General features: G+C 69.0%; 52 protein-coding genes, 1 tRNA gene and 1 pseudogene (1 of these 54 running past the window's edge). 33 read left to right on the top strand and 21 right to left on the bottom strand.

Annotation, left to right across the window (positions count from 1 at the left end):
• Both MYF83_RS21820 and MYF83_RS21810 read left to right on the top strand, forming a co-directional pair.
• Positions 1-416 (top strand): glycoside hydrolase family 18 protein (locus tag MYF83_RS21820; RefSeq protein ID WP_504974387.1); only part of this gene is annotated, 416 nt, incomplete at its 5' end.
• An 11-nt stretch (positions 417-427) separates the two neighbouring features.
• On the top strand, positions 428-2,650 hold the full coding sequence (locus MYF83_RS21810) for a pectate lyase-like domain-containing protein (protein ID WP_279339851.1): 2,223 nt from the start codon (positions 428-430) through the stop codon (positions 2,648-2,650).
• A gap of 267 nt (positions 2,651-2,917) precedes the next feature.
• On the opposite strand, the gene MYF83_RS21805 is transcribed toward MYF83_RS21810, so the two are convergent.
• The 4 genes from MYF83_RS21805 to MYF83_RS21790 all read right to left on the bottom strand — a co-directional run bounded on the left by MYF83_RS21805 (position 2,918) and on the right by MYF83_RS21790 (position 7,459).
• Positions 2,918-3,958, bottom strand: a complete 1,041-nt coding sequence (locus MYF83_RS21805; RefSeq protein WP_248962433.1) for a cobalamin B12-binding domain-containing protein — start codon at positions 3,956-3,958, stop codon at positions 2,918-2,920.
• Positions 3,955-5,844 carry a SpoIIE family protein phosphatase gene (locus MYF83_RS21800; RefSeq protein ID WP_248962432.1) on the bottom strand — a complete coding sequence of 630 codons (1,890 nt, stop codon included), beginning with the start codon at positions 5,842-5,844 and terminating at the stop codon, positions 3,955-3,957. Before MYF83_RS21800 ends, MYF83_RS21805 begins: the two co-directional genes overlap by 4 nt.
• Positions 5,845-6,058: 214 nt before the next feature.
• Complete coding sequence (locus MYF83_RS21795) at positions 6,059-6,361, bottom strand: hypothetical protein (RefSeq protein ID WP_248962431.1); 303 nt, start codon at positions 6,359-6,361, stop codon at positions 6,059-6,061.
• Positions 6,362-6,604: 243 nt separating this feature from the next.
• Complete coding sequence (locus MYF83_RS21790) at positions 6,605-7,459, bottom strand: glycosyltransferase family 2 protein (protein WP_248962430.1); 855 nt, start codon at positions 7,457-7,459, stop codon at positions 6,605-6,607.
• Between the two features lie 232 nt (positions 7,460-7,691).
• Here MYF83_RS21790 and MYF83_RS43855 point away from each other — a divergent pair, with 232 nt between their 5' ends.
• The 5 genes from MYF83_RS43855 to MYF83_RS21765 all read left to right on the top strand — a co-directional run bounded on the left by MYF83_RS43855 (position 7,692) and on the right by MYF83_RS21765 (position 11,555).
• Positions 7,692-8,054, top strand: a complete 363-nt coding sequence (locus tag MYF83_RS43855) for a helix-turn-helix domain-containing protein (protein WP_248962429.1) — start codon at positions 7,692-7,694, stop codon at positions 8,052-8,054.
• A 65-nt stretch (positions 8,055-8,119) separates the two neighbouring features.
• On the top strand, positions 8,120-8,869 hold the full coding sequence (locus tag MYF83_RS21780) for a CPBP family intramembrane glutamic endopeptidase (RefSeq protein WP_248962428.1): 750 nt from the start codon (positions 8,120-8,122) through the stop codon (positions 8,867-8,869).
• An 86-nt stretch (positions 8,870-8,955) separates the two neighbouring features.
• Complete coding sequence (locus tag MYF83_RS21775) at positions 8,956-9,756, top strand: polysaccharide deacetylase family protein (protein ID WP_248962427.1); 801 nt, start codon at positions 8,956-8,958, stop codon at positions 9,754-9,756.
• Between the two features lie 134 nt (positions 9,757-9,890).
• Positions 9,891-10,715, top strand: a complete 825-nt coding sequence (locus MYF83_RS21770) for an alpha/beta fold hydrolase (RefSeq protein ID WP_248962426.1) — start codon at positions 9,891-9,893, stop codon at positions 10,713-10,715.
• A gap of 138 nt (positions 10,716-10,853) precedes the next feature.
• The gene (locus MYF83_RS21765; RefSeq protein WP_248962425.1) at positions 10,854-11,555 is read left to right on the top strand and encodes an HNH endonuclease family protein; all 702 of its coding nucleotides are present in this window, start codon (positions 10,854-10,856) and stop codon (positions 11,553-11,555) included.
• Between the two features lie 138 nt (positions 11,556-11,693).
• Here MYF83_RS21765 and MYF83_RS21760 read toward each other — a convergent pair whose 3' ends face one another.
• Entirely contained in the window at positions 11,694-12,020 is a 327-nt protein-coding gene (locus MYF83_RS21760; protein WP_248962424.1) for a hypothetical protein, read from the bottom strand.
• Positions 12,021-12,443: 423 nt separating this feature from the next.
• Between MYF83_RS21760 and MYF83_RS21755 the strand changes: the two genes are divergently transcribed.
• Positions 12,444-14,669: a molybdopterin-dependent oxidoreductase gene (locus MYF83_RS21755; protein WP_248962423.1), complete on the top strand. Its 2,226-nt coding sequence runs from the start codon at positions 12,444-12,446 to the stop codon at positions 14,667-14,669.
• Here MYF83_RS21755 and MYF83_RS21750 read toward each other — a convergent pair.
• The gene (locus tag MYF83_RS21750) at positions 14,609-15,652 is read right to left on the bottom strand and encodes an anti-sigma factor RsbA family regulatory protein (protein WP_248962422.1); all 1,044 of its coding nucleotides are present in this window, start codon (positions 15,650-15,652) and stop codon (positions 14,609-14,611) included. The two genes, MYF83_RS21755 and MYF83_RS21750, sit on opposite strands and share 61 nt — an antisense overlap.
• Entirely contained in the window at positions 15,649-16,494 is an 846-nt protein-coding gene (locus MYF83_RS21745) for an MEDS domain-containing protein (RefSeq protein ID WP_248962421.1), read from the bottom strand. The genes MYF83_RS21750 and MYF83_RS21745 overlap by 4 nt, the downstream gene beginning before the upstream one ends.
• Before the next feature lie 601 nt (positions 16,495-17,095).
• Between MYF83_RS21745 and MYF83_RS21740 the strand changes: the two genes are divergently transcribed.
• A complete protein-coding gene (locus tag MYF83_RS21740) occupies positions 17,096-18,310 on the top strand; it encodes an FxsB family cyclophane-forming radical SAM/SPASM peptide maturase (protein ID WP_248962420.1) in 1,215 nt (404 codons plus the stop codon).
• A gap of 11 nt (positions 18,311-18,321) precedes the next feature.
• Positions 18,322-19,575 (top strand): HEXXH motif domain-containing protein, encoded by a 1,254-nt coding sequence (locus tag MYF83_RS21735; protein ID WP_248962419.1) that lies wholly within the window; start codon positions 18,322-18,324, stop codon positions 19,573-19,575.
• On the opposite strand, the gene fxsT (MYF83_RS21730) is transcribed toward MYF83_RS21735, so the two are convergent.
• Positions 19,572-21,722 (bottom strand): FxSxx-COOH system tetratricopeptide repeat protein, encoded by a 2,151-nt coding sequence (gene fxsT, locus MYF83_RS21730; protein ID WP_248962418.1) that lies wholly within the window; start codon positions 21,720-21,722, stop codon positions 19,572-19,574. The genes MYF83_RS21735 and fxsT (MYF83_RS21730) overlap by 4 nt on opposite strands.
• On the opposite strand from fxsT (MYF83_RS21730), the gene MYF83_RS21725 reads away from it, so the two are divergent.
• Positions 21,708-22,142, top strand: a complete 435-nt coding sequence (locus tag MYF83_RS21725) for an aKG-HExxH-type peptide beta-hydroxylase (RefSeq protein ID WP_248962417.1) — start codon at positions 21,708-21,710, stop codon at positions 22,140-22,142. The two genes, fxsT (MYF83_RS21730) and MYF83_RS21725, sit on opposite strands and share 15 nt — an antisense overlap.
• On the opposite strand, the gene fxsT (MYF83_RS21720) is transcribed toward MYF83_RS21725, so the two are convergent.
• The gene (gene fxsT / locus MYF83_RS21720) at positions 22,143-24,680 is read right to left on the bottom strand and encodes an FxSxx-COOH system tetratricopeptide repeat protein (protein ID WP_248962416.1); all 2,538 of its coding nucleotides are present in this window, start codon (positions 24,678-24,680) and stop codon (positions 22,143-22,145) included.
• A gap of 157 nt (positions 24,681-24,837) precedes the next feature.
• On the opposite strand from fxsT (MYF83_RS21720), the gene fxsA reads away from it, so the two are divergent.
• Entirely contained in the window at positions 24,838-25,011 is a 174-nt protein-coding gene (gene fxsA, locus MYF83_RS21715; RefSeq protein WP_248962415.1) for an FxSxx-COOH cyclophane-containing RiPP peptide, read from the top strand.
• Between the two features lie 103 nt (positions 25,012-25,114).
• Positions 25,115-27,061, top strand: a complete 1,947-nt coding sequence (locus tag MYF83_RS21710; protein ID WP_248962414.1) for a tetratricopeptide repeat protein — start codon at positions 25,115-25,117, stop codon at positions 27,059-27,061.
• Here the strand turns inward: MYF83_RS21710 and MYF83_RS21705 are convergent.
• Positions 26,973-27,803: a hypothetical protein gene (locus MYF83_RS21705; RefSeq protein ID WP_248962413.1), complete on the bottom strand. Its 831-nt coding sequence runs from the start codon at positions 27,801-27,803 to the stop codon at positions 26,973-26,975. The two genes, MYF83_RS21710 and MYF83_RS21705, sit on opposite strands and share 89 nt — an antisense overlap.
• A 244-nt stretch (positions 27,804-28,047) precedes the next feature.
• Here MYF83_RS21705 and MYF83_RS21700 point away from each other — a divergent pair.
• Together MYF83_RS21700 and MYF83_RS21695 are read left to right on the top strand one after the other, a co-directional pair.
• A pseudogene (locus tag MYF83_RS21700) lies at positions 28,048-28,170 on the top strand (PadR family transcriptional regulator); the annotation flags it as partial.
• A 67-nt stretch (positions 28,171-28,237) separates the two neighbouring features.
• Entirely contained in the window at positions 28,238-29,341 is a 1,104-nt protein-coding gene (locus MYF83_RS21695; protein ID WP_279339847.1) for an acyltransferase family protein, read from the top strand.
• Here MYF83_RS21695 and MYF83_RS21690 read toward each other — a convergent pair.
• Positions 29,320-29,991 (bottom strand): polysaccharide deacetylase family protein, encoded by a 672-nt coding sequence (locus MYF83_RS21690; protein WP_248962411.1) that lies wholly within the window; start codon positions 29,989-29,991, stop codon positions 29,320-29,322. The two genes, MYF83_RS21695 and MYF83_RS21690, sit on opposite strands and share 22 nt — an antisense overlap.
• Before the next feature lie 124 nt (positions 29,992-30,115).
• On the opposite strand from MYF83_RS21690, the gene MYF83_RS21685 reads away from it, so the two are divergent.
• Positions 30,116-30,472 carry a VOC family protein gene (locus tag MYF83_RS21685; protein WP_248962410.1) on the top strand — a complete coding sequence of 119 codons (357 nt, stop codon included), beginning with the start codon at positions 30,116-30,118 and terminating at the stop codon, positions 30,470-30,472.
• A 119-nt stretch (positions 30,473-30,591) separates the two neighbouring features.
• Here the strand turns inward: MYF83_RS21685 and MYF83_RS21680 are convergent, their stop codons facing one another.
• The gene (locus tag MYF83_RS21680; protein WP_248962409.1) at positions 30,592-31,437 is read right to left on the bottom strand and encodes a class I SAM-dependent methyltransferase; all 846 of its coding nucleotides are present in this window, start codon (positions 31,435-31,437) and stop codon (positions 30,592-30,594) included.
• Positions 31,438-31,502: 65 nt separating this feature from the next.
• Here MYF83_RS21680 and MYF83_RS21675 point away from each other — a divergent pair, with 65 nt between their 5' ends.
• The 4 genes from MYF83_RS21675 (at position 31,503) to MYF83_RS21660 (ending at position 36,565) form a co-directional block, all read left to right on the top strand.
• Complete coding sequence (locus MYF83_RS21675; protein WP_308201485.1) at positions 31,503-32,063, top strand: helix-turn-helix domain-containing protein; 561 nt, start codon at positions 31,503-31,505, stop codon at positions 32,061-32,063.
• A gap of 908 nt (positions 32,064-32,971) precedes the next feature.
• Positions 32,972-33,421 (top strand): peroxiredoxin, encoded by a 450-nt coding sequence (locus MYF83_RS21670; RefSeq protein ID WP_279339846.1) that lies wholly within the window; start codon positions 32,972-32,974, stop codon positions 33,419-33,421.
• Positions 33,422-34,012: 591 nt separating this feature from the next.
• Positions 34,013-35,803, top strand: a complete 1,791-nt coding sequence (locus tag MYF83_RS21665; protein WP_248962407.1) for a 5'-nucleotidase C-terminal domain-containing protein — start codon at positions 34,013-34,015, stop codon at positions 35,801-35,803.
• Between the two features lie 318 nt (positions 35,804-36,121).
• A complete protein-coding gene (locus MYF83_RS21660; protein ID WP_248962406.1) occupies positions 36,122-36,565 on the top strand; it encodes a type II toxin-antitoxin system PemK/MazF family toxin in 444 nt (147 codons plus the stop codon).
• Between the two features lie 348 nt (positions 36,566-36,913).
• Here the strand turns inward: MYF83_RS21660 and MYF83_RS21655 are convergent, their stop codons facing one another.
• Entirely contained in the window at positions 36,914-37,723 is an 810-nt protein-coding gene (locus MYF83_RS21655) for a dioxygenase family protein (protein ID WP_248962405.1), read from the bottom strand.
• 168 nt (positions 37,724-37,891) lie between these two features.
• Here MYF83_RS21655 and MYF83_RS44380 point away from each other — a divergent pair, with 168 nt between their 5' ends.
• A complete protein-coding gene (locus MYF83_RS44380) occupies positions 37,892-38,350 on the top strand; it encodes a hypothetical protein (protein ID WP_372500211.1) in 459 nt (152 codons plus the stop codon).
• 436 nt (positions 38,351-38,786) lie between these two features.
• Here MYF83_RS44380 and MYF83_RS21645 read toward each other — a convergent pair whose 3' ends face one another.
• Positions 38,787-39,245 (bottom strand): ABC transporter ATP-binding protein, encoded by a 459-nt coding sequence (locus MYF83_RS21645; protein ID WP_308201484.1) that lies wholly within the window; start codon positions 39,243-39,245, stop codon positions 38,787-38,789.
• 133 nt (positions 39,246-39,378) lie between these two features.
• On the opposite strand from MYF83_RS21645, the gene MYF83_RS43850 reads away from it, so the two are divergent.
• Together MYF83_RS43850 and MYF83_RS21635 are read left to right on the top strand one after the other, a co-directional pair.
• Positions 39,379-40,551 (top strand): sensor histidine kinase, encoded by a 1,173-nt coding sequence (locus MYF83_RS43850; protein WP_248962404.1) that lies wholly within the window; start codon positions 39,379-39,381, stop codon positions 40,549-40,551.
• Positions 40,548-41,210: a response regulator gene (locus MYF83_RS21635; protein ID WP_248962403.1), complete on the top strand. Its 663-nt coding sequence runs from the start codon at positions 40,548-40,550 to the stop codon at positions 41,208-41,210. Before MYF83_RS43850 ends, MYF83_RS21635 begins: the two co-directional genes overlap by 4 nt.
• A gap of 181 nt (positions 41,211-41,391) precedes the next feature.
• Here the strand turns inward: MYF83_RS21635 and MYF83_RS21630 are convergent.
• Positions 41,392-41,465 (bottom strand) — tRNA-Pro (locus MYF83_RS21630).
• Positions 41,466-41,555: 90 nt separating this feature from the next.
• Positions 41,556-42,458: a metallophosphoesterase gene (locus MYF83_RS21625; protein ID WP_248962402.1), complete on the bottom strand. Its 903-nt coding sequence runs from the start codon at positions 42,456-42,458 to the stop codon at positions 41,556-41,558.
• Between the two features lie 134 nt (positions 42,459-42,592).
• Here MYF83_RS21625 and MYF83_RS21620 point away from each other — a divergent pair, with 134 nt between their 5' ends.
• Positions 42,593-43,048: a GatB/YqeY domain-containing protein gene (locus MYF83_RS21620; protein ID WP_248962401.1), complete on the top strand. Its 456-nt coding sequence runs from the start codon at positions 42,593-42,595 to the stop codon at positions 43,046-43,048.
• Positions 43,049-43,284: 236 nt separating this feature from the next.
• Here the strand turns inward: MYF83_RS21620 and MYF83_RS21615 are convergent, their stop codons facing one another.
• Entirely contained in the window at positions 43,285-45,549 is a 2,265-nt protein-coding gene (locus MYF83_RS21615) for a transglycosylase domain-containing protein (protein WP_248962400.1), read from the bottom strand.
• A 269-nt stretch (positions 45,550-45,818) separates the two neighbouring features.
• Here MYF83_RS21615 and MYF83_RS21610 point away from each other — a divergent pair, with 269 nt between their 5' ends.
• Positions 45,819-46,115 carry a WhiB family transcriptional regulator gene (locus MYF83_RS21610; protein ID WP_114029663.1) on the top strand — a complete coding sequence of 99 codons (297 nt, stop codon included), beginning with the start codon at positions 45,819-45,821 and terminating at the stop codon, positions 46,113-46,115.
• Positions 46,116-46,216: 101 nt separating this feature from the next.
• Here the strand turns inward: MYF83_RS21610 and bagB are convergent, their stop codons facing one another.
• Both bagB and bagA read right to left on the bottom strand, forming a co-directional pair.
• Positions 46,217-47,317: an ATPase BagB gene (gene bagB / locus MYF83_RS21605; RefSeq protein ID WP_248962437.1), complete on the bottom strand. Its 1,101-nt coding sequence runs from the start codon at positions 47,315-47,317 to the stop codon at positions 46,217-46,219.
• Between the two features lie 122 nt (positions 47,318-47,439).
• A complete protein-coding gene (gene bagA, locus MYF83_RS21600; protein WP_248962399.1) occupies positions 47,440-48,444 on the bottom strand; it encodes an ATPase BagA in 1,005 nt (334 codons plus the stop codon).
• Between the two features lie 151 nt (positions 48,445-48,595).
• On the opposite strand from bagA, the gene sp36 reads away from it, so the two are divergent.
• The 5 genes from sp36 (at position 48,596) to MYF83_RS21575 (ending at position 51,255) form a co-directional block, all read left to right on the top strand.
• Complete coding sequence (gene sp36, locus MYF83_RS21595) at positions 48,596-48,751, top strand: Sp36 family protein (RefSeq protein ID WP_248962398.1); 156 nt, start codon at positions 48,596-48,598, stop codon at positions 48,749-48,751.
• Positions 48,748-49,209 carry a RidA family protein gene (locus tag MYF83_RS21590; protein WP_248962397.1) on the top strand — a complete coding sequence of 154 codons (462 nt, stop codon included), beginning with the start codon at positions 48,748-48,750 and terminating at the stop codon, positions 49,207-49,209. The genes sp36 and MYF83_RS21590 overlap by 4 nt, the downstream gene beginning before the upstream one ends.
• A gap of 168 nt (positions 49,210-49,377) precedes the next feature.
• The gene (locus tag MYF83_RS21585) at positions 49,378-50,259 is read left to right on the top strand and encodes an NUDIX hydrolase (protein WP_248962396.1); all 882 of its coding nucleotides are present in this window, start codon (positions 49,378-49,380) and stop codon (positions 50,257-50,259) included.
• The gene (locus MYF83_RS21580; protein ID WP_248962395.1) at positions 50,256-51,059 is read left to right on the top strand and encodes an MBL fold metallo-hydrolase; all 804 of its coding nucleotides are present in this window, start codon (positions 50,256-50,258) and stop codon (positions 51,057-51,059) included. Before MYF83_RS21585 ends, MYF83_RS21580 begins: the two co-directional genes overlap by 4 nt.
• Before the next feature lie 34 nt (positions 51,060-51,093).
• Entirely contained in the window at positions 51,094-51,255 is a 162-nt protein-coding gene (locus MYF83_RS21575; protein WP_248962394.1) for a hypothetical protein, read from the top strand.
• On the opposite strand, the gene MYF83_RS21570 is transcribed toward MYF83_RS21575, so the two are convergent.
• Positions 51,237-51,917 carry a Crp/Fnr family transcriptional regulator gene (locus tag MYF83_RS21570; RefSeq protein ID WP_248962393.1) on the bottom strand — a complete coding sequence of 227 codons (681 nt, stop codon included), beginning with the start codon at positions 51,915-51,917 and terminating at the stop codon, positions 51,237-51,239. The two genes, MYF83_RS21575 and MYF83_RS21570, sit on opposite strands and share 19 nt — an antisense overlap.
• A gap of 192 nt (positions 51,918-52,109) precedes the next feature.
• Here MYF83_RS21570 and nth point away from each other — a divergent pair, with 192 nt between their 5' ends.
• The gene (gene nth, locus MYF83_RS21565; protein WP_248962392.1) at positions 52,110-52,766 is read left to right on the top strand and encodes an endonuclease III; all 657 of its coding nucleotides are present in this window, start codon (positions 52,110-52,112) and stop codon (positions 52,764-52,766) included.
• A gap of 277 nt (positions 52,767-53,043) precedes the next feature.
• Positions 53,044-53,691 carry an NUDIX hydrolase gene (locus MYF83_RS21560; protein WP_248962391.1) on the top strand — a complete coding sequence of 216 codons (648 nt, stop codon included), beginning with the start codon at positions 53,044-53,046 and terminating at the stop codon, positions 53,689-53,691.
• Positions 53,692-53,695: 4 nt separating this feature from the next.
• Here MYF83_RS21560 and MYF83_RS21555 read toward each other — a convergent pair whose 3' ends face one another.
• Positions 53,696-54,385, bottom strand: coding sequence for a HEAT repeat domain-containing protein (locus tag MYF83_RS21555; protein ID WP_248962390.1), 690 nt, complete (start codon positions 54,383-54,385; stop codon positions 53,696-53,698).
• Between the two features lie 62 nt (positions 54,386-54,447).
• Between MYF83_RS21555 and MYF83_RS21550 the strand changes: the two genes are divergently transcribed.
• Positions 54,448-54,756, top strand: partial view of a MarP family serine protease gene (locus MYF83_RS21550; RefSeq protein WP_248962389.1) — the start only. 882 nt of this gene lie beyond the right edge of the window; only the first 309 of its 1,191 coding nucleotides appear in the window; its start codon is at positions 54,448-54,450; its stop codon lies beyond the right edge, outside the window.

Below are 54,756 nucleotides of genomic sequence, written 5' to 3'. Positions count from 1 at the left end.
GCCCGACCGCCGACGGCATCCGCTTGATCAACCAGTCCAAGGCCCTGGACGTCCCCATCGACAACTACACGATCATGCCGTTCGACTTCGGCGGCGGCGCGAACATGTACCAGAGCACGGTCAACGCCTCCGAAGGGCTGAAGAACGCGCTCAAGAGCGCCTGGGGCTGGACCGACGCGCAGGCCTACGCCCACATGGGCATCTCCGGCATGAACGGCCTGTCCGACCAGCAGGAGCTGACCAGCACCGCCACCTGGACCCAGATCCGCGACTGGGCGAACTCCAAGGGCCTGACCCGCCTGGCCTTCTGGTCGGTCAACCGCGACCGGCCCTGCCCAGGCGGCGGCGTCCAGGAGACCTGCAGCGGGATCTCCCAGAACGACTGGGACTTCACCCGCATCACGGCCGGCTTTTAGTAGAGGGCGACATGTCGAGACACAAGTCATCCGTATTCATCGCAGCCCTGGCCACCGCAGCCCTGTCCCTGGTAGCGGTGCCCGAGGCTAGCGCCACGGCCGCGACGGCCGTAGCCTCCTCCACCACGGCCGGCGTCGCTGCCGCGGCCCTGCCCACCGACTGGACCACCGTGGTCAGCAAGAACAGCGGCAAGTGCGTGGACGCCCGCGCCGCCGCCTCCGCCAACGGCACCGCCGTGCAGCAGTACGCCTGCAACGGCAGCGCTGCCCAGCTGTGGCAGCTGCAGGCCACCAGCGGCGGCTACTACCGTGTCAACAGCAACCTCAACGCGGCACAGGCCTGGGACGTGACGAACGTCTCTACCGCCGACAGCGCCCCGATCCAGCTGTGGACCTACTCCAACGGCAACAACCAGCAGTGGCTGCCGGTGGAGGAGGCCGGAGGCACCTACCACTTCGTCAACCGCAACAGCGGCAAGTGCCTGGACGTACCGGGCGCGTCGACCGCCGACAGCGCCCAGCTGCAGCAGTACACCTGCAACGGAACCGCGGCACAGTCATTCATCATGGGAACCACCTCACCGCCGCCACCGCCGGGCACGCCGGACTTCGGGCCCAACGTCAGCGTCTTCGACCCCTCGATGCCCGCCTCGACAATCCAGAGCAAGCTGAGCTCGGTGTTCAGCCAGCAGCAGACCAACCAGTTCGGCGGCGACCGCTTCGCGCTGCTGTTCAAGCCGGGCACCTACAACGTCGACGCCAACGTGGGCTTCTACACGCAGGTGGCGGGCCTCGGCCTGTCGCCTGACAACGTCACGATCAACGGCGGCGTCCACGCCGAGGCCGACTGGTTCCAGGGCAACGCGACCCAGAACTTCTGGCGCAGCGCGGAGAACCTCTCGGTCACCCCGCCCTCCGGCACCGATCGGTGGGCCGTGTCGCAGGCCGCGCCGTACCGCCGGATGCACGTGCGCGGCAACCTCCAGCTCGACGACGGAGGATGGTCCAGCGGCGGCTTCATCTCCGACTCCAAGATCGACGGCCAGGTGCAGTCGGGCTCGCAGCAGCAGTGGCTGTCGCGCAACGCGCAGTGGGGCAGCTGGACCGGTTCCAACTGGAACATGGTCTTCGTCGGTGTCACCGGCGCGCCGTCGAACAGCTTCCCCTACCCGCCGTACACCACGGTGAGCACGACGCCAGTCGTCCGTGAGAAGCCGTTCCTCTACGTCGACTCGGCGGGCGCCTACCAGGTGTTCGTGCCGGCGCTGCGGAGCAACTCGCAGGGCACCACCTGGGCCGGCGGTACGCCCGCGGGGTCGTCCATCCCGATCGACCAGTTCTTCATCGTCAAGCCCGGCAACACGGCGGCGGACATCAACGCCGCGCTGAGCCAGGGCAAGGACCTGCTGGTCACCCCGGGTGTTTACCACCTCAACGACACGATCAGGGTCACCCGGGCGAACACCGTGGTGCTCGGGCTCGGCCTCGCCACGCTGGTCCCCGACAACGGGGTCACGGCCATGTCGGTCGCCGACGTGGACGGGGTCAAGGTGGCCGGGCTGCTCATCGACGCCGGTACCACCAACTCGGCCGTGCTGATGCAGGTCGGCCCGTCCGGCTCCTCGCTGAACCACGCCGCGAACCCCACCTCGCTGCACGATGTGTTCTTCCGCATCGGCGGCGCGGGAGTCGGCAAGGCCTCCCAGAGCCTGGTGATCAACAGCTCGAACGTCATTGGCGACCACATGTGGCTGTGGCGGGCCGACCACGGCAGTGGTGTCGGCTGGACCACCAACACCGCCGCCACCGGCCTGGTCGTCAACGGGAACGACGTGACGATGTACGGCCTGTTCGTCGAGCACTACCAGCAGTACCAGACCATCTGGAACGGCAACGGCGGGCGCACGTACTTCTTCCAGAACGAGCTGCCCTACGACCCGCCCGACCAGGCGGCGTGGATGAACGGCAGTACCCAGGGCTACGCGGCCTACAAGGTGGCGAACTCGGTCACCACCCATGAGGCGTGGGGCCTTGGCAGCTACGCCTACTTCAACGTCAATCCGAGCGTGGTGGAGGCGCACTCCTTCGAGGTGCCGAACACCGCGGGAGTGAAGTTCCACAGCATGGTCACGGTGTCCCTAGGCGGCACCGGCACCATCAGCCACATCATCAACAACACGGGAGGCCCGTCCAACTCCTCTACCAACGTCGCCAATCTGGTCAGCTATCCCTGACCTCCGAAGGCGGCCTTCCCCGGGAAGGCCGCCTTCGGCGTTCCGTTCGAAAGCGCCCGACCGTCCCGTAGGCGGCCGGGCGAGGCGGGTCAGAATATCGACTTCCCGCCGCGACCCGGTGGAATCGTCACGGCGATGTCCGGTCGCGGGCCGGGCCTCGGGTTCAGGACCCAGGATCAGACGCCAGATCGCACATCTTGCTGATCCACAACAGCCGCTCCTCACCGACAGGTCTGCCGCTACTGCGACAGGGATCTCCGGACCGGCTCACTGGGCGCTGCGAGCCGTCTCGATGCCCTCGGCCAGAATGTCGCGGGCACGGGGCAGATCGTGCAGCTCGTCGCGGAGGAGGCACAGTCCCAGCACCACCGACGCGGACGGCACCCCCCGTACGCGCAGCACCTCGCAGGTCCAGGAGATGAAGTCGGTGAACAGCGGGACGTCGTCGACGTAGAGTGCGGCGGCGAGGAAGTCCACGATGTGCCCGAGATCGTCGGCCGTGGACTCCAGCTGCTGGTCACTGTAGGAAGCCATCGGCGGATAGGCCGCGGTGAGGGCACGCATCGTCCGGGAGAGCTGCCCGGCGCGGCCCTTGACCAGCTGGGCGTACCTGGCATCGGCCAGATGGGGCAGCGTCTCCAGTGGCGCCGGGAAGGACGGCAGCAGTCCGGCCTGCAGGAGGTCGGCGGCCGCGTCCGCCGTCGGCGCCCACCCGTCGGCGCCCAGCTTCCGGGCGAAACGGCCGCCCGCCCCGAATCCCAGGCCACCCGCCAGTACCGGGACGCCGACGGCCTGGCACGCGGTGATGGTCGCGTGCGCGCGGGGCAACCGGGTGGGCAACGCGCAGCCGAGGGCCACCGCGTCGGGCCCCGTCTGGTGCAGATGGGTCACCAGGTGAAAGCCGGGGACGCTGGCCCCGAGGAAGTCCACCTGCCAGCCCCGCAGCCGCAGCACCTCGGCCAGCAGCCGCGTCGGCAACTGGTGGTACTCGCCGTCACTGCAGGCGACCGTCACGCGGCCGTCCTTGGGCGAGGTCCGCACCTTGGCGGCGACCGCGGCGACGGCTCGCTCGCTGACGGCCGTGGCTCCGTGCTCGCGAGCCACCGACCACTCATTGGCCGCCCACAGATCGCCGACGCGGCGCTGGGCGGGGGCGACGACCTCCAGCAGGAGGCGTTCCGCAGGTACGCCCTCGTCCAGCAGACCCAGCAGCAGGTCGATGGCCCCGTACTCGTCGGCCTGACCGATGCACTCCAGGTGGCGCTCGGTGGTTGCGCTGAGGTCGGCGGCGAGACCGAGATCGGTCATCGGCCGCCTTCCCGCACGGCCGTCCCGGGATGCCGGACCGGTGCCGCGGACCGGCCGGACCGGGTACGGGACGCGGACCGTTCCGAACCTGTGCGGGGCGCGGAGGCACGGCGGCCGGCAAGCGGGGCCTGGATGGCCAGCAGCGCGCGGTCATCGTGCTCGCCGTGGCCCAGCCACGCGGTGGTGAGCTGCTCCAGCCGCTGCACCACCGCCTCGGCCGGCATTCCGGCGCAGGTGGCAAGGGCGGCCTTCAGCCGGTCCATCCCGTACATCTCCCGGCCGGTGGCGCCCCCGAACGCCTCGGTGATGCCGTCGCTGTACAGCAGGCACAGCTCGCCGGGGGCGAGGTCGACGGTGGCCGGGTCGAGGTCGATCCGTTCCAGGGCTCCGAGCATGGAGCCCCGGGCGGTGACCTCCTCCACGCCGCCGTCCGCCCGCAGGATCAACGGCTCCGGGTGCCCGGCCACGGCCAGGTCCACGAGCAGGTGCTCGTCGTCGCCCGGACGCAACGTCGCCAGCACCAGCGTGGCGTAGGAATCGGGTGCGGTCGAGGCCAGCAGAGAGAGGTTGATGAGCTCGATGAGCCGCTCCGGCCGGTCCTCCAGGAGCAGCAGCGTGCGCAGCGAGTGCCGGATCTGCCCGGCCAGCACGGCCGCCCGGGCACCCTTGCCGCACACGTCACCGAGGATCACCAGCGGCGCATGCTCCCGCCCACGGACACCGCGAGCACCTGGCCCGTACTCACGGTCACCGGCGGAGGTGCGGGGTGAGCGGGTGTCGCCGGGGACGGGGATGCCGGCGGCCGGGTGGGGGGCGCTGGGGACGGGAGCGCCGGATTGGTACACGTCGTAGAAGTCGCCGCCGATCAGCCCTGCCTGTTGCGAGGCGCGCAGCGATCCGGCCAGCTCGACGTGATCGAGCACGGGCAGCTCCGGCGGCAGGAGGTCACTGGTCAGGATCGCGTTGGTCGCGCTCTGCTCCTGGTACAGCATGGCGGCGGAGACGGCCGCACCGGCCCGGGCGGCGAAGACGCGCACCAAGCTCTCGGTCTTCTCGTCGAAGGGCGGTCCCCCCGTGCGGCGGGCGAGCAGGAGCGCGCCCGCCGGCGCGCCGGTTCCGGGCAGCGGCGTGACCAGGATGTGCGCCGCCGGGCCGAAGCCGGTGGGCAGGAGCCAGCCGGGAGCCTGCGCCGGATCGAGCCAGCGGCTCGGCACGGGCGGGAATCCGTCCAGCGCCTCGACCAGTCCGGGCACCTCGCCGGTGGCCGCGGCCGCGATGACGCCTTCCTCCACCCCTGCCACACCCGCCGTGGCGCGCAGCCAGCGCGCCTTTCGATGTTCGGCCGGGAGCAGCACCATGGCGACGTCGCCCAGGAACGGGATGGCGAGTTCGGCGGCGGCGCGGGCGCAGCGGCGCGTGTTGAGCGAGGCGGACAGCCGGTGCCCGGCCTCGACGAGGAACTCAGAACGACGACACCCACCCGGCAGGTGACCGGATCCGTGGTGATCCGCGGTGACGTCGGACAGGTACCAGGCGTGGTGTGCGACCCCGAAGGTCTCGCGGCGTACGCGGATCAGCCGTTCACCGTACGTCACTCGCCGGCTCTCGCCGACCGGGCAGGAGCGGTCGAACAGCACCGCGACGGCACCCCAGGCGGCCGGTAGGCCGGGGGTCACACCCGGGACGATACGGGTGGCGGCCGAGTTGACCATGATGACGTGCCCGCCGGCGTCACACAGCACCACACCCTCGCCGGAGGCCTCCATGACAGCGCGCAACAGGTCCGCGTCGGGTGTCCCGGTCCGATTCTGCGACGGGTCTTCCAGATGACGACCGGAGAGTTCGCTGATGGAGGCGGGAATGCTGCCGGGTCGTACTCGTGCCATCACGAGACCTTCCACGTCGAATGCATTCAGCCTACCTGCGGCCATGTACGAAAGATCATAGATCCATGGCCATGAACGGTTGGGGCGGACCCTCCTTCCCCTCCGAGCTCGCGCATCAGAGACCCCTGGGGGTGGCATTCCGGAGTTCGGCATGGGCGGAACGAGCGTCGCCTGGGCGGGCGGGCGGGCAGGCGGGCCGGGGCTCGGGCTGTGGTCATGGGCGGGTTGAGCGCCACCAGCGTGAGGGGAGTCTCACCACGCCCTGGGCCACGGCGGCCGCCCCGGCTCCGGGGGCGAGGAAGTGTTCGAGGGACAGTGTCGGTGGGGGATCGACGAGCAGCCGGACCGACCCCGCCAGCAGGACCAGCCAGCCGACGATCATGACAAGCTGGCGGAGCAGGCTGGACATCTGCCCGAGCGTGCCGGACATCTGCGCGAGCAGGGCGTTCCCCGCCCTGACGACCTTGGAAGCCTCCTCCAGCCTCCGGACCAGCCTCCGCTGTCTCGACCTGGCCACGCGATCCACCTCCCACCAAAAGGATCTTTGATCCCTTAGGTGGGCTCGCTAGCGCAAGCAATATCAACTTCCGGGGTCGCCCGCAATCGGAACCGCACGCCGTAGACGACTCTTCGAAGATGTGTTCGATACCCTCCGCTCTCTTTGCCGTCCCCATCGACATTCCTGCCCTGCGGTCACCGGTCACGACGGCGCTCGAGGTGACGGGAACCGGCCTGTTGGGGATGGCGATGCGTGGCGTTCTCAGGCGGCGACGTGCTCCGACACGGTGGCGGTGACCCGGCGCTCGGGGACCGTGATGCGGCGGGTGCGCTCGCGCAGGATGGTCTTGAGCACCCGCCAGCCGTCGCGGACGGCGTGCAGGTTGCTGGTCCCGTGGATGCGGCAGCGCTCGTGGCTCGGCACTTCCTGGATGGCGAGGCCGGCCTTGGCCGCCCGCACGTTCATGAGCGTCTCGATCTCGAAGCCGTCGCAGTCGAGGGCGAGCGCGTCCAGGTGACGGGCCCAGAAGGCGTTGTAGCCGTAGCACAGATCGGTGTAGCGGGTGCCGTACAGCCAGTTGGTGAGCGTCGTCAGCACCGTGTTGCCGAGCGAGCGGGTGAAGCTGATGTCGTCGGACCCGGCGCCGGAGGTGAAGCGCGAGCCCTTGGCGAAGTCGGCGCCGGCGACCAGAGCGGACACGAAGCGGATGATCTCGTGTCCGTCGGTGGAGCCGTCGGCGTCGATCATCACGATGATGTCGCCACTGGCGGCCGCGAAGCCCTCGATGAGGGCGTTGCCCTTGCCCTTGCCGGTCTGGTTGACGACGCGCAGGCCCGGCCGCAGGGCCCTCGCGACCGCCACGGTGTCATCGGTGGAGTTGCCGTCGACGAGGATCACCTCGTCGACCCAGCGGGGCAGGGTGGCGAACACGTGGGGCAGGTTCTCCGCCTCGTTCATGGCGGGAACCACCACGCTGACCGTCGCGCCGATGGCGAGGTCGTCGCTGACCGAGGTGAACTTGCCCTGGGTGGCGGTGATCCCGTACGTCGTCATGGGCACAGTGTGGAACGGGCCACCTGCAAGCGACTTGACGTCACCTTGCAAGACCATGGTCATCAGGCTGTCGTATGTCCAGCTACACCAAGACGTGGAAATCGCAACGATCCGTGTATCTGCATCCGACGCGGCCCCGACACAGGACATATTGGTATGGATCAAATGCTTCTGAGATGACCAGCGCGAAACCCGAGGTTTCCCACCTGTTCGAGGGTCGTCTGGGGGCCGTGCCCGGCCGTACGAGCAGGCACGTGCCCGAGCCGTAGCGCTCGTCGGTGCACGGCTGTTCGAGGTGCTCTGGCACGCGGCCGTCCCCCTGCGCCCGGCCGCCGTCGACGGCGTCGGGCCCACCCATTCGAGCCCGGCCGCCGTCGACGGCGTCGGGCCCACCCATTCGAGCCCGGCCGCCGTCGACGGGACCGTGGCGGTCTCGCAGGTGTGGTCGGACGCGGACGTCGAGCGGCTGGAGCGGTTCGACGCCGATGTCCTCGCCCTGCCGGCCGCCGGGCTGCAGGACGACGCGATCGCGCGGCAGCTCGACGTGAGCCTGCGCACGGTCCAGCGGCGGGTGCGGTTCCTCTGCGACCGCCTCGGCGCCCGCACCCGCTTCCAGGCGGGCCTGTTCGCCGCCCGCCAGAACCTGCTGGACGGCTGACACTCGGCTGACGGCCCGCGTGGCAGGCTTCGCGGGAAGGAGTGCGAGATAAGGAGAGAAGGACGGTGCTCACCCCCCGGCTGATCAGGGCCGAGATCCTCGTCGTGTTCGCGGTGTCGCTCGGGGCCAGCGCCCTGCGGTCCCTCGTCTCGCTGATCGGCTCGCTGACCGCTCCGAAGGAGCTGAAGGTCCAGCACGCCGTGCTCGTCGGCACGATGGCGCCCGGCCGGCCGTGGCTCGACCTGACGCTGCAGCTCGTCGACCTCGCCGTCGCGGTGGCGCCGGTCGCCCTGGTCGCCTACCTGCTCGCCAGGTCCGGCGAGTCGCCGCGTACCATCGGGGCCGACCTGCGGGCGCCGGGGCGCGACCTGCTCCGCGGCGCGCTGCTGGCGGCCGTGGTGGGCGGCACCGGGCTGGTCTTCTACCTGGCGGCGTTCCGGGCGGGCGTCAACCTCGACGTCGTCCCCGACCGGCTTCCCGACGCCTGGTGGCGGGTGCCCGTCCTGCTGCTGGCGGCCCTGCAGAACGGGGTGCTGGAAGAGGTGATCGTCAGCGGGTACCTGCTGCACCGGCTCGCCGAGCTCCGCTGGCGGCCGTGGCATGCGGTCGCGACGTCGGCGCTGGTGCGGGGTTCCTACCACCTCTACCAGGGCTTCGGCGGCTTCGTCGGGAACCTCGCGATGGGCCTGCTGTTCGGGCGCCTGTACCAGAGGTGGGGGCGGACGATGCCGCTGATCGTGGCGCACACGCTGATCGACGCGGTCGCCTTCGTCGGCTATGGCCTGCTTCGTGGCCGCGTGACATGGCTCCCATAATCGCCTGTGCCGCATATACCGCACGGTTACCGTTCTAGTTCCTGTCGGTCGGTCCGCTCCAGGATCGGAGTGGGTAGCGTGAGATCGTGGAGCAAAGCGAGCTCGGCCGGCGCCGCGCGCTGTGGGCCCTCGGGGCCGTGACGCTTGCGACCCTCGTGGTGGGTGACGCGGTCCGCTCGTCCTCTCGCAAGCCGGATGCCGTGCCTCCCGCGCGGCGGCGGCCGGCAGTCCACCCGCCCGTCGCGCTGCCGCCTCCGGGGTGGACGTTGTCCCCGCTCAAGGCCCGTCACCAGCCCGTGCACAGCCTGCGCGACCTCGCCCCGGCGGCGCCGGGCAACGCCATCGCGCTCACCATCGACGACGGGCCGCATCCGGAGTGGACGCCGAGGATGCTCGACCTGCTCGCCGAGCATGACGTGCGTGCGACGTTCTCACTCATCGGCTTGCAGGTGCGGCGCTACCCGCGGCTGGCCGACCGCATCGTCCGCGCCGGGCACCAGCTCTGCAACCACACGATGCACCACCCGATCCCGTTCAACCGCCTGCCCGCCCGGCGTATGCGGGCCGAGATCGTGGAGGCGCAGGGGCGTATCGCCGACGCCACGGGTGTCACCGCGAAGTTCTTCCGGTCGCCCGGCGGTTCGTGGTCACGCCAGGTCGTCCACATCGCCGACGACCACGGCATGATCCCGATCGACTGGGACATCGACCCGCGCGACTGGTCAAGGCCGGGCACCCGGCGCATCGCCCAGAGCATGCTCGCCTGCCGGCCGGGCGCCATCCTGCTGTGCCATGACGGGGGCGGTGACCGCTCCGAGACGATCAAAGCCCTGCGCACGGTGATCCCGCGCCTGAAGCACCGCGGGCTGTCCTTCGTGTCCTTGTGAGCTCTCCGGGGAGTCCGCGAGATCCCGCAATTCGCCGAGGGCCGTCGGTCCATCCTGTCAATTTCGGTTGACACCGCCTCTGCTGTCAACTTACATTGACATTCGACGGGATATGCCGAACGGAGAGGCAGGCCATGAAGACATCGACCCTGGAAGTGTCCGGCGCGAGCATCTACTACGAGGTACGGGGAGAGGGGCCGGTGCTCCTGCTCATCCCCGGCGGCAGCGGTGACGCCAGCGGATACACCCTTGTGGGCCGCGTGCTGGCCGACAATTACACGGTGGTGACCTTCGACCCGCGCGGCAACTCCCGCAGTGCCATCCATGGCGCCCTCCGCGACCAGCGCGTCGAGGAGCACGCCGAGGACGCCCACCTGCTGCTCACCGAGGTCGGCGCCGAGCCGGCGTACGTCTTCGGCAGCAGCTCCGGCGCGCTGGTCGGGCTGGACCTCGCGGCCCGCCACCCCGAGCAGGTACGCGGGCTCGTCGCGCACGAGCCGCCCGCCGCCACGCTGCTGCCCGACGGCGAGCGGTGGATGGCCTTCCTGCGGGAGGTGCACGATCTCCACCAGAGCGAGGGGGCCGCTCCGGCGATGCGGAAGTTCGCCGAGGGCATGGGCCTGCGGCCGCAGTTCGAGGCGCAGGGCGAGCCGCCGCCGCAGGTACGGGAGATGCTCGAGCGCGTCGGCGCCAACATGGAGTTCTTCTTCGCCCACGAGATCCTGTCCTTTTCCCGCTACGTGCCCGACTTCGACGCGCTGCGGGCCGTCCCGGTCGTGCTCGCGGGTGGTGAGGAGTCGCGCGGGCAGATGCCCTACCTGGCCGGCGCGGCGGTGGCCGAGCGCCTCGGCACGCAGGTCGTGCACTTCCCTGGCGACCACGTCGGCTACACCGCCGACCCCCTGGCCTTCGCCGGAAGGCTGCACGAGGTGCTCGCCAAAGACCTTGGCGCCTCCTGAGCCCCGGTCCGAATGTGGTCACGGCCGGGTCCGGACCAGACCGGTGTCAATCGCGAGATATATGGGGATTGATAGACCGAGTCATCATCACCCGTACATGCCCGGGAGGCGGCACTGAGCACGCGCGGGGTGGTCGCAATGGTGGCAGTCGCCGTACTGCTCGTCTCCCTGGCCGGCCGCGAGGCCACACACGGCACCACGCAGGTTGTCACGCGGGCGAACCCGCTGGAGAACCCCGAGGGCACCAAGCCCGGGCTGGTCCCCATCACCTCGCGCATGGACAGAGCGGAGGCCGTCGACCTGATCAGAAGGGTCCGGGTCGGCGGCCAGGGCTCCAAGCGGGGCTACACGCGGGCCCGGTTCGGGGAGAACTGGGCGGACACCGCGCGCGGGGTGCCTTACGCGCGCAACGGATGCCGCACCCGTGACGACCTGCTGGCCAGGGACGGGGAAGAGGTGACGTATCGCCACGGGTCGCACTGTGTCGTCGTGGCGATGAGGCTGCGGGACCCCTACACCGGCAAGACCATCCTGTGGCGCAAGCGCGACGCGGATCGCGTGCAGGTCGACCACGTGGTGCCGCTTTCGTACGAATGGCGCATGGGGGCCTCGCGCTGGCCCATGGCCAAGCGCGTGCGCATCGCCAACGACCCGCTCAACCTGATGCCGGTCTACGGACCCGCCAACGAGGACAAGGGCGGCGCGGGCCCGGCGTCCTGGCTCCCTCCGGTACGCAAGGTCCGCTGCGCCTACGTCGCCCGTTTCGCACAGGTCGTGGTGAAATACGACCTGCCGGTCACCAGGGCGGACAAGGCGGCCATGCTCGCCCAGTGCCGCTGACCTCCGCCGGCCGGGCAGGCGACGTCGCGCGGCGAGCGACGACGGGAACACGGCGTTCCCGCCACCGAAGACGCTTCGGCGCAGCACGCATCCCACGACGTCGCTCATCTGCGGCGCCGCGGGACGTCCTTCAGACGGTCAGTGCCTCGCGCCGACCGGCTGCCGGTTGTACTGCGGGTCCATTTGGGACTGTTCCGGGCGCGGACCCTGCTGGCCGGGCATGGCGGTGCCCTGAGCCTGCTGTGCCGGCGTGGCCGGGTTCTGCGCGGCGGTGACGAGTTCGCGTACCGCGCCTTCCAACTCTTCGGCCGTGTCGGCCTCCGCGAGCCGCGCGCCCGCCGGCGCCGAGGCCCTGGGCATCGCCCAGAAACGCCCGGTGTGCTCTCCGTACCAGACGGCCCATCCGGGCAGCCGCGCAGCCAGCTCGCGCGCGGCGGCCTTACCCTCGGTGACCTCGTTCGCCATCACGACCTTCTTCCCGTGTCCAACCCGTCATCATTCAGCCGGGACGGCGACCCTCAGCCGGACATGCCCCATCGGGCATCCCTCGGCAGGTGCCTGCTCCCATTTCCGGACGGTTGATCGGCCAGCTCGAACCAGACCACGCTGCCCGCAGCTATGCGGTCAAAACCCCCGGTCCCCACCGTACGTGAGGAAAGCCGTGTTTGGTCACGAATGGGCTCGTTGACGGATTGTCAAACCCCGAGTCGTCCAGCCGCCGGAGGAGTTCGTCACGCGGGCGGCCGCCCCCGGCGCGGGCTCCGTCTCCGGCCCGCGCGCAGGTGAACGCGAGACCCGTACCGACCCCTAGGGCGCGAATTGCTGGGGTTCCCCTTGTCTCCCGCCCCTGCACATCATGAGTCCATCCGACGATCTCAGGGAGTGCCGATGAGAACCGCGCACCGGACCTGTCCCCTCTGCGACGCCGTCTGCGGCCTGCGGCTCACCCTCGACGACAGCGGACACGTCACGTCGGTCAAGGGCGACCCGGACGACCCGTTCTCCAAGGGATTCATCTGCCCGAAGGGCGCGAGCCTCGGCCACCTGGACGAGGACCCCGACCGGCTCCGCGTCCCGATGATGCGCGGTGAGGACGACGAGTGGCACGAGGTCACCTGGGAGGAGGCCTTCGGGGCCGTCGACCGCGGGCTCAAGCGCGTCATCGACACCCACGGCCGTGACGCCGTCGCCCTCTACCTCGGCAACCCCACCTTCCACACCATGGGCGGCATCCTCTACAGGGGAGCGCTCGGCCAGGCGCTCGGCACGCGCAACATCTACTCCGCCAGCACGATCGACCAGATGCCGAAGCACGTCGCGTGCGGGTACCTGTTCGGCGACCCGCTCGCCATCTCGGTGCCCGACATCGACCGCACCGACTACCTGCTCGTACTCGGCGCCAACCCGGTGGAGTCCAACGGCTCGCTCTGCACCGCCCCGGACTTCCCCGGCCGGCTCAAGGCGCTGCGCAGGCGCGGCGGCAAGCTCGTGGTCGTCGACCCGCGCCGCACCCGTACGGCCGCCGTCGCCGACGAGCACCTGTTCGTACGGCCCGGCACCGACGCCTTCCTGCTGTTCGGCATCGTCCACACCCTCCTGGCCGAGGACCTCGCGACGATCGACCTGGAGGTGGCGGGACTCGAAGAGCTGCGGCGCCTGGCGGAGGACTTCACGCCCGAGATCGTGTCGCCCGTGTGCGGCGTGCCCGCGGAGCGCATCGTACGGCTGGCGCGCGAGCTGGCCGCGGCGCCCACCGCCGCCGTGTACTCGCGCATCGGCGCCTGCACCGTCGAGTTCGGCACCGCGACGCAGTGGCTCGTCGACGTGATCAACATCCTGACCGGCAACTTCGACCGGCCCGGCGGCGTCATGTTCACCAGGACCGCCACCATGGACCTCGGCCGCACCGGCGAGCCGTACACGACCGGGCGCTGGCACAGCCGCGTGCGCGGCATGCCGGAGTCGCTCGGCGAGCTGCCGGTGGCCACCCTCGCCGACGAGATCGAGACCCCCGGCCACGGGCAGGTCAAGGCGCTGATCGCGGTGGCCGGCAACCCGGTGCTGTCCGCACCCGGCGGCCCCCGGCTGGACCGCGCCCTGCGGGACCTGGACTTCATGGTCTGCGTGGACCCCTATCTGAACGAGACCACCAGGCACGCGAACGTCATCCTGCCGCCGCCGCGCATCCTGCAGATGCCGCACTACGACTTCCTGCTGCTGTCGGTCACGGTGCGCAACTACACCAGGTTCTCCCCGGCCATCCTGCCCCTGGAGCCGGGGCAGCTCTCCGAGGGCGAGATCATGGCGCGGCTGACGCTGATCGCCTCGGGCCAGGGCGCCGGCGCCGACCCCGGCGCGCTGGACGAGATGATGCTCGAGCAGATCCTCGGCGGCGCCACGCAGGCACCCGGCTCCCCGTTCGAGGGCCAGGACGTCGCCGAGCTGCGCGCTTCGCTGCAAGGCAACAGCGGTCCTGAGCTGCTGCTGGACGTCTTCCTCCGGCTCGGCTCCCACGGCCTGTCGCTCGCCGCGCTACTGGAGAGCCCGCACGGCATCGACCTCGGCCCCCTGGAGCCTCGCCTGCCCGAGTTGCTGTGCACCGTGTCGGGCCGGGTGGAGCTGGCCCCGCCGCCGCTGGCCGAGGAGGCCGCGCGGCTGCGCGAGCGGCTCGCGACGCCGGCGCCGGAAATGCTACTGATCGGGCGCCGCCAGCTGCGCTCCAACAACAGCTGGCTGCACAACGTGCCGACGCTGGCGGGCGGCAGCAACCAGTGCACCCTCCAGGTGCATCCGGACGACGTGACGCGGCTCGGCCTCGGCGAGCAGGCGGTGGTTCGCTCGGCGAACGGGGAGCTCGTCGTGCCGGTCGAGCCGACCGAAACGATCATGCCGGGCGTGGTGAGCCTGCCGCACGGGTGGGGGCACGCGGGAAGCTCTCAGCGCATCGCGGCCGAGCAGCCGGGCGTCAACGCCAACGTGCTCACCGACGAGTCGGTGGTGGACGTGCCTTCGGGAAACGCCGTGTTCAACGGCGTCCCGGTGACCCTCGCCCCCTACGAGCCGGTCGAATCCGCCGGCGCGCGGTCGCTCCCCCTGGCCTCGGCCCCCGCCTGAGCATCGCCGGCCTGGCCCGCGGGCGCCGGCAGGCGGAAGTGCAGCCGGATGGAGGTGCCCGCGGGGCGGTGATGGATGCGGACCAGGTCGGCGAGCTCGTTCGCGATCAGTATGCCGCGACCCCGGGTGGCGCCGTCCGCAGGCGGGATGCGTCCGGTCAGCGGGTCGGTGATGCGGCCGGAGTCGTCCAGCTGGCATGCCAGGGTGCCGTCCTCCGCCCACACCGTCAGCGTGCCGGGACCGCCGGTGTACTCGGTGGTGTTGGTGGCCAGCTCGTTCACCGCGAGAAGCAGCTCTGTGATGCGATCGTCGTCCAGGCCCTCCGCGGTCGCCCGTTCGGTGACGAAGTCGCGCACGCCCGGAAGCGCGCCGATGCCCATGAAGGTGTACGGCCTCGCGCTCGGCGGCGGTTCGGGCAGCGGCCAGTCGAACCTCGCCGCCGTCTCGATCGGATCGGTGTAGGCCGTGCTGGCCCAGGTGCCGGTCGAGTCCCCCAGGATGGGGTGCGTGCGCTCGGCGTCGGCGAGGGCCGAGGCGTCGAGCGCCGAGGCGTCGTAGGGGCACAGGATGGCCGCGTCACGACCGGTGAAGGCGGCGTTGATCAGCGCTTCGTGCGCTGCGCAGGCCGGGTACTCGATGACGCTGCGGCCCTTCCAGATCGGCTCTCCGATGATCCAGACCCGGCGGCCGGGGTGGGATCCGGCGAAGGCCAGCAGCACCGAAGGGATGATCCGGCCCGGATTGCGGCCGGCCTGGGCCATGTCGGCGAACGTGACGGCACTCGCCTCGGGCCCCAGCCGGGCGCGGATCAGCTCGCCGTTGCCGCCCGGCACGGCCACCATGGCCGGATCGCCGCACGCCAGCGCCCGCTGGAGGAACGCCGCGCAGCCGGCGGCGTACTGGTCCTCGTCACGGTAGAACAGGCCGATGTGCTCGAACGGATCCTCGCCGGTGCCGGTCGTCGCGCGGGTGGAGGCCGTCATGCGACCGCTCCCTCGTGAACCTCGCCGCCGAGCAACTTCAGCAGCTTCACCAGAGGCAGCGAACAGCCGGTGATGCGCACTCGAGACGGGGCGGTCGTGGCCGCGCCCATGAGTAGCCTGGCGGCCGCGGCGTCCGCGAACCGCAGCTCCGCGAGGTCGAGGGTCACGGGGGCGCCCAGCCCGGACAGGTCGTCCATGACGTCCGCGAGCGTGATGGCCAGCGCCTCCCTGTTGGAGGCGTCGGCCTCCCCGATCAGCCGCAACCCGGGTGGCTCGCCCGTGCGTTCCATGCGCAGCAGAGGGCGCCACTTCCAGTCGGTGGCCGGGTCGGCCGTGGACGGGTGCGCGGACTGGATGCGGCTGAGCCGCCGCGGTTCGAACAGCCGCCGGTCGTACAGGCACAGCGCCATGGCGTAGCCCTCGGCGAAGACCCGGTTGGCCTGCGCCTCGTACCAGTAGAGACGGTCGGTTTCCGGGACGGGCCCACCGGCCCACCCCATGTCGCCGATCATCCGCAGGCCCGCGTAACCACTGCCGCGCGCCACGGTGATCTCACGCCGCCAGAGGTCCAGAACCCGCTCGGGATCGAAGGCCCCACCGGTGAGGTAGCCGCCCTCCAGGCAGCCCAGCTGCAACTGCCCGGTACTCGCCAGGTTCCGCGCGTCCACGCCGTGGTCCTGAAGCTCCGTGAGGATCGTCCCGGGGGACGCGTCGCCGACATAGAGGATCTTCTGGTGGGTGCGGACGCCGGCGTTCACGTAGCCCGCCACAGCGGCCAGCCGCTGCTGGTCGTCATCGAACGTCCAGCACACGTGGTCGCCTGGACTCAGTCGATCTATCACGGATGGGTCCATCGTCGACCCTCCTCTGCTCTGGCCATCGTCGGTCGGCCACACCTGCCTGATCCGATTTGATCGCCGCGCTGCCCGATCAACCCGCCTACTGGGCGAATTCAGGCTACCAGCCACATATCGTCTACCCGGCTGATCGCGCGGCTAACGAGAGAGGCCACCTGCGGCGAACGCAGGTGGCCTCTCTCGTCACTCCCGGGTGGTCAGCACGGAAGGACGCGCACGTGACCGGATGGGGTCCCGGCGCTCAGCGCCCGCCTCCGGAGTGCCGCGGGTGTCATGCCGGGTGTCATGCCGGAGATAGTCCCAATCATCCCATGATATGAACTTTGTCACTGGGAGTCCGGATTGGCTGCCGTGCGTACTCGCCCTGCCACGGTGCGTACTCCCGCTACGGCGGCTCCCTCAGGGCGAACCCGGCCGCCGGCCTTCTCGTTGCCGGGTCGCGCCCAGGCGGTTCATCTCGCGCATTTCGAGCGCCCCGAATTCGGATAAAGGACCGGAGGCTGCTGTTCTCTCCTCATCGCACCTTTCGCGGGGTAATATCGTGAACAGTCGAGCCTACCCGGGGCGGGTGCGGAGTGTTTCCAGGGTGAAGTCCCACGTGGGAGAACCGGCCGCGGAATGGCCGGCCACGCTAGACATCGACGGTCTGCTGGAGAGCGGATGGCGCAGCCGTCCGTTCCGGCAGTTTCTCCTCAAGGTGCACAGCCGCTGCAATCTCGCGTGCGACTACTGCTACGTCTACATGATGGCGGACCAGAGTTGGCGCTCGCGGCCGATGGTGATGGCCCCCGAACTCGTCGAGATCGTGGCCCGGAGAATATCCGAGCACGCGCACGCCCATTCGCTGAACTCCGTCAGCGTCATATTGCACGGCGGTGAGCCATTGCTCGCCGGCCGCGAATACCTGACGAAAATCATCGAATCCGTTCGCGGCGAGGCCGGACCGAACGTGCGCGTGGACGCGGCCGTCCAGACGAACGGCGTGCTCCTCGACGAGGAGACCCTGCGCGCGTTCGACAGGCTCGACGTGCGCATCGGCGTCAGCCTCGACGGAAACCCGCGCGGCAACGACCGTAATCGCCGCTACGCGGACGGCCGCGGCAGCTACGCGGCCGTGGCCCGTGCCCTGCGCCTGCTGATGACTCCGCCCTTCCGCCACCTGTACGGCGGGTTGCTCTGCACGGTCGACCTGGCCAACGACCCGGTCGAGACCTACGAGGCGCTGGCCGGGTTCGAGCCGCCGATGATCGACTTCCTGCTTCCCCATGGCACCTGGGAGTCGCCGCCTCCTGGGCGCGGACCCGACAGCACGCAGGCACCGTACGCGGACTGGCTCATCACGGTCTTCGACCACTGGTACGACTCCGCGGGCGGCGTGGTCATCCGCTTCTTCCAAGAGATCATGCACGTGCTCCTCGGCGGCGCCTCGGCCAGCGAGGCCATCGGGCTCACCCCTTCCAGCCTCGTGGTGGTGGAGACCGACGGGACGATCGAACAGGTCGACTCGCTCAAGGCGGTAGGGCACGGTGCCCCCGCCACGGGGATGAACATCGTGAACCATCCGTTCGACGACGTCCTGCGGCATCCGGGGATGGTGGCGCGGCAACTCGGCTGGGAAGCCCTCAGCGACCAGTGCAAGAAGTGCAGGTTCGGCAGGGTGTGCGGGGCCGGGCTCTACCCGCACCGGTACAGGCCCGGCACCGGGTTCCGCAATCCGTCCGTCTACTGCGCCGATCTCTACCGCCTGATCGAGCATGTGCGGTCACGTCTCATCTCCGATCTGCGCCGGCCGTCCGGTTGAAGGGAGCGCCAATGACGCCGGGACCTCACCGGTTACCTGCCGAGGTCCTGTCCGGCCTCGCCGCCGGAGGCGGCGGTGAGCCGGCCGTACGGCATCTCGTGGCGGCGCAGGACAGCAAGCACAGACTGCTCATCCTGGGCGTCGTCGAATGGGCGCGGAGCGAGGGCCACCCCGCGGCGGGACTCGCCGAACGGGCCTTCGATCTGCTGGCCGGCATCGAGAAGCAGGCGCCGGAGGCCGTCCGGCGGGTGATCCGGCATCCGGCGGTCGGGGCCTGGGCCAAGCAGACCCTGCATGGCTTGGAGAAGGGCTCCGGCGGCGGTGACCCGGCCCTGCTGGGCGCGGTGTCGGTGGCCGCCGCCGTCAGGGCGGGGATCGCGTGCCGGGCGGAGGTCCCCTCGGCCGAGGGGCGGGTCATGCTGCCCACTCTCGGCCGGGTCACGGTCCCCGTGGACGACTCCCTGGCCGATCTGCGCGTCCGCGAAGACGGCAAGCTGGAGGTCGCGGGCTCTTCCGCCGTCCTTGCGCCGATACATCGGCTGACCAGTGACGACAGGACCATCGACTTCCTGCTGGACGACCTTGACCCCTACCGGTGGGATCCCGGCAAGGTGATCGACGGCCGGCTGCCCGAGGCCGAACGCGACCGGTGGCGGCAGTGCCTCGGCGAGGCCTGGCGCATCCTGACCGAGCACCACTGGACGATCGCGATGGAATGCCGTTCCGCCATCACCGTGCTCACACCGATCAAGGGCCCCGCCCACGGGATGGACAGCGCCTCCTCGCGGGACCGGTTCGGGGCGATCGCGCTGTCGTCCCCGCCGGACGCGCGCTGGCTGGCCTCGACGTTCGCGCACGAGATCCAGCACGCCAAGCTCGGAGCGCTCCTGGACGTGCTGGACCTGACCCTGCCGGACGGCCGGCGCTACTACGCACCCTGGCGGCCCGACCCCCGGCCGCTGTCCGGCCTGCTGCAAGGCGCGTACGCCTATCTGGGCGTCGCCGGCTTCTGGCGGCGGCAGCGCGCCTTCGAACCGGACCTGCGCCCGCACATCGAGTTCGCGCGCTGGCGCGCCGCGGCGCACGCCGTGACCGGCACCCTGCTCGGCAGCGGGCGGCTCACCGCCGACGGTCACCGGTTCGTGAGCGCCATGCGCGAGACGATGACATCGTGGCTGGCGGAACCGGTGCCCCCGGAGGCGCTGGCGGCGGCCCGTTCCGAGGCCGCCGCCCACCGGGAGCAGTGGGAGCTGCGCAACGGTTAGATCGGCGGCGGGTCGAAGTCCCAGTCGATCCGCCCGCCCTTCTCCGCCTGGACCCGGTCCGGGTGATCGGCCTGCAGCGTCCGCTCGTAGCGGGCGAAGGTGTCCTTGTGCAGCGCGTCGGCCTCCTCCTCGGCTCCGTCCGCCCGGCGGTCGAAGACGAGGTTGACGGCGCTCGCCAGCGTCAGGAAGTGGTCCTCTCCGAAGAACCCCCGCAACCGCAGGAGGGTCCGCTCGCCCAGATCCCGCGCCATCCTGGTCTCCGCGGACGCGGCCAGATCGCTCGCCAAGTTGATGGCGCAGGTGAAGGTGTACTCGTGGTCCTCGCCCAGCCGCGCGACCAGGCCGCTCAGTGCCCTCTCGTCGAGCTCCCTCGCCCGTACGGCGTCGCCGCGGTGCCGGTAGAGGAGGGCGAGGTTGGTCCGGCACCCGTGGCTGAAGGGATGGTCCGGTCCGTAGATCCGCTCGTAGCGCGGCACGGTGTCCCTGGTGAGTGCGAAGGCCTCGTCGAAGTCGCCCGCCCGCCGCAGCGTGTTCGCCAGGCCCACCGCGGCCGCCATCGTCAGGGGGTTGTTCCGGCCGAACAGCTTCTCCGCCCTCTCCAGCACCTCGCGTGCCAGTTCCAGGGCGCCGTCCAGGTCGCCGGACCGCCGCCTGGCGATCGACAGGTCCTGCGCGGTGGAAAGCGTCACCGGATGTTCCAGCGTCAGCTCGCGCCTGCCGTACGCGTAGGCCTCTTCTCCCATGTCGCTGGCGGTGTAGTAGTCCCCCGACAGCCGGACCACCCGGGCGAAGCTGGTCCACGAGGCGAGGACGTCCCACTTCCCGACGCCGGCGACGGCGGAGCTCTGTTCCAGGTACGCGAGCTCGTGCAACTCTCGTCCGGCCTTGTAGTCACTGAGCAGCACATGGTCCAGGGCCAGGTTATTGATCACTCGCAGCGTGGCCGGGTTGGTCGTGCCCAACTCCCGCTCATGCGCCGCCCGGGAGAGCGCATCCTGTTCGCGGGCACCCTGGAAGTCACCCGCGGCGCGCAGGTTGGCTCCGTATTGGTTGCTCATGCGCAGCGTCTCTTCGTGGGCGTCTCCGAAGGCCTGACGCATCCACTCCAGCGTCTCCTCGTTGAGCAGCCGTGACGCCTCGTACTCGCCGAGCAGCCACAGGATGTTGCCGAGGATCCTGCGCAGGACCAGGACGTCCGGATGGCGCGGTCCCGACATCTCGCTCCACAGCTTGAGGAAGTCCTCCGCGAAGGACTTCGCGAGCTGGTAGTTCCCGATGCGGTACAGATAGCGGACGATGTTGGTGGCGAACTCGCGCGGGCCCGGTTCCATGCATTCGGCCAGGCCGGACGGCCCGACATGCGGGACCAGGTCGGCGAAGTTGCGCCACTTGTCGGTGTCCTCAGGGTCGGCGGGGGCGCCTCCCGCCAGCAGCAGGTGGACCTCGTGCCTGATCTCCCCGCGCTGGTGCTCGTCAAGGCTGTCACGGATCAGCGCCTGGACCAGCCGGTGTACCTGGATGGTCCCGGCGTCCGGGTCCACCCGTACCAGGGCGAAGCGTCCCAGTTCGCCGAGCGCCTGGGTCAGCAGGAGCGGAGCCGACAGGATCGGTCCCATGCGCTTCACGCCGGCCGTCTTGTTCCCTCGCCGGAACAGGTCGTGCGGGATCGGCTCGGGACTGAAGAAGGCGCAGCATCGCAGAACCTCGGCCGCTTCGGGAACGCGCTCTTCGATCTGCTGTAGCGACAGCTGCCACGCCGCCGTCATCGACAGCGGGTACTCGGTCGCCTTCCCGAGTTTCAGCAACTCGCGCGTCTGGGCGCGGAGCAGCTCGATGTACTCGTCGATGGAGATGCCGGTCTGCAACTGGAGGGCGGCCGCCTGCTCCAGGGCCAGGGGGAGGTCGCCCAGCTCCGCCGCCAGCCGATCGGCGTCGGACGGGTCGATTGTGCGCCTGAGACGCTTGGCCAGGAAGGCCAGGCTCTCGTCCCGGGTGAAGACGTCGACGGGCAGGGTCTCCGCGACCCCGCTCCACCGGGCGTTCCGGGAAGTGATCAGAACGTGGCCGGGGCCGCCGTGCGGGATGAAGTCCTTGATGTCCTGTCCACGCCACCCGACCCGGTCACGATGGCGGTGACCCTCGCACATGAGACCCAGCACGCCAAGCTGTCCGCCCTGCTCGACCTCGTGCCGTTGACCAAGCCCGATGACGGCTCGCGTTTCTACGCGCCCTGGCGCGACGACCCGCGGCCGGTGCCCGGCCTGCTGCAGGGCGCGTACGCCTACCTGGGCGTGACGGACTTCTGGCGGCGGCAACGGCATGTGGAGACGGGCGCCGCCGCGGTTCACGCCGCCGCGGAGTTCTCTCGCTGGTGCGCCTCCGCGCTGTCGGTCACCCGTACGCTGCTCGACAGCGGGCGGCTCACCCGTCCCGGCGAGCTCTTCGCCTCGGCGATGGCACGGCGGCTCGAGCGGTGGCAGGACGAAGAGGTGTCCGCCCAGGCCCGCGCGCTCGCGCGGGAGCGGGCGGAGCGTCATCTCGCCGACTGGCGCGAACGGAACGCGTGATCACAGGGCCGGGGGGTCGAAGTCGAAGTCGAGCCGTTCGCCTTCGGCCGCCACGAGCACGTCCGGGTGGTCGCCGCCGAGCACCCGCTGGTAACGCTGGAAGGTCTCAGCGGCCAGCGCGTCGGCCTGCTCGTCCTCTCCCGCGGTCCGCAGGTCGATGACGTAGTTCGCGGCGCCGGCCAGGGTGAGCGGATGATCCTCGCCCAGCAGGACGCGCAGGCGCTCCAGCGTGCTCAGCCCCAGCCGGCGAGCCGAGCCGACGTCTCCTATGGTCGCGAGGTCGCTGGCGAGGTTGATGGCGCACGTCAGGGAGTAATGGTGCTCCCGGCCGAGCTTCGAGTCGAACCCGTCGAGCACGCTCCGGTCCAGCGCCAGCGCTTCGGCCGTCTGCCCGTTGATGCGGAGCAACAGCGCCAGGTTCATGTCACACCCGTACTTGAACGGATGGTCGTCCCCGTACGTCAGCGGGTAACGCTCCGCCGCGTCGCGAAGCAGGGTCAGGGCCTCCTCGACCTGCCCCTGGGTCCGCAGGCCGTTGGCCAGGCAGAGGGCGGCCGCGAGGGTGTCTGGATGGTTACGGCCGAAGAGGCGCTCCTCCCGCTCGAACGTCTGCTGGGCGATCTCCAGGGCTTCGTCGATCAGCCCGGCGCGGCGTTTGGCGATGGACAGGTCCTTCGCCGTCCTGAGCGTCCACGGATGGTCCACGCCGAGCTCGTTGACGCCGAACTCGTAGGCGTCCTCACCGACGTCGCAGGCCTCGGAATACTCCCCGCTTAGCCTCAGCACCCGGGCCAGGCTGTTCAAGGACGTGAGCAGCTCGGTACTGCTGATGTCGGAGCTGCTTCTTCGCTGCCGGAACGTCTCACTCGTCAATTGCCTCGCGCGGGGATAGTCGGCGAGCAGCAGGCAGTCGACGGAGAGGTTGTTCTTGACCCGCAAGGTGCGTCGGTGGTCGGCCCCGAAGACCCTTTCGTGCTGCTGGAGCAGGTCTTCGTCATGGCTGAGCGCGATGTTGAACTCCCCGCGCGCGCGAAGGTCGGCGCCATGGATGTTCGCCAACGCGAGGGTCTCCTCATGGTCGGGCCCCAGAAGCTCCCTCATGCGCGCCAGATTCCACCGGTTGAGCTCATACGACTCCCGGTAGGAGCCGAGAGCCCAGAGAACGACACCCAAGTGGCGCCGCATCGACATGACGTTCACGTCGTCGTCCCCGCTGTCGGCCCGCCACCGTGCCACACACCTTTCGGCCAGGACGCGCGCCACGTGCACGTCGCCGGAGGTGTAGAGATAACGCGTGACGTTGAGCGCGAAGCGGCGGATCCTCGGTTCCTGGCAGACCTCCACCCGAGCCGGCGTCACGTGGGCCAGCAGTTCTCCGTAACGCGGCCAGGTGGCGGTGTCGTCGGGCAGGTCGGGCGCGAACGCGGCGAGGAGCAGATGCACCTCATGACGGAACGCCCGTCGCTCCTCCTCGCCCAACTCGGCACGCACCAGAGCCTGGACCAGACGGTGGAGGACGATCGTGCGGGTGTCCGACTCGATGCGGACCAGCGCGTACCGGCCCAGCACTCTGATGGCCCTGCTCAGCAGGATCGGATCGCTCAGGATCGCCCGAAGCCGGGATTGCCCGGCGAGGTCCGGGGGCAGCTCTCCGAACACGTCTCGCGGGATGGGCTCCGGTCCGAAGAACGCGCAGCATTTCAGCAGTTCGACGGCCTCGGGCAGCTTCGCCGCCAGCTGTGCGACCGACAGCGACCAGGCGGCGGTCATCGAAAGGGGATAGTCCGCCGGTTTGCTTTCGTCGAGCAGCCGGGCGGCCTGGTTGGCGAGCAGGTCGAGGTAGGAGTTCACCGACATTCCGGTCTCGGCCTGGAGCGCCCCCGCTTGCTCGAGGGCCAACGGCAGGTCGCCGAGTTCCTCGGCGAGCCGGTTCGCGTCGGCCTCCGTGATCGTGCCGGACGCGCGTTTGCGCAGGAACTGGATGCTCTCATCCCGGCTGAAGACGTCGACGGGCACCGTGTCCACCACGCCCTGCCAGGCATAGTTGCGCGAGGTGATCAGCACATGCCCCGGCCCGCGAGGCACCATCTCGTTGATGTCCCCAGGCTCGTCCGCGTTGTCGAAGATGAGCAGCCAGCGTGAATAGGGCTCACCTCGGCGCAAGGCGTCCAGAACGGCCTCGGAGGCGTCGACGACGCTCGTCGTCATCGACGAGGGCAGCCCCAGATGGGGCGCGAGACCGGCCAGAGCCGACCTGATCAGCATGAGCTGATCCGCGGGTATCCACCAGATCACGTCGTACTCGTGTCGGAAACGCCATGCGTATTCGATTGCGACATGCGTCTTTCCGACACCGCCGAAACCGTGCAGCGCGTGCGGGACGACGGCGGTGACATCGGAGGTGACGGCCCGATGTAGCTTGTCGAGCAGATCCTCACGTCCGGTGAAGTTCTTGTTCCTCTGCGGGATCCTTCCCCATACCCGGGGTTGAGCTCCTAGTCCTGGGGGTTGTGGAATCGACACGCGCAACGCCTCCATCTGCCGGCCTGGATTTACCCTAAACCCCCATACAAGGACAAAGACTCATGAAAGACCAGCTCTTGGCAGCTCCGGCACCTCTACCGAACTGCGACTCTTCGATGCTAGAACTGGCTGCAACTCGTGGGAAGATAGAGATGACCGTATGGGAGCTAATGTGGCCGAGCCATTGTCCGAACCGGATGCCGACTTCGCAACCGACGTGATTGATGTGACGGGGTTGTCCCTGGTCGACCTCGACGGCGTCCAAGGTTCCGCCCTGGACCAGGCACTTCGCCGGCTTATAGAAGTCGGCAGCGGTCCGGTCGCCGGATTCAACGCCTCAATATAGATCTTGACATCTAGCCGCCTTTATGTGAAATAGGAAGTCATAGGAGGCATTCCTACCGGATCCGGGGCGGCGCGGTGGATGAGGCGGACTTGGACGGTGCCCGATGACTCCTCCCGCCACGCCCTACGTCGGGTTGCGCGCCTATCGCCGAACCGAGCACGGGCTGTTCTTCGGGCGCGACCGTGAGGCGCGCGACCTCGCCATCATCTGGCAGGCGACCGGCCTGACCGTGCTGTACGGCGCCTCGGGAAGCGGCAAGACGTCCCTGCTGCACGCCGGTGTCGTGCCCAGGATCGACTCCGCGCGGGCCGACCTGCTCCCACTGGCCCGGGCCCGCCCCCGTGGTGGCCCGCAGGGCAACCCGTACGTGCTGGGACTGCTGTCGGACCTCGCTCCAGGGCAGCCGGTGGAGGCGCTCGCCGGCCTGACCATTTCCGGATTTCTGGGCAGGCGGCCAGAGCTCAAGGACCGGTATGGAGACCCCATGCCGATTCTCGTCGCGATCGACCAGGCAGAGGAGTTCTTCAACGTCCCGGCACAGCACGAGGACGAGCGCGACGCGTTCCTGAGCCAGTTGGCCGAGGCCGTGGTGGAGCACAACGGGCTCCACCTGTTGCTGGCCCTGCGTGAGGAGCACCTGGCGAGCGTCCTGCCCCACGAGCGGCTGCTGGGCCGCGGGTCGCGTGCGCGGTTCCAGCTGCTGCCGCTGACCCGCGCCGCGGCGCTCGACGCGGTGGTGCGCCCGCTCGAAGGAACCCACCGATCCTTCGCACCCGGGGCCGCGGAGCTTCTCGTCGACAACCTGCGAACGGTCACCTTCTCCAACGATGAAGGGCAGACGTCCCGGATCGAGGGGAAGACGGTGGAACCCGTGCAGATCCAGGTGGTCTGCTCCGCACTGTGGGAGTCGCTGGAGCCCGGCCTGCGGGAGATCAGCGTCGAACACGTCCGTCTGCGCGTGGACGTGGACCGGTTCCTGATCGGGTTCTGCCGCCGGATGCTGGAACGGGTCGCCGCCGACCACGGCAGGACGCCGGGGGAGATCCAGTACTGGTTGCGCAAGGCGTTCATCACGGAACACGGCACCCGCAACAGCGTCTACGAGGGGTTGCACGAGACGGCGGGAATGCCCAACGAGGTGGCCGCTGCCCTGGAGGACCGCCACATACTGCGTGGCGAGCATCGCCTCGGGATCCGCTGGTACGAGCTCCAGCACGATCGGCTGATCAGCGCCATCCTCACCGCCGCGCCGCCCACGACCTATCTGGACGACGCCCGCGCGGCCCTGGAGCGAGCGGACTACGAGGCCGCGCGCCGGCTCGCGGACGAGGCGGTGCGGGCGTCCACCCTGGGCGATGTGCGGGTGGAGGCGCAGGCGCATCTCATCCACGGTGAAGTCGCGGCGGCGGGCGGCGACTTCGCCATCGCCAGGAAGCATTTCGAGGAGGCCGCCGAGTCCTTCGCCGGCCTGCAGCAGTTCGCCTCCGTCGCTGAGGCGCTCACGGCCGACGGCCGGGTGTGGATCGCGCAGGGCGAGTACACCCGGGCCATAGACCGGCTCAAGGCGGCGCTGAACTGGGTGCCCAACCATCCGGGCGCGCAACTCGCCCTCGGTCAGGCCCTGTGGTGGTCCGGGCAGCCACGTGCCTCGCTCGCCTTGCTCAACGGTGCGGTGGCCCTCGCCCGCGACTCGGCGCCGGAGGCACTGGCCCTGCGCGGCCAGGTTCTCGCCGACCTCGGTCAGTCGGCGGACGCGCTGCGTGATCTCGACCGCGTGCGGCACCACCAGCAGCCGGACACGCTCGCGGCGCGGGCGCTGGCCCTCGCGGACACCGGCCGGCTGGACGCCGCCGAGCAGGAGGTCCTGGACGCACTCGCGGTCGGGCCCGGTAGCGGCCCGGTCCTGTTGCGCTCCGCCCGCGTGTACGCGTTCCTCGGCCGGACCGACAAGGCGGCCGGGCTCACCGCACGTGCCCTCGAGGCGGCTGATCCAGCTCTTCCACCACATCTGCGGACGCTCGCCCAGGAATTGCTCCAGGGCTCGGCATGACCGCCGCCGCCTCCCACAGATGGTCGAACTGCTCGACCCAGTGGGTGTACCAGCGCTCGTTCCGCGCGTGGGTCAGCTCCAGATGCATGCGTGAGAACGTGGACTGGTTGCGAAAGCCGTGGATTTCGAGGATCACCCGTCCATGTGTGGTCTCCGGATCAATGATCACGAGACTGAAGCCTGGGTTGTAGGGGAACACGCGGTAGTCGAAGGAGCCGGAGACCCGCCATTCGCGCATCGCCTCGAGCCGCTCGACCGTGGCGCTCAAGGCGGCGGGCAGGCTCTGCACCTGGAAACGGACCGACTCGTCGAGCTGGCGAGAGGCGATCTGAACCGCCTCATGCTCACGTGGATCCAAGATGATCACTCGTACGGAGCCGCCCTTACGGCTCAGCACGCTGGTGCGGAGGATTTCACATGTATGAGCGGACAGTAGATTCACCGCAGAGGGCGCGAATACCCGTACATCCCGCGCGTTCGCGAAGGCGACCGAGATCGGAACGGAGTCGAAGGCGGAACGGTCGTGCAGAAATTCGGCGCCCTGGTCACGCTCCTCCGGCAGCGTGAGACGGTACACGAGCAGCCCGACCCCGGACAGCAGCGCGGCCCATTTGAGGCTCATCGGAACGATGTCGTCGATCACCGAGACCACGGCGAAGGATCCCACGACGAGCGTGACGACGTACGCCTCGATGTGCCTGCGTGCTTTCATGTCCGCAAGTACCTTGCGCAGCAGGTTCATGATGGTCACCTCCCCCAAGGGATATCCCAATTCTCCGACGTAGATAACCACCGCATACGCCCGACTTGGAACCCTCCTATTTCGGCCGGCCGCACACCGCAATACCGCCGGCACATTTCAGGCACCCGCAGGGCGGGCGCCCTGCTGTTTCGGGGTGCGGTGCACCGCCCGAAATCGACCTGTAATGGATGCGGAGGTGCCGGCGACCTCGGCGATGGTCACGAGATGCCCGATGGCAGTGTGCTTCGCGGTCCTCAACCGGCTGGAGGAGGCCGGGCTGGTGAGCGCCGAGTTCCGGGTGACCGAGCGCGGGCCCGGCCGCCGCTACTACCGGCTCACCGACCAGGGCAGGCAGATGCTCGCCGAGCACTCACCGCGCCGCCGCGGCCCCCGAGGCGCGGCAGTTAACGATCTATGCCGATATATTCCTACGCATGCTGGCTTCAGCCCCCCGCATTTCCGATTTGCCGGTCGTACCTCCTGCCCGGCGACGGCTGCGTGTTCTCGACCTGCTCCGATTCTGCGCGGCGTTTGCGGTGGTGCTCTTCCACTACGGGGACACCCGGGCGTGGGGAAGCCCGAACGCCTTCCCCGCCCTCAGCGGGGTCACCATGTTCGGCGTGTACGGCGTCCGCCTGTTCTTCATGATCAGCGGGTTCGTGATCCTGATGAGCGCGTGGGGGCGGAGCCCCGGCGAGTTCGCCTCGTCGCGGATCGCCCGGCTCTACCCGGCGTACTGGGCCAGCGTGATCGCTCTCGGAGCGCTGGCGGTCATGGGTCTCACCACCGACCACCGGCCCACGCTGAGCGAACTGCTCGCCAACCTCACCATGCTGCAGCACGGGTTCAGGATCCGTGACCTGGAGATCGTGTACTGGACGCTCTGGCAGGAGCTGGTCTTCTACGCGCTCATCGCGGTGTTCGCCGCGATCGGCATCACCTACCGTCGTTGCCTGGGCTTCCTCGGCGGCTGGCTCCTGCTCGTGGCCATCGCCGAGCGCGTGAACGCGGACCTGCTGCAGGCGGTGCTCGTCCCGTTCAGCGCGCCGTACTTCATCGCGGGGATGGCCCTGTATCTGATCTACCGCTTCGGCAAGTCGCTGTTCCCCTGGCTGTTCGTGGCCGCCGGCTGGGCGATCGCCCTCGTCCAGGTGCTGGGGGAGAACCCGCCCGCCATCCAGAGGTACGGTCAGGCGCTCGGATCAGCCCTCGTGGTCGGCGTGATCTCGCTCATCTTCCTGGTCATGATGCTGGTGGCGATCGGCGCGTTCGACCGGATCGACTGGCGCTGGCTCACGGTGCTGGGCGCGCTGACCTACCCGCTCTACCTGCTCCACCACCACATCGGGTTCCTGCTCATCGGCTGGTTGCACACGCCGCTGGGGAACATGCTCACGCTGCCGCTGGTCATCGTGATCGCGCTCGCTCTCGCGTACGCCGTGAACCGGCTGGTGGAGGTGCCCCTGCAACGCCGGTTGAAGGCCGCCCTCGACCGATCGCTCCGCGCCGACGACGGCTACTTGGAGCGTGCCGGGTAGATCTCGCCGCCCTCGAGCTCCCGGCCCTGCAGCAAGGTCGTCACCGTCACGAAGTGGTAGCCCTGCTTCTCCAGCGTCTTGAGCACGGCCGGCATCGCCTTGACGGTCTCCGGGACGATGTCGTGCAGGAGGATGACCCCGTTGCGCTTGGCCAGCTTGAGCGTCCGCTTGGTGATGACGGCGACGTCACGGGCCTGCCAGTCGAGAGTGGACCCGGTCCACAGGATCTGCGGCAGGGCGAGCTCGGCCATCAGCCGGGTGACCCGGGCGTCGGTGGCGCCGTTCGGCGGGCGCATCATCGCCGGCTTCTCGCCGATGACCCGCTCGATGGCGTCCGAGGTCGACGTCATCTCCTCCATGATCTCGTCGTCGGACAGCTTGGTCAGGTCGGGGTGGCTCCAGGTGTGGTTGCCGACCTCGTGGCCCTCCTGCACGATGCGCTGCGTCAGCTCGGCGCGGCTCACGACCTTCCTGCCGAGGAGGAAGAAGGTGGCCTTGGCCTTGTGCTTCTTCAGCGTGTCGAGCAGTTCGGGGGTGTAGGGCCATGGACCGTCGTCGAAGGTCAGGGCGATGCATTTGTAGCGAGCGCAGTACGGCTTGGGCGGATCGTCCGCCATCTTCCTCGTCTCGGCGGCCGCTGGGACGACCATGAGACCCACTACGCACACACTGGCAACCAGAAGCCTAACCTTCCACCACATGCCACGGAATCTTAGTGAAGCCCCACCGGTCTTAGCGATCTAACCGCTTAGACGACGACAGAAAGGCGGAAACATGCACATCAAGGGGATCACCTTCGTCGGAACGCGGACGGCGGACCAGCCGGCCATGGCGGGTTTCGTCCGAGATGTGCTCGGCCTGCAGCCCCTGCAGGTCAAAGGCGTCGACGCGGACTTCTTCGCCCTGCCCGACGGCACGACCTTCGCGGTCTCCGACACCGGCGGCGCGGAGCCACCAGAGCGGACAGTCGGCTTCCTCGTGGACGACGTCGAAGCCGCCGCACGAGAACTAAGGGACGCCGGCTACGGCACCGACGAGGTCGCGACCACGGACATTCATCGCTACGTACACTTCCGCGCCCCCGACGGCCGCCTCTACGAACTGGTGGAGGAACTGCACCCGCTGTCGTGATCACGACTGCAAGATCATCCGAGCTGATTTGGACCTTCCGATCATGCGATAACCCAACTTGGAGGGGCTTGTCGGTGCGCATGTGGCCGGCGATCGGCCAGCGCCAGGCGGCGCTGGTCTTACGGCCGCTTGGCCACCCAGAGCGTCCGCGTGGTGCGGACGGTGAGGTCGTCGCGCCGCAGGACGCCGTCGCTTCCGTCGCTGTCGATGAGGATGTCGAGCGTGGCCAGGTCGTCGGCGTTCATCAGGCCGTCGAGGCGGCCGCGCAGACCTCGCAGGGACACCTGGGCGTAGCGGCCGGTGGCGGCCGGGAGCGGGCGCCGCAGATCGATGACGAAGGGCCGCTTCGCCTCGAGGGTGAAGCCGGCCCGGGACAGATGCGCGCTCACGTCATAGGCCGGCCCCCCGTTGAGGGCGGCATGGATGCGGGCTTCGAGTCCGGGACGGCCCAGGCCGACCTCGTCGGGCAGAAACCGCGGGAAGAAGTCCATCTCGCTTATGGCCACGAGCCCGCCGGGACGCAGCACGTTGAAGACCTCGGCCAGGATGTGATCGGGGTCTGCCATGTGGTGCAGGGACAAGGCCGCCCACACCAGGTCGACGGTGTCGAGGGCCGGCCACGCCGCGTCCAGGTCCGCCTGAACGGCGTGGACCCTCTCGTCCACGCCGAGAGCACAGGCTTTGTTCCTGAGGTGGTGCAGCATCTGCGGGGAGATGTCCAGGACGGTCACGTTCGCCTCCCCGAAGCGCTCCAGCAGGGCGAATGTGCCGGTACCGGTTCCACTGCCCAGGTCGAGGATCCAGCGCGGGGGCTGATCGCCGGCCAGCTCTTCGAGCCACGCGGTCACGTCGGACAAGTACGTGTGCAGTACCTCGGCATCGAGGTCCAGGATCTCGGCCATGGCGTCATCGCCGGCCCCGGTTGCCGAATGGTGCTGGTGGTGATGGGAGTGCTGGTTCGTCATGCTTCGACCGTAATGCCGCCTTGCGTGTACGGCATACACTCTTGCGTATGAAGCAAGAAGGTGATTTGGACAGCATCGTTCGCCAGCGCATCAGGGGGCTGCGTGTGGCCCGGGGCTGGTCGCTCGATGACCTGGCTGAACGCTGCTACATGAGCCCCTCCACCCTGAGCCGTATCGAGACGGGCCACCGGCGGATCGGCCTCGACCAGCTGACCTCGCTCGCCCGGGCCCTCGGGACCTCGCTCGACCAGCTGGTGGAGTCCGCCGATGATGCGGACGTGGTCATCAGGCCGCACCGCGACGAGGTGCGGGGGACGACCGTCTGGCTGCTGAGCGGGGAGCCCGGGCCGCACGGCGTGACCGTGGCCAAGATGCGCATCACCGAGCCGGCACGCGGGAACGGAGCCGATGAGCTGGGGGTTCATCCCGGCAGGGACTGGTTCACCGTCCTGTCGGGAACCGTCGTGCTGCTGCTGGGAGAGCGGACCATCCTGGTCGAGGCAGGCCAGGCGGCGGAGTTCTCCACCATGATCCCCCACGCCCTGAAGGCCCACGACGGGCCGGCGGAAGTCCTGTGCATCCTCGACCACGACGGAGAGCGCACCCACCTCCACCCCTCGCCTTGACGCGGGCGTGCCGTCTCGCCTGTTCGCGAGGCGCTGTGCTCGCGGAGGAAGGGGTCGGGGGTCGCAGATGGTCAGGCCACAGGTGACCCGGGTCCCGGTGACAGCCCTCCTCTCGTCGGGCCGGGCATACAGGCGGGTCCGAATGGCTTCGTCATCACCAGTCAGGCCAGACGGGGAGCCGACCACTTCGTGCGATACGAGCTGTGGGATGGCAGTCCGGACCCGCTCGATCGGTGGCAGGAGATCTGGAGTGGCTCACTGCGAATCGATTCAGGAATGCTGGCCATCGTGCAACGGTTCCAAGAGGAGTGGGATGAGTACTCGTCGTTCGATCTCGGAGAGAAAGGATTGTCGTGGTCCGTTCGGGTGCATACCAGGATCATGAACAACACCGAAGAGCCCGAATTTCGTTCGATATCTATGAAGTCCAGCTTTACCGTGTTCAGCTGTGGCGTACGGCTTAGTTTGCGTTTCGGCCGGTGATGTTCACCGGTGCCTCGGTGGTGCATGAGAGCGGTCGGCTGCCCTGACCACCACCGGAAGACGGCACGCTTCCGAACTTCCGTGCTGTTTCAGCAAGGGCCGCGACGAGGAGCCAACTCCGCGCCTGTCCCGCCCCGGTCCCGGAAGCCCTGGCCCGCTGCCGCACCAGCACATGCCTGCGCATGGCCCTCATCGTCGATCACCCGATAAGGGTGCGCAACGGGACTGGACCAGCTTGGCTTCCGTGCGAGGGGGCAGCTCTTCCACGAAGAGATCGACGGAGGGCTGTCGCTCAGCCGACGACTCCTTCCAGAATGGAGGCCGGAATACCAACCTTCCGCCCCCGGTCGCTAAGCACCGGGCAGGTGAGACTTTTCGGTGGCGCAGGGAGATATGTGATGAGTGCAGGTCCAGCGGTCGGAGACATGGTGGAGGAGTTCGAGCTCCCCGACGAGACCGGTACGGTCCGGCGGCTCAGCGATCTCCTGGTCAAGGGGCCGGTGGTGCTGTTCTTTTACCCCGCGGCCATGACATCGGGTTGCACGGCGGAGACTTGCCATTTCCGCGACCTGGCAGCCGACTTCGCCGCAGTGGGCGCGAGCCCGGTCGGGATCAGCCGCGACGCCGTCGCCCGGCAGAAGCGGTTCGCTGAGACCTTTCAGCTGGGCTTCCCTCTGCTGTCGGACCCGGACGGCACCGTCGCACGCAAGCTCGGCGCCCGCCGCAACTTCGCGGTGGGACCGTTCCTCACGCGCCGGATGACCTTCGTCATCGACGTCGACCGTCGCCTCCTCGAAGTCATCCACAGCGAGACCGGCCTGAATGTGCACGCCGACCGGGCCCTGGAACTGTTGCGCTCGCGTAGCAAGACGTGACCCCGCGGGGATGATCGCAGGCCTTGCGGCCTCCGGTCTGCTCGGCGCCCTTCAGATGAGTGGCGGCACCGCCGCATCCCTCATCGTGAGCGCCAGCCCCAAGGACAGCCGAAGCATGAGCCTGTTCGTGATGGCGTGTGCGCTCACCGGCCTCGCGGCCTTCCTCGCCCTCCGCGGACGACCTGAGCACGCAGAGCCCCGGACCAAGACCGGTCGGGACGATTCCCTCCGTTGACCACCGAAGTGGACGCGCAGGCGGGTGCAGTACCGCCCCGAACTGCCGAGTGTGGACCCAACGCGGACCGTGGTCGTTGGCCAACGGGAACCGGCCGGTGTGCAGACCGCTGGGTGCCCCCTTACGGATATACGTCGTCGTCGCCGGGGATCCCGTTGTGGGCGCGCGGTCGCAAGATTGGGGAGTGCCAACGATTGGGTGCCGGAATGGGAGGGTCTCACCGGTACAAATCGGGCGTCGAGCCCCTATTGTGGCAGGCCGTAACCCCCGGTAAGAAAGGCGTTTTCATGGAGAATCCAGGGAGCCGGTCAGGCCCAGCCCCTCGGTGGTGTTCCTGCCGTGTTTCGGATGAGGCCATGGAGAGTCCAGGCGTTAGCCGTAGGCAGGTGCTCGGCGGGCTGACCGCCACGAGTGCGCTCGCTCTCGCGGGCTGGCCCCGCTCGGCTGAGGCGGCGACGACCGCCAACGGTGACCGGTCGGTGACCATCACGATCATGGGCACCTCCGACATCCACAGCAACGCAGTCAACTGGGATTACTACAAGGACGCCCAGTACAGCGACAGTGCCGGGAACGTGGTCGGCCTGGCGCGGGTGTCGAGCGTGGTGAAGCAGATCCGCGCCGACCGCGGGCGGGAGCGCACTCTGCTGTTCGACGCGGGAGACACCATTCAGGGCACCCCGCTGGCGTTCTACTACGCCACCGTGGAGCCGATCACGACGACCGGCCAGATCCACCCGATAGCGCTGCAGATGAACGCCATCGGCTACGACGCCGTGGCACTGGGCAACCACGAGTTCAACTACGGTCTCTCGATGCTGGACAAGTGGATCGGTCAGATGAACGCGGCCGTGCTGGGCGCCAACGCCGTGCACGCGGGCACCGACCGACCGGCGTACCGCCCGTACATCATCAAGAAGATGTACGTTCCGGGCTATCCGCCGATCAAGGTCGGTCTGCTGGGCCTGACCAACCCGGGCGTCGCCATCTGGGACAAGGGCAATGTCTCCGGCAAGCTGGAGTTCCTGGACCTGGTCGAGACCGCCAAGAGGTGGGTTCCGGCCATCCGTGCCCAAGGCGCCGATGTCGTAGTCGTCAGCGCGCACGCCGGTGACAACGGCATGTCGTCCTATACCGGCGACATCCCGGTGGAGAACGCCTCGGCCATGGTGGCCCAGCAGGTCCCCGGGATCGACGCCATCCTCTTCGGCCACTCGCACGTCGACGTCCCCCAGCGGTTCGTCACTAACGAGATCACCGGCCAGACCGTGGTGATGAGCGAGCCGAAGTGCTGGGGCCAGAGACTGTCGGTCTTCGACCTCACGCTGACCCTGGACCGCGGCCGGTGGAAGGTCACCGCCAAGTCCGCCACGACGGTGAACACCAACACGGTGCAAGACGACCCGGAGCTCGTCGCGCTGGTCAAGAAGCAGCACGACACGGTGGTCGCGTACGTCAACCAGGACGTGGCCACCTCCACCGAGGTGATGTCCGCGGCGGAGTCCTGCTGGAAGGACACCGCGATCCTCGACTACATCCACCTGGTGCAGACCGCGAGGGTCAAGGAGGCCATCGCCGGCACCGCCTACGCGTCCCTGCCGGTGCTGTCGATCGCCGCGCCGTTCAGCCGCGCCGCCACCTTCCCGGCCGGTCAGGTCACGATCAAGGACATCGCCGGGCTCTACATCTACGACAACACGCTACTGGGCAGCATCCTGACCGGCTCCCAGATCAAGGCGTACCTGGAGTACACCGCACAGTACTTCAAGCAGATCGCCGCGGACGCCCCGGTCAATCCGCAATCGTGGACCAACGCCAACAACCGTCCCGACTACAACTACGACCAGCTCTCCGGCGTCACCTACGACATCGACATCGCGCAGGCCGTGGGCTCACGGATCCTCAACCTCGCCTACAACGGCACGGCGGTCACCGACGACCAGCAGTTCGTGGTCGCGGTCAACAACTACCGCCAGTCCGGCGGCGGCGGCTTCCCGGGCATCGCCACCGCCCCGGTCGTCTACAACGCCCAGGTCGCGATCCGGGAGGCGATCGTCGCGTACGCCTCCGCAGCCAAGACCATCGACCCCTCCAGCTTCCACGTGGAGAACTGGAAGCTGGTCCGCAACGGTGTAGCGGTCTTCTGAACCGGGCGGCATCCCAGAGCGGCCTCTGGAATCCCAGGGGCCGCCGGCTGACCGAGTCGGCGCGTGCGCAGGCGATCGCCCTCGGCTACCGCCTTTCCAGGGAGCCGAACAGCTTTTCGTACCAGGCCGGCGCCGCCGGGTAGCCGTTAGCGTGTGGTGATGACAGGCCAGGGTCGGGACTGTGCGGGGGCGTTGCTGTATGCGTAGCTCACCAGCAAGACCCGCGTAGGCATCGCCGGCCTCGGCCGGCCCTGACGGAGCGGGGGCGCTGGAGCCGGAGGCCGAAACATTGGCGAGGCGTGGCGTTAGGCTGCAAGCATGCGTGATCTCGGCGAGGATCCGCGCCCCGTTCGCGGCGTGGTACGGCAGGTGTACGACATCGAGGGGGCGGCGGCCCTGGAATACTCCCCGGACTTGGACGGCCTGGCCGATCCCGGCGAGATCGTATGGGCCTGGGTGCCGTACGAGGAGGACGCCACTCGCGGCAAGGACAGGCCCCTGCTGCTCGTCGGCCGCCATGGGCGCCGGCTGTTGGGCATGCTGCTGTCCAGCCGCGACCCCGGCCAGGATTACCAGGATGACTGGCTGGAGCTCGGCTCCGGCACCTGGGATCGCGAGGGCCGGGTCTCCTACCTGCGGCTGGACCGGGTTTTCGAACTCGACGAGGACGACATCCGCCGTGAGGGCTCCCTCCTTGACCGGGCCAGGTTCGCCCGTGTAGCCGCGGTCCTGCACCGACGCTACGGCTGGCCGTTCGCATAGGACTCGAGACCGAGCGCACATGTCCCTGACGTGACTTGCCCTCGGGAACCCTCAGAGAAGTGTGGCGGCTCCAGGATTAGACGCCGGTGCTATGAGGCGGAAGCGTTGCGTCTAGCCGGCGGCAGATTCAGGGCAGAACACCGACGTGAGGGCGTTGCCGAGGCGTTGGCAACGCCCTCTTCGTCCCGAACTACCGGCAGACCCCTCGTTACCACCTTGGCTGCGTGTCCAGCGGACACCGTAGGACCTCAGCCTGGTATCCGGGCTGGGTGTAAGAGGTGACCCGGCGGCGGATGTACCGCCGACGGTTCGTCATGCGGAGATACTGGCTCAAAGGCCCGGGAGTGGTCAGGCCGCTGGAGGTCCTGGCGGTTGGCCGCCCCCGAACGAATCATCGTCACCGGTCTCAGTGTCGGACAGGTCCAACCCGATGGCGAAATCGGCCGTGTAGCCCGACCGTGCCTTCCTGGGAGCGAGCAACATCTGGTCACCTCCGCCCGCATAAAATCTATCGGTCGCGTTGGTGGTGTCTGGTGTGCCCTTGCTCGCATACGGGTCGAGGGCCAGGTATTCGGCCGTGAACTGCTCGGTAAAGTACAACTGCGAAGTGAACTCGTACGGGTTGCCGTCGGTCCCGGTGGTGCGGATCTTGATGTGAATGTGGATGGTCCTGCCCGAGTACCAGCCAGGCAGGATGGTCACGAATCTGACCTTTCCAGCTCGATCAGTTGTTTGGTAGCCGCGGAGGAACTTCTTGCCGACGGTGCCTGCCGCTGCCACATCGGAGTAGACGCCGAAGGCGTCGCAGGTCCAGATGTCGACGATCGCATCCTTGAGTGGCGTGCATCCTCCGGAGTTGATCTGGAGCACGCCCAGATTCAGTACGAACACGGCGCCTTTGACCACTGAGCCGTCGGATGGGTCAGTGCGGATGTCGGAGCGGTTGAGCTTTTCGTCGACGAAGTACGGGCCCTCGGTCTGCTCCGGTTTCGCGATGCAGTTGACCGTGGGGCCGCCGCTGGAAGACGACGAGGTGGTCGTGGCCGCCATAGCCACACCCGAGCCGGCCACCGTCAGAGCCGCCCCGGCGACACCGAGCAGGGCCAATGCCTGCCGCCTGCCCAGCACACGGCCCACAGGTTCGTCATCGTCGTGCATGAGTCTCCTCACTGAGAATATTTTCCCGGACACTCGCAGTGAGTGACATTAGGGATTAATGATGAGAATCGGGTGAGAATCCCGTGAGAGCTTCCTATGACCAAGCAATGTCAAGAGTGTCACCGGTTCACGACAAGCCCCTGCGCGGCTCGAAGCAGCAAGAACTGGGTGAGTTCCCGGCGCCTGAAGTACTCCATCGGGTTCAACCGCACCGACGACATCTGCGCCGCGATCCTCGCCCTGCCCGAGGAGGTGTGCCAGGTCGCCTACGACGCCGACCGGCAACCCCGCGACGGCGCCTGGATCGCCGAACTCACCGGCATGCTCGATCTGTCGTCCTGGCCCAAGGGCATGCGGGTCATCGTCGGCAAGGAGCGCCCTCACCCCGGCGCGCAGCTGCGCTTCACCGATATCGAGCTGCGCCAAAGACACCGGGCTGCGGAACCTGCCACTGGGTCATCGGGATCTCAGCGCGGAAGACGTGGACAAGTGGCTAGCAGACAAGGCGAAAACCCTGAGCGCTCGCACCCTTCAGGGGCTTCACTCGTGCCTGAATCGGGCGATCAAGCGGGCGATGGCGCGCGACAAGGTCAAGCGGAATGTGGTGGCGCTCTGCCCGGTCCCTAAGGGGAAGGTGGGTCGCCCGTCGAAGGCTCTTACTTTGGCTCAGGCGGAAGCTGTACTGGAGGCAGCCGAGGGTTCGCGGATGTACGCCTAAATCGTCCTGTCCTTGCTCACCGGAGCGCGGACGGAAGAACTCAGGGCGCTGATGTGGGATCACTGGATACGAAAGGCGACCCGAACGCTAATCCGCCCATACCGCCCCACGTGGCTGTTTGGCGCTCGGTGCGGGCCGGCGGCGACACTAAGACCCGCAAGTTCCGCAGGACCCTTGCCTTGTTGTCCAAGCGCTGTTTGGACGCACTGCAGCGGCAGAGGGAGCAGCAGGAAAGGGAGAGGGAGATCGCGGGGGAGAACTGGCAGGAGAACGGGCTGGTGTTCGCGTCCAAAGTGGGGACGCCGCTCGATCCATCGCACGTCCGGCGTGACTTCCGCAACGCGATCAAGGGCGCGGACGGCATGAATCCGGGGGAGTGGACGCCCAGGGAACTCCGGCACGCTGGCGCATGCCGAGAGAGAACCCGCGGACGCGGCGCCGCGCCACCCCGGCCAGCCCCACCTCCTGCAAGACCTCCTCCACCCGGCGGCGGGGCAGGCCGTTGCTGCGGGCCAACGCGGACAGATGCGCGGCGGCGGTGCGCCCACCATGGACGTCGCCTGCATCGAGCAGCGCGCCGACGTGCCGCAGCCCGGCACTCCGGTTCCGGAACGGGTGCCCGTCGATGGTGGCGGTTCCGCCGGTGGGCTTGCTCAGGCCGAGGATCATGCGCAACGTGGTGCTCTTGCCGGCGCCGTTCGGCCCAAGGAACCCGGTGACGTGCCCGGGCCGCACCGTGAACGTCAGGCCGTTCACGGCCAGGACGTCACCGTAGCGCTTGGTCAGTTGATTGACTTCGATCACCCGGCAAACGTTGCCGCAGGCCAGGCCGGCGCGGCATCTGGCCGCGGGCCGCATTCGGCAGCGCAAGGGTGGCCTACGGGCATACGCCCACAGGCCGATGCCCGGCAAGGAAACGGCTGGCTACGATCGACGCGTGCACGACAACCCGCCCCGACCGCCACTGCTGCAACGGATGCCGCCGGGCGCGTGGACCGTGCTCACATGGTGCGCGGTGGCCGGGGTCGCGCTGATGCTGTACGCCACGATGACGCACGACACGGCGCCGCTCATCGCGGGACTGACCATCGCAATGGCTTTGCCCCTCGCGTGGGCGCGGCGCCGGCCGTCGCCGGTTCTCGCGGTGATGCTGGCCGAACTGGTCGCGGCCACGGCACTGCAGCAGCCGGCCGTACGGATCTGGCCTCTACTCCTGGCGGCGGACAGCATGGTCTGCTTCATCACGGCCACGCGTTCACGCCGCGCCGGCATCACGGCGGCAGCCGTCACACTGGCCGTCCAGGAGGCGGTCTGGCAGCTGGTCCAGTGGAGCAGAGACGGTCAGGACCGCGTCTTCGCACCGGCTTTCCTTACCCTGACGACCCTCATCGCCCTGACCGTCCTGGTCGCCTGGATGGTCGGGGCATCGATCCGCCAGCGACGCGAGTACGGCGAAGCCCTGCGCGCGCAAGCCGCCGTCCAGGCGGTCACGGCCGAGCGGCTGCGCATCGCCCGCGAACTGCATGACATGGTCGCCCACAGCATCGGCATCATCGCGATCCAGGCCGGCGCGGGCAGCCGAATGATCGACACCCAACCGGCGCAGGCGCGCGACGCGCTGAGCGCCATCGAGACCACCAGCCGCGAGACGCTGAAGGGGCTACGGCGCATGCTCGGCGTGCTCCGCCAGCCCGAATCGGAGCCGGTGGAATCGGCCCCGTTCGCCGGGCTAGCGGACATCGATCGGCTGGCCGCGACGACGACGGCCGCAGGTGTCCACGTGGACGTGCGCCAGCGGGGCGAACGGCGCCCTCTCCCCACCGGCATCGATCAGTCCGCTTTCCGCATCATCCAGGAGTCGGTGACCAACGTGGTGCGCCACGCCCGCACCCGCAACTGCCGGGTGTCGATCGACTATCGAAGTGAGGAACTGGACATCGAGGTCGTCGACGACGGGAACGGCGATGCCGCCCCCGATGGGAGCGGGTACGGCATCGCCGGCATGAGAGAGCGTGTCGCCTTGCTCAACGGCCACTTCAGCGCGGGGTCGCGCCCCGAAGGCGGTTTCCGGGTCTCCGCCCGGCTTCCGGTCCCGGCGCAGGCGCCATGACGATCCGCGTCGTACTCGCCGACGACCAGCCGCTGGTACGCGCCGGGCTGCGCATGGTCATCGCCGGAACGGCGGACGTGGACGTTGCCGGGGAAGCCGGAACCGGAGTCCAGGCCGTACAGCTGGCCAGGGAACTGAGCCCCGACGTGGTGCTGATGGACATCCGTATGCCCGGCATGGACGGCATCGAGGCCACCCAGATGATCGCCTCAGATTGCCCGGCGGCCCGCGTGGTCATCCTCACCACCTTCGACGATGACGACAACGTCTACGCCGCCCTGCGTGCCGGGGCGAGCGGGTTCCTGGTCAAGGACATGGCGCTGGAGGACATTCTGGCTGCCATCCACGTGGTCGCCGCCGGAGACGCCCTGGTCGCGCCCAGCGTCACCCGCCGCCTCATCGAGGAGTTCGCCGCCCGGCCGGCGCCCGCCCCCGCCCCCCAGCCACGCGAACTCGGCGACATCACCGGGCGGGAACGGGAAGTACTGACCCTCGTCGGGCGCGGTCTGTCCAACGCCGAGATCGCGACCCAGCTGCACATCAGCCCGGGCACCGCCAAGGCGCACGTGGCGAGCCTGCTCAGTAAGCTCGGCGCCCGCGACCGAGTTCAGCTGGTCATCATCGCCTACGATGCGGGCCTGGTGTCACCGTCCCACTGACAGACCGGCCCCTCGATCAGAGCCGCCAAGCCCTCCACCCGAGTCCGTGCAATGAGCCCAAAGCAGCTCCCATTGATGGGTGTGTGCATGATCGAAGAGCCGTGTCACCAGTTAGTCACTCAGGAGACGTAGAAGGCCGGTTCCGAAGATCGGAACCGGCCTCTCAGCTGGTACTTCTGGGTCGGGGTGGCGGGATTTGAACCCACGGCCTCTTCGTCCCGAACGAAGCGCGCTGCCAAGCTGCGCTACACCCCGGTGCACAGGCGCTTTGCTTGTGCTCGCACGAGTCTAGCGGACTTTGGTGGTGCTCGCGTCATCCCCTGGGCGGGACGGGGGAGAGGAAGATCACGTGGTGCTGGGGCGGCGGGGGACGAGGGTCAGCAGGGTGGCCTCCGGGGGGCAGGAGAAGCGGACCGGGGCGTAGGGGGAGGTGCCGAGGCCGGCGGAGACGTGCAGCCAGGCGGACTCGTGGCGGTGCAGCCCCTTCACCCGGGCGCGGTCGATGCCGCAGTTGGTCACCAGAGCGCCGTAGAACGGGATGCACAGCTGGCCGCCGTGCGTGTGGCCGGCCAGCAGCAGTTGGTAGCCGTCGGCGGCGAACCGGGACATGTTCCGGGGCTCGGGCGAGTGCATGACACCCAGCCGGAGGTCGGCGTCGGCCGGGGCGGGGCCGGCGATCTCGTCGTACCGGTCGCGGTTGATGTGGGAGTCGTGGATGCCGCCCACGAAGACGTCGAGGTCGCCCACCTTGACCCGCGCGGTGGTGTTGTTCACGTCGAGCCAGCCCGCGGCGGTCATGCCGGCGCCGAGTTCCGTCCAGGGGAGGTTCGGCATGGTCTGCTGAGGCCCCTTGGAAGGGCTCCAGAGGTAGCGAGCCGGGTTCTTGGGCCTCGGGGCGTACAGATCGTTGGATCCGTAGACGAACAGCCCGGGACGGGACAGCAGGGGCTCGACCGCGCGCAGATACGCGGGCACCGCGTCCGGGTGGGCGAGGGTGTCGCCGGTGTTGACCACGAGGTCGGGGTTGAGCGCGTCCAGGGACCGGACCCAGTTGATCAGGCGGGTGCGCCCGGGCGTGAGGTGCAGGTCGGAGATCTGCAGGACGCGCACCGGCCGCTGCCCGGGCTCCAGCACCGGCACGTCGAAGCGGCGGAGCCGGAACCAGTTGCGCTCGATCACCGAGGCGTAGCCGAGCCCGGCAACGCCAAGGCCGAGCAAGGACAGGGGTATCGCGGCAGCTTTCCTCACGAGTCAATGATGCCCGAGGGTGCGATGTGCTGCCTCCCAACACGGGATTCGGCGCGAGTGCGCTGGACGCGACCGCGAGTCCCACCGGGGGAATTGCGGTGATCGAGGTGCGGGGACACGGCAAGATGGTGGTCATGAGTGCTCTGAAGGACAAGCTGAAGGCCGACCTCACGACGTCGATGAAGGCGCGTGACGAGGTGCGTACCCGGACGTTGCGCATGGCTCTCGCCGCCGTCAGCACCGAGGAGGTCGCGGGCAAGACGGCGCGCGAGCTCTCCGACGAGGAGATCGTGAAGGTGCTGACCAAGGAGGCCAAGAAGCGCCGGGAGGCGTCGGAGGCGTTCGCCGGCGCGGGCCGCGCCGAGCAGGCGCAGGCGGAGCAGGACGAGCAGGCGGTGCTGGAGGAGTACCTTCCCGCGCAGTTGAGCGACGAGGAGCTCGACCGGCTCGTCCAGGAGGCCATCGCCGAGAGCGGCGCCGAGGGTCCGAGGGCGATGGGCCAGGTCATGAAGGTCCTCAACCCCAAGGTCGCGGGACGCGCCGAGGGCGGCAGGGTCGCCCAGGCCGTCCGAGCCCGCCTGGCGGGCTGACCGGCTTGCGGGGCTGACCGGCTGACCGGCTTGCGGGGCTGAACGGTCGGTGGTGTGACCAGAGTCGGCCATTGCCTGTTTCGCGTTGGGTGGCCGCCTTGGGCGGTGAGATGGAAAGGGAAATGCCCTTCACGGCGGCCGTGCGGTGGCCGCACGGCGTGGCCTTCTCGATCCGCTGGATGTTGAAGTGCCCTCCACAAAGGTTCATGTGGAGGGCACTTCGCGTTTTGGTGTGATCAGCCGGCGGGGGCGGTGGGGACGACGGTGACGGGGTCGGTTCCGCGGCCGTTCCCGCCGCCGCGGTTGCCGTGGTTGTTGTCCGGGTTGCCGAGGTCCGGGCCCTGGCCGTTGTCGTTGGGAACGGGGTAGCCGGTGCCGTCGTTCGCGATCGGGTCCTTCCGGGGACGCTTGGGCGCGCAGCCGGCGCTGCAGCCACCGAAGCGGCTCATGTCCGGTGGAGTGAAGGAGGAAGGCTCGATGTTGGCCAGGGCGCTCAGCATCGTGGCCTTCCAGATCTGGCCGGAGATGGTGGCGCCGAACACCTCGCCGTAGTAGCGGCCGCCGATGGTCACGCCGCGCAGCGGGTGGGTGTAGGACCCGCGCGGGTCGCCGAGGCTGACGGCTGCGGCGAGGTCGGGGGTGTACCCGGCGAACCAGGCGGTCATGGAGCCGTCGGTGGTGCCGGTCTTGCCGGCGGCGTCCCGGCCGATGCCGCCGACGCCCCGCATCGTGCCCTTGGTGAACACGCCCGAGAGGATGTCGCTGACCGCGTCGGCGACCTCCTCCTCGATCGCCTGCTTGCAGGACGGCTTGAACTCGGTCGTCTTGCCGTTGCGGTCGGTGATCGCGGTGATCGCCATCGGCTTGCAGTACTTGCCGCGTGCGCCGAAGGTCGCGTAGGCGCTGGCCACGGTGACCGGGTCCATCTCGTTGACGCCGAGGGTGAAGGTCTCGACTTCCTGCAGCTTGCCACCGTCGGAGCGCTTGATGCCGAGGTCCTTGGCGGTCTTGACGACGTCGCAGAGCCCGACCTTCTTCTCCAGGTTCAGGAAGAAGGTGTTGACCGATCCCCAGGTGCCGGTCTGGAGGGTCTTGAAGCCGCCGCCGCCCTCGGAGTTGTGGGCGACGTGGTTGGGGTCGCCGACGTTCTCGCCCTTGCAGTTCTTGAAGTCGCTGTAGCCGCCGGCCTGGAAGCTGCTGCCGGAGTTGATGCCGTCGTTGAACTTCATGCCCTCTTCGAGCGCCGTGGTGAGGGTGAAGACCTTGAACGTCGAACCGGCCTGGAACCCGGTGCCGCCGCCGTGCGCGGCGTCGGCGACCAGGTTGTAGGTGGACTGGTTCTTCTTCTTGCTCCGGCCGTACTTGCGGCTGGCGGCCATGGCCTTGATGGCGCCGGTGCCCGGCTCGACCAGGGCCTCGGCGGCGACCGGCTTGTCGGAGGCGTTGACCCACTGCTTGATGGCCTTGTCGGCGGCCTTCTGCATCTTGGTGTCGAGCGTGGTCTTGATGGTCAGGCCGCCGCGGTTGAGGAACTCCTGGCGGGCCTTCGGGGTCTTGCCGAACTGCGAGTCGTTGCGGATCTCGTTCTGGACGTACATGCAGAAGTACGGGTAGTCGCTCTCTTCGCAGCCACCGGGGATGTCGATGTCCTTGAAGACCAGCTTCTTGGCCTTGGCCGTCGCGGCCTGCTCAGGAGTGATCTTCTTCAGCTCGGCCATGCGGTCGAGCACGGTGTTGCGGCGGGCCAGCAGGGCCGCCTTGTGCTGCTTGCCGAGGTTCGGGTCCGTCGCGTTGGGGTTCTGCACGGCTCCCGCGAGCGTGGCCGCCTCCTCGAGGTTCAGCTTGGAGGCGGGCTTGTCGAAGAACCGCTTGGAGGCGGACTGGATGCCGTACGCGCTGGCGCCGAAGTAGGCGATGTTGAGGTAGCGCTCGAGGATCTCGTCCTTGGTGTACTTCTGCTCGATGCCCATGGCGTACCGGAGCTCGTTGAGCTTGCGGGAGACCGTCGGCGCGATGGCGGCGAGCTGCTCTTCCTTGGTCTCGGCCTTGTTGAGCAGCACCTGCTTTACGTACTGCTGGGTGATCGAGGAGCCACCCTGGGAGACGCCGCCGGACTGGAAGTTCTTCATCATGGCGCGTGCGAAGCCTTCGAGGTCGAGGGCGCCGTGCTCGTAGAAGCGGAAGTCCTCGATGGAGATGATCGCCTCGCGCATGACGGGAGCGACCTTCTCCAGGGGAACCGACTCGCGGTTCTGGTAGTAGAACTGTGCGATGAGCTTGCCGCTGGCGTCGCGGATCTCCGTCTTCTCGGGAAGATCCGGTTCGTTGAGGTCCTCAGGGTTGAGGTTGAGCACGTCTGAGGCGCTCTTGACCCCCACGCCGGCTCCGCCGACGGCAGGCAGCGCGATCGCCGCGGCCAGCACACCCGCGGCGACGGCGGCTGCGATCAGCCGTACGAGATTCCCTACTGCGGACCCGTTGCCTTTGCCTTGAGCTTGCACGAGTCCAAGAGTATGCCGAACCACTGACCCAATAGGTACCCAAAGCCCATTTCGCATTGACTCGCCCGCTACCCGCGACGGGGATGACTAGTCATTCCCGGCCACATGGCCTGACATGACCATGTGTGAAATTGACCCGCCCGGGGTCTGTCGGTCCGAACGTCTGGTTGCGTACGTTCTCCTCTGCGGCAACTGAATAAGGAGGCTCGACGCCCGCGCCCGTCGGCCGCCAAGTGACGACTGACCACCTATAGGGGAGTGGGGTCGAAATGTGGATCACGGATTGGACCTCCCGTGCCGCCTGTCGGGGTGCGGATCCTGACGCGTTGTTCGTCCAGGGTGCCGCCCAGAACAGGGCGAAGCTCATCTGCCGAGGATGCCCGGTCCGTACCGAATGCCTCGCGGATGCACTGGACAATCGCATCGAGTTCGGGGTCTGGGGCGGGATGACCGAGCGGGAGCGGCGAGCGCTGCTCCGGCGGCGGCCGGATGTCACTTCCTGGCGTGACCTGCTGGAGGTCGCGAAGGAAGAGTACGAGCGGACCAACGAGCTGATTGCCGGCTGAGTTCAGGGGCGGAGGCGGGACATCGCCTCGCGCCCTTCATCGCGCGCGAGGGGCTGGTGACGGCCCCTCATTCGCGTCACCAGAGTCCACCATCATGATCATCAGGATGCGAGGAGTTCGCCGATCTGGCGTAGACCCGCGAGATCGTGCACGTCCTCCGGCATCGCCAGCACTTCGGCGATCGGCACCGTGGGGTGGGCCGACGCGAAGTGCTCCTGTTCCCGATGCTCGCGCGCGGCGAGCTGCATACGTCCGGCGTGAAGCCGCAACACGGCGGCCGTGAGTTCATGCTCGCCACGTGACTCCAGATCCTCCGCGGCGGCGGCGCTGCGAGCGGCCGAGAGGGCCGGCGCGGGGGAGCGGTGCACCCGGTTGACCACCAGGCCGGCCAGGGGCATGCTCTCCTCGGCCAGCCGCTCCACGAAGTACGAGGCCTCCCGCATCGCGTCCCGTTCCGGCGCGGCCACGACGAGGAACGCGGTGCCGGGTGCCTGGAGCAGACGGTAGGTCTGCTCCGCCCGCTGCCTGAACCCGCCGAAGACGGCGTCGAGGGCCCCGACGAAGGTCTGGATGTCCTTGAGGAACTGCGCGCCCAAGATCTTGGTAATCGCGCCCGCGACCAGGCTGAAACCGGCGTTGAGCAGCTTGAACGCGCTCCGGCCTCCTGCCTTGGCGGGCGCCATGAGGATCCTGATCAGCCGCCCGTCGAGGAAGCGGCCAAGCCGTTCCGGCGCGTCGAGGAAGTCGAGCGCCGACCGCGACGGCGGCGTGTCGACGATGATCAGATCCCACTCGTCCGACCGGCGGAGCTGGCCGAGCTTCTCCATCGCCATGTATTCCTGCGTGCCGGAGAAGCTGGACGACAACGACTCGTAGAACGGGTTGGTGAGGATCTGCCGCGCGCGTTCGGGGTCGGCGTGCGCCTCGATGATCTCGTCGAACGTCCGCTTCATGTCGAGCATCATCGCGTGCAGCTCGCCCGGTCCCTGGACGCCGGCGACCAGGCGCGGGGTGTTGTCCAGCTCGGTGAGCCCCATCGACTGGGCGAGACGCCGCGCGGGGTCGACGGTGAGCACGACCACGCGCCGGCCGCGCTCGGCCGCCCGCAGGCCGAGGGCCGCCGCCGTCGTGGTCTTCCCCACGCCACCCGAGCCGCAGCACACGACGATGCGCGTGTGCGGGTCGTCCAGGACGGCGTCCATGTCCAGAACCGGCGAGGCCCGGCGCGCGCCGTCGCCCAGGTGACCGGCGAAGGCCCCGTGACCGTCGGACTCGCTCACCGCGAAGCCGGCGGCCAGGTGGGGGGCTTCCTCGGGATGAGGCTTCACGCTGCTCCCTGCGAACACATTGTTTCGGCCAGCTCGTAGAGGCCCGCGAGGTCGGCGCCCTCGGGCAGGAGCGGCAGCTCGTACCGCGGCACCGTGGCCTCGGCGAGCGTCTGCCTCTCGCGCCGCTCCAGAGCGGTGCGCTGTGCGTGCTCGACGACCTCCGCGGCCAGCGCCTCGGCGATCGAGGACGATCCGGCGGCGCCGTCGGTGAGGCCGGCCGCCTTGAGGCCGAGCGTCAGATCGGCGGCGTCGAAGCCGCCGTCGGCCGCCGCGTCGAGGGCCGCCTCCGGCAGCAGTTCGGGGCGGACCATGTTGATGAAGATCCCGCCGACGGGAAGCTTGGCCTCGTGAAGGCTCTGGATGCCGTCCAGCGTCTCCTGGACCGGCATCTCCTCCAGCAGCGTGACGAAGTGCACCGCGGTCTCCGGCGAGGCGACGACGCCGCGGACCAGGTCGGCGTGGTTCTTGACCGGGCCGATCCGCGCGAGGCCGGCCACCTCCGAGGTCACGTTGAGGAACCGGGTGATCCGCCCGGTCGGCGGCGCGTCCATGACGACGGTGTCGTACACGCGCCTGCCCGACTTGTCGCGGCGGCGCACGGCTTCGCTGGTCTTGCCGGTGACGAGCACGTCGCGCAGCCCGGGGGCGATGGTCGTCGCGAAGTCCACGAGCCCGATCTTGTTGAGGGCCTTCCCTGCCCGCTTCATCCCGTAGAACATCTCGACGTATTCGAGCATCGCCTCTTCTGGGTCGATGGCGAGCGCGTACACGTCGCCGCCGTCCGGTGCCACAGCGATCTTGCGTTCTTCGTACGGCAGGGGTGGGGTGTCGAAGACCTGGGCGATGCCCTGGCGTCCCTCCACTTCGACGAGCAGTACTTTCCGGCCGCCCGCCGCCAGGGCGAGGGCCAGCGCGGCGGCCACGGTCGTCTTGCCCGTGCCGCCCTTGCCGGTCACGACATGAAGTCGTACGCCGTCCCAATCGGTGTCGCGAGCGCTCACGCTTCGAAGGCTACCCAACGGTCACTTTTCGATTCGCCGTCCGCCCTCATCAGGGGCCAGTTGCGACGCACTTCACACCCCCGGACGGCCGCGCTCCGCCGGCCCGGTGGCCGTGCCGCGTACGGAGGCCGGGCCCGTCTACAGTGCCATCATGAAGCGCTACGAATACGCGACTGTTCCGCTGCTGACGCATGCGACAAAGCAGATTCTCGACAACTGGGGCCAGGACGGCTGGGAGCTCGTCACGGTCATTCCGGGGCCGAACCCCGAGCAGCTCGTCGCCTACATGAAGCGGGAGAAGGCATGAGCACGCCCGAAGATCGTCTCAAGGAACTGGGGCTGACCCTTCCCGAGATCGTCAAGCCGCTGGCCGCGTACGTGCCCGCGGTGCGCACGGGGAACTACGTCTACTGCTCGGGCCAGATCCCCATGGAGAACGGCAAGCTCGGCCCGACGGGCAAGGTCGGCGCCGAGGTGACGGCCGAGGAGGCCAAGCGCCAGGCGAGGATCTGCGCGCTCAACGGCCTCGCGGCGCTCGCGTCGGCCGCAGGCGGCCTGTCGAACGTCGTGCGCATCGTCAAGGTCGTCGGCTTCGTGGCCAGCGCGCCCGGCTTCACCGGCCAGCCGAGCGTCATCAACGGCGCCAGCGAGCTGTTCGCCGAGGTCTTCGGGGACGCGGGCATCCACGCGCGCAGCGCCGTCGGCGTGGCGGCCCTGCCGCTGGACGTTCCCGTCGAGGTGGAGCTCATCGCCGAGGTGCGATAGCCGTCAGACCACAAGCCGTATGGCCGTGAGATCCGCAAGCTGGCAGCCGCTGGAGCCCACGTACAGTGCCATGACACCATGGTCCGGCCGAGCGTCGTTCGGTTGGACCATGGAGGTGGCTTGACCACCTCACCCCTGAAGGGGAGTCTCCACGCTCAAGGAGAGTTGATGAACGGCATCCCGTTGCCTGGAGAGTTCGGCGAGCGCGCCCGCGCGATCCTGTCGGGCGAGATCGCTCCCGTGCCCGCCAGGGACGCCGCGACGGTGGTGCTCCTGCGCAGCCTCCGCGACCAGAACGGCCCCGAGGGGCCCGGCGGGGATGGTCGGGATGGCGACGGAGGCCTCGAGGTCTACATGCTGCGGCGCGCGGCGAGCATGGCGTTCGCCGCCGGCGCGTACGTCTTCCCTGGCGGCTCGGTGGATCCGCGCGACGCCGACCAGGCCGTGGCCTGGGCCGGCCCGGCGCCCGAGACCTGGGGCCGCCTCTTCGGCGCCGACATCGGCACCGCGCGCGGCCTGGTCTGCGCGGCGGTGCGCGAGACCTTCGAGGAGTCGGGGGTCCTGCTGGCAGGGCCGAGCGCCGACAGGGTGGTCGCCGACACCACGGGTGACGACTGGGAGGCCGACCGTGAGGCGCTGATCGACCGGCGCCTGTCGCTCGCTGAGTTCCTGAACAAGCGGGACCTGGTGCTGCGCGCCGACCTGCTCAGGCCATGGGGCCACTGGATCACGCCGGACGTCGAGCACAAGCGGTTCGACACGCGGTTCTTCGTGGCCGCGATGCCGGCCGGCCAGCGCACCCGAGACGTGGGCGGGGAGGCGGACGAGGTCGCCTGGCTGCGCCCGGAGCGGGCCCTCGACCGCGCCAAGAAGGGTGAGATCTTTCTACTGCCGCCCACGTTCCGCACGTTGGCTGATATTTCGGAATTTGAGGATGTCGACGCGGTGATGGCGTGCGACCGGAAGATCGTGACGTTCCAGCCCCGCGCCGCCGAGGTGGACGGCGAGATGTGGCTCGTCATCCCGGACGAGGAGTACCGATTGCCATGAGTGGTCTGCGAATCCCCCTGGACGGCCTGGACGGCGCCGGAACGGCCCGGACGACGAACCTGCTGGCGCCCAACGCCTCCCCCATGACCCTCGACGGCACCAACACCTGGGTCATCGGCGAGCCGGACGCGCAGTCCGTACTCGTCGTGGACCCCGGCCCAGACGACGAGGGACACCTGCGGCGTGTGGCCGGGCATCTCGCCGGGCGGCGGGTCGAGGCGATCCTTCTCACGCACGGGCACGAGGACCACAGCGGCGGGGCCAGGCGGTTCGCCGAGATGGTCGGCGCGGGCGTACGGGCCCTGGACCCCCGGCACGTGCTCGGAGAGGAAGGGCTCGCGGACGGCGACGTGGTCACCACCGGCGACCTGGAACTGCGAGTGATCGGCACGCCCGGCCACTCCTTCGACTCCCTCTGCTTCTGGCTGCCGAGTGACGGGGCCATGCTGACCGGGGACACCATCCTCGGCCGCGGCACGACCGTGATCGCGCCCGACGGAGACCTGGCGGACTACCTGCGCAGCCTCGACCGGTTGCGGGCGCGCGCCGAGGTCACGGCGGCGCGGGTGCTGCTGCCCGGCCACGGGCCGATGCTCCCGGAGCCCCTCGCGGTGCTGGACGGCTACATCGCCCACCGGCGGGAGCGACTGGAGCAGATCAGGAAGGCGCGGGCCGGCGGAGCCAGGACGCCGCGGGAGATCGTGGAGATCGTCTACGCCGAGGTCCCCGAGGACCTGTGGCCGGCGGCCGAATGGTCGGTACGGGCGCAGCTCGACTACCTCGACGATCCGGGCACATAGGACGGGCATCCGGGGACGCCCGGGCGCGCAGGGCATGCGAGAACGCCTGGCCGCGCAGGGCATCCGGGAACGCCCGGGCGCGCAGGGCATGCGAGAACGCCCGGGCGCGCAGGGCATGCGAGAACGCCTGGCCGCGCAGGGCATCCGGGGACGCCCGGGCGCGCAGGGCGGACGGGGCTACCTGGAACGGGCGTAGAGGCGGTCGGCGTCCATGATGACGACGGCCTTGGCCTCGATGCGGAGCCAGCCGCGCTGCGCGAAGTCGGCGAGGGCCTTGTTCACGGTCTCGCGCGAGGCGCCGACGTACTGGGCCAGTTCCTCCTGCGTGAGGTCGTGGTGGACCCGCAGGCCCTCCTCGGTCCGCTGGCCGAAGCGCTCGGCGAGGTCCAGCAGCGCCTTGCCCACCCGGCCCGGCACGTCGGTGAAGACGAGGTCGGCCATCACGTCGTTGGTGCGGCGGAGCCGCTGCGCGAGGGCACGCAGCAGGTGGAGGGCGACCTCAGGGCGACCGGTCAGCCAGGGGCGCAGGTCGTCGTGGCCTAATCCGGCCAGGCGCACGTCCGTCAGCGCGATCGCGCTGGCCGTGCGGGGCCGGGGGTCGAACAGCGACAGCTCGCCGAACATCTCGCTCGGGCCGAGCACGCTCAGCAGGTTCTCGCGGCCGTCGGGCGCGGTGCGGATCAGCTTGATCTTGCCGTCCAGCACGACGTAGAGCCTGTCGCCCGTCTCGCCCTCGCTGAAGAGGGTCTGCCCCTTGTGGAGCTCCACCTCTGAGATGCCCGTACGGAGCGCGGCGGCGCTCTCGCGGTCGAGCGCGGAGAACAAAGGGGCCTTACCCAGCACGTCGTCGGTATTCACGGTGCCTCCTCGTTCCGGTGGTCGCGCCACCACGACTGCGCGCCACGCCTGGGATCGCGCTCGCTGCTAGACATTGTGACGTACCGCACCAAGCGGGTCTCATAGAGCCCTTACGCGTAGGCTGTCGGGGTGCCCCGCAAAGTGACCTCCGCTGGGGAGTCCCGGCTCTCCTTGGTGCGCCGAGCTCGACGAATGATCCGAATTCTGGCGGAAACGTATCCTGACGCCCATTGTGAGCTCGACTTCGGCAACCCCCTCGAGCTGCTGGTCGCAACGATCCTCTCCGCGCAGTGTACGGACAAAAGGGTCAACCTGGTTACTCCAGTCCTTTTTGCCAAATACCGGACAGGGGCTGACTATGCCGGCGCCGACCGGGCCGAGCTGGAAGAGATCATCCGGTCGACCGGGTTCTTCCGCGCCAAGGCCAACAGCATCATCGGCATGGCCCAGACCCTCTGCGAGCGCTACGGCGGCGAGGTGCCCGGCAAGCTGAAGGACCTCGTCACGCTCCCGGGCGTCGGCAGGAAGACCGCCAACGTGGTGCTCGGCAACGCCTTCGGCGTGCCGGGGATCACGGTCGACACCCACTTCCAGCGCCTCACCCGCCGCTTCGGATGGACGACGGAGACCGACCCCGTCAAGATCGAGCACGCCGTCGGCGAGCTGATTCCGAAGAGCCAGTGGACGCAGATGTCCCACTACCTGATCTGGCACGGCAGGCGCGTCTGCCACGCCCGCCGGCCCGCGTGCGGCGCTTGCCCGCTCGCGAGCCTGTGCCCCTCCTACGGCGAGGGACCGACCGACCCCGCCCAGGCGGCCAAGCTCGTCCGCCCCGGCCCGTTCTCCTGACGGCACAGCCCTGTCCGGCGCGCTCGCGACGGCGGTCCCCGAGAGGTACCGCCGAGCGCGGTCCCTCGGGGGGGGGGGGGGGGAAGCCGCCGGACAGGGTCTTCGGGGTGGGAAGCCGCCGGACAGGGTCCCTCGGGGTGGGAAGCCGCCGGACAGGGTCCCTCGGGGTGGGAAGCCGCCGGACAGGGTCCCTCGGGGTGGGAGGCTGCCGGACAGGGTCTCTCCGGGTGGGAAGCTGCCGGACGCGGCCGATGTTGCTCCCCGCAGGAGGTATCGCATGACTGCTCCCGTGCCCGGCTGGTTACACGATCTCGCGGCGAACGCCGTCCACCATCCCGTGCCGGCAGCGTTGCGCCCGCCGGTCGACGGCGGACGCGCCGCCGCCGTCCTGCTGTTGTTCGGCGAGTCGGCGGAGGGCCCCGACATCCTGCTGATCCAGCGCAGCGCGAAGGGACGCAACCACGCCGGCCAGCCCGCGTTCCCCGGCGGAGGGGTGGATCCCGGCGACGGCGGGCCCGTGGGAGCGGCCCTGCGCGAGGCGGAGGAGGAGACGGGCCTCGATCCCACCGGCGTGCGGGTGGTCGGCGAGCTCCCGGAGCTGTACGTCTGGCGTAGCGACAACAGGGTGACACCCGTGCTGGGCTGGTGGCACACGCCGTGCGCCGTCCACGCAGCCTCGCCCGACGAGGTCGACGCCGTGGCCCGCGTGCCGATCGCCGAACTGGTCGATCCCCGCAACCGGCTGCGGTTGCGCCTTCCCGGCGGGTTCGCGGGGCCCGCGTTCAAGGTGCGCGGCATGCTCGTCTGGGGGTTCACGGCCGGCGTCCTCAACGACGTCCTCGCCGCCACCGGCTTCGAACGCCCGTGGGACGGCGAGCGCGTGGAGGAACTGCCCCCCGAGATGCTCAGGCTGGCCCGGCGCTAGGCCCCTACGGGAGGATGAGGCCGAGGGCCGCCCAGTCGGCCACGTCCTCGTCCTCGTCCCTGGCGAGCCGGCGGAGGGCCGCGAGCCCGGCCGGGTCCGCGGGACGGCCCAGGACGTGCGACAGCGCGTACGCGGCGCCGTAGCGCACGGTGGGATCCGGATGAGTGGACAGCTGGATCACCGACGGCAGGGCCCGCTGGTCGCGCAGATGCCCGAACGCGATCAGCACCGCGTGGAGTACGCGCACGTCGTCGTCCGCGGCGGCCAGATAGCGAAGGACGGACAGGCTCTTGTCGAGGAAGGGCCGATGCGGTGTGCCCAGCTCGCCCAGAATGTCCACGCCCAGCACCCGCTCGACGCCGGAGTCGCTCGCACAGAGCCTTCTTGCCTCGGTGAAGGTCTCCAGATCGCCTCGTGCGTGCAAGGCGTCCACGGCGTTCCACCTGGCCGGGCCGTCCGGATCATCGTCCCCCAGCGCCATGGCGATCAGCTCGCCGACGCTTCGCTTCGCCAGCTCGCCGGCCACCCCCGCGTCCGCGCGCACCCACCGCAGGCTGCGAATCCAGGACTGCGGCCTCCCCTCGGCGACGACCGGCACCTCCGTGGCCGCACGCGCTTCCCCTGGCGCGGCGTGCGTGCCCGTGCCGGGGTGCCCGTCCGAACGCCCGTCGCTCGACCCCCCGATCGATACCATGCGCTCAACGATATCGAGCCAACGGGTGCACGGCTCGTGGCCGCGCTGGATACCGTTAAGGCGTGAGCGGCGATCTCCTAGACTTCATCCTGATTGTTCTCGTGATTGCCTTTGCCGTGTCCGGCTACCGGCAAGGGTTCATCATCGGGGCATTCAGCTTCCTCGGCTTCGTCGGGGGAGGTTTTCTCGGGGTGCTGATCGCGCCGCCGATCGCCCACGCGGTCGTCAGCGCCTCCACAGAGCAGGCGCTGCTCGCCATCGTGATCGTGTTCCTCGCGGCGGTGGTCGGCCAGTTCGCCTCCTCCACGATCGGCGCGGTCGTCCGCAGCCACATCACGTGGGAGCCCGCCCGGACGGTCGACGCGGTCGGG

The organism is Sphaerisporangium perillae, from assembly GCF_023276435.1.
GTDB classification, from domain to species: domain Bacteria; phylum Actinomycetota; class Actinomycetes; order Streptosporangiales; family Streptosporangiaceae; genus Sphaerisporangium; species Sphaerisporangium perillae.
This window is presented reverse-complemented; position numbering and strand designations above follow the sequence as displayed.

Bases quoted from the DNA above. Each gene is read 5' to 3' on its own strand.
- MYF83_RS21810 (WP_279339851.1), top strand. From the start codon at position 428: ATGTCGAGACACAAGTCATCCGTATTCATCGCAGCCCTGGCCACCGCA.
- MYF83_RS21805 (WP_248962433.1), bottom strand. From the start codon at position 3,958: ATGACCGATCTCGGTCTCGCCGCCGACCTCAGCGCAACCACCGAGCGC.
- MYF83_RS21800 (WP_248962432.1), bottom strand. From the start codon at position 5,844: ATGGCACGAGTACGACCCGGCAGCATTCCCGCCTCCATCAGCGAACTC.
- MYF83_RS21790 (WP_248962430.1), bottom strand. From the start codon at position 7,459: ATGACCATGGTCTTGCAAGGTGACGTCAAGTCGCTTGCAGGTGGCCCG.
- MYF83_RS21770 (WP_248962426.1), top strand. From the start codon at position 9,891: ATGAAGACATCGACCCTGGAAGTGTCCGGCGCGAGCATCTACTACGAG.
- MYF83_RS21765 (WP_248962425.1), top strand. From the start codon at position 10,854: ATGGTGGCAGTCGCCGTACTGCTCGTCTCCCTGGCCGGCCGCGAGGCC.
- MYF83_RS21760 (WP_248962424.1), bottom strand. From the start codon at position 12,020: ATGGCGAACGAGGTCACCGAGGGTAAGGCCGCCGCGCGCGAGCTGGCT.
- MYF83_RS21755 (WP_248962423.1), top strand. From the start codon at position 12,444: ATGAGAACCGCGCACCGGACCTGTCCCCTCTGCGACGCCGTCTGCGGC.
- MYF83_RS21750 (WP_248962422.1), bottom strand. From the start codon at position 15,652: ATGACGGCCTCCACCCGCGCGACGACCGGCACCGGCGAGGATCCGTTC.
- MYF83_RS21735 (WP_248962419.1), top strand. From the start codon at position 18,322: ATGACGCCGGGACCTCACCGGTTACCTGCCGAGGTCCTGTCCGGCCTC.
- fxsT (WP_248962418.1), bottom strand. From the start codon at position 21,722: ATGTGCGAGGGTCACCGCCATCGTGACCGGGTCGGGTGGCGTGGACAG.
- fxsT (WP_248962416.1), bottom strand. From the start codon at position 24,680: ATGGAGGCGTTGCGCGTGTCGATTCCACAACCCCCAGGACTAGGAGCT.
- MYF83_RS21710 (WP_248962414.1), top strand. From the start codon at position 25,115: ATGACTCCTCCCGCCACGCCCTACGTCGGGTTGCGCGCCTATCGCCGA.
- MYF83_RS21705 (WP_248962413.1), bottom strand. From the start codon at position 27,803: ATGAACCTGCTGCGCAAGGTACTTGCGGACATGAAAGCACGCAGGCAC.
- MYF83_RS21695 (WP_279339847.1), top strand. From the start codon at position 28,238: ATGCTGGCTTCAGCCCCCCGCATTTCCGATTTGCCGGTCGTACCTCCT.
- MYF83_RS21690 (WP_248962411.1), bottom strand. From the start codon at position 29,991: ATGGTCGTCCCAGCGGCCGCCGAGACGAGGAAGATGGCGGACGATCCG.
- MYF83_RS21685 (WP_248962410.1), top strand. From the start codon at position 30,116: ATGCACATCAAGGGGATCACCTTCGTCGGAACGCGGACGGCGGACCAG.
- MYF83_RS21680 (WP_248962409.1), bottom strand. From the start codon at position 31,437: ATGACGAACCAGCACTCCCATCACCACCAGCACCATTCGGCAACCGGG.
- MYF83_RS21670 (WP_279339846.1), top strand. From the start codon at position 32,972: ATGGTGGAGGAGTTCGAGCTCCCCGACGAGACCGGTACGGTCCGGCGG.
- MYF83_RS21665 (WP_248962407.1), top strand. From the start codon at position 34,013: ATGGAGAGTCCAGGCGTTAGCCGTAGGCAGGTGCTCGGCGGGCTGACC.
- MYF83_RS21660 (WP_248962406.1), top strand. From the start codon at position 36,122: ATGCGTGATCTCGGCGAGGATCCGCGCCCCGTTCGCGGCGTGGTACGG.
- MYF83_RS21655 (WP_248962405.1), bottom strand. From the start codon at position 37,723: ATGCACGACGATGACGAACCTGTGGGCCGTGTGCTGGGCAGGCGGCAG.
- MYF83_RS21635 (WP_248962403.1), top strand. From the start codon at position 40,548: ATGACGATCCGCGTCGTACTCGCCGACGACCAGCCGCTGGTACGCGCC.
- MYF83_RS21620 (WP_248962401.1), top strand. From the start codon at position 42,593: ATGAGTGCTCTGAAGGACAAGCTGAAGGCCGACCTCACGACGTCGATG.
- MYF83_RS21610 (WP_114029663.1), top strand. From the start codon at position 45,819: ATGTGGATCACGGATTGGACCTCCCGTGCCGCCTGTCGGGGTGCGGAT.
- bagB (WP_248962437.1), bottom strand. From the start codon at position 47,317: ATGGACGCCGTCCTGGACGACCCGCACACGCGCATCGTCGTGTGCTGC.
- sp36 (WP_248962398.1), top strand. From the start codon at position 48,596: ATGAAGCGCTACGAATACGCGACTGTTCCGCTGCTGACGCATGCGACA.
- MYF83_RS21590 (WP_248962397.1), top strand. From the start codon at position 48,748: ATGAGCACGCCCGAAGATCGTCTCAAGGAACTGGGGCTGACCCTTCCC.
- MYF83_RS21585 (WP_248962396.1), top strand. From the start codon at position 49,378: ATGAACGGCATCCCGTTGCCTGGAGAGTTCGGCGAGCGCGCCCGCGCG.
- MYF83_RS21580 (WP_248962395.1), top strand. From the start codon at position 50,256: ATGAGTGGTCTGCGAATCCCCCTGGACGGCCTGGACGGCGCCGGAACG.
- MYF83_RS21575 (WP_248962394.1), top strand. From the start codon at position 51,094: ATGCGAGAACGCCTGGCCGCGCAGGGCATCCGGGAACGCCCGGGCGCG.
- nth (WP_248962392.1), top strand. From the start codon at position 52,110: ATGATCCGAATTCTGGCGGAAACGTATCCTGACGCCCATTGTGAGCTC.
- MYF83_RS21560 (WP_248962391.1), top strand. From the start codon at position 53,044: ATGACTGCTCCCGTGCCCGGCTGGTTACACGATCTCGCGGCGAACGCC.
- MYF83_RS21555 (WP_248962390.1), bottom strand. From the start codon at position 54,385: ATGGTATCGATCGGGGGGTCGAGCGACGGGCGTTCGGACGGGCACCCC.